General features: G+C 63.2%; 42 protein-coding genes. 20 read left to right on the top strand and 22 right to left on the bottom strand.

Annotated features, from left to right (window positions below):
* Window positions 1-306 precede the first annotated feature (306 nt).
* Both GGD65_RS38895 and GGD65_RS38890 read left to right on the top strand, forming a co-directional pair.
* Window positions 307-711: a DUF2946 family protein gene (locus GGD65_RS38895; RefSeq protein ID WP_183238634.1), complete on the top strand. Its 405-nt coding sequence runs from the start codon at window positions 307-309 to the stop codon at window positions 709-711.
* Between the two features lie 149 nt (window positions 712-860).
* Window positions 861-3,230, top strand: coding sequence for a TonB-dependent receptor (locus GGD65_RS38890; protein ID WP_092261553.1), 2,370 nt, complete (start codon window positions 861-863; stop codon window positions 3,228-3,230).
* 160 nt (window positions 3,231-3,390) lie between these two features.
* Here the strand turns inward: GGD65_RS38890 and GGD65_RS38885 are convergent, their stop codons facing one another.
* From GGD65_RS38885 to GGD65_RS38875, 3 genes are all read right to left on the bottom strand, one after another.
* The gene (locus GGD65_RS38885) at window positions 3,391-3,873 is read right to left on the bottom strand and encodes a GNAT family N-acetyltransferase (RefSeq protein ID WP_179735116.1); all 483 of its coding nucleotides are present in this window, start codon (window positions 3,871-3,873) and stop codon (window positions 3,391-3,393) included.
* A 128-nt stretch (window positions 3,874-4,001) separates the two neighbouring features.
* Window positions 4,002-4,520, bottom strand: a complete 519-nt coding sequence (locus GGD65_RS38880) for a GNAT family N-acetyltransferase (protein ID WP_018323286.1) — start codon at window positions 4,518-4,520, stop codon at window positions 4,002-4,004.
* Between the two features lie 149 nt (window positions 4,521-4,669).
* Window positions 4,670-5,161 carry an NUDIX domain-containing protein gene (locus GGD65_RS38875; RefSeq protein WP_092261555.1) on the bottom strand — a complete coding sequence of 164 codons (492 nt, stop codon included), beginning with the start codon at window positions 5,159-5,161 and terminating at the stop codon, window positions 4,670-4,672.
* Window positions 5,162-5,268: 107 nt separating this feature from the next.
* Here GGD65_RS38875 and GGD65_RS38870 point away from each other — a divergent pair, with 107 nt between their 5' ends.
* Window positions 5,269-6,150 carry a metallophosphoesterase gene (locus tag GGD65_RS38870; protein ID WP_092261623.1) on the top strand — a complete coding sequence of 294 codons (882 nt, stop codon included), beginning with the start codon at window positions 5,269-5,271 and terminating at the stop codon, window positions 6,148-6,150.
* 122 nt (window positions 6,151-6,272) lie between these two features.
* On the opposite strand, the gene GGD65_RS38865 is transcribed toward GGD65_RS38870, so the two are convergent.
* The 3 genes from GGD65_RS38865 to GGD65_RS38855 form a co-directional block, all read right to left on the bottom strand.
* On the bottom strand, window positions 6,273-6,827 hold the full coding sequence (locus GGD65_RS38865) for a hypothetical protein (protein ID WP_018323283.1): 555 nt from the start codon (window positions 6,825-6,827) through the stop codon (window positions 6,273-6,275).
* Window positions 6,828-7,023: 196 nt separating this feature from the next.
* On the bottom strand, window positions 7,024-7,233 hold the full coding sequence (locus GGD65_RS38860; protein ID WP_018323282.1) for a hypothetical protein: 210 nt from the start codon (window positions 7,231-7,233) through the stop codon (window positions 7,024-7,026).
* Between the two features lie 30 nt (window positions 7,234-7,263).
* Window positions 7,264-8,898 (bottom strand): isocitrate lyase, encoded by a 1,635-nt coding sequence (locus tag GGD65_RS38855; protein WP_026202905.1) that lies wholly within the window; start codon window positions 8,896-8,898, stop codon window positions 7,264-7,266.
* Window positions 8,899-9,129: 231 nt separating this feature from the next.
* On the opposite strand from GGD65_RS38855, the gene GGD65_RS38850 reads away from it, so the two are divergent.
* From GGD65_RS38850 to GGD65_RS38840, 3 genes are all read left to right on the top strand, one after another.
* The gene (locus GGD65_RS38850; RefSeq protein ID WP_018323280.1) at window positions 9,130-10,575 is read left to right on the top strand and encodes a short-chain fatty acyl-CoA regulator family protein; all 1,446 of its coding nucleotides are present in this window, start codon (window positions 9,130-9,132) and stop codon (window positions 10,573-10,575) included.
* A 226-nt stretch (window positions 10,576-10,801) separates the two neighbouring features.
* Window positions 10,802-12,067, top strand: coding sequence for a site-specific integrase (locus GGD65_RS38845; RefSeq protein WP_183238633.1), 1,266 nt, complete (start codon window positions 10,802-10,804; stop codon window positions 12,065-12,067).
* A 117-nt stretch (window positions 12,068-12,184) separates the two neighbouring features.
* Window positions 12,185-12,379 (top strand): hypothetical protein, encoded by a 195-nt coding sequence (locus GGD65_RS38840; RefSeq protein ID WP_183238632.1) that lies wholly within the window; start codon window positions 12,185-12,187, stop codon window positions 12,377-12,379.
* A 407-nt stretch (window positions 12,380-12,786) separates the two neighbouring features.
* On the opposite strand, the gene GGD65_RS38835 is transcribed toward GGD65_RS38840, so the two are convergent.
* Window positions 12,787-14,520, bottom strand: a complete 1,734-nt coding sequence (locus tag GGD65_RS38835) for a retron Ec67 family RNA-directed DNA polymerase/endonuclease (protein WP_183238631.1) — start codon at window positions 14,518-14,520, stop codon at window positions 12,787-12,789.
* Window positions 14,521-14,749: 229 nt separating this feature from the next.
* Here GGD65_RS38835 and GGD65_RS38830 point away from each other — a divergent pair, with 229 nt between their 5' ends.
* A complete protein-coding gene (locus GGD65_RS38830; protein ID WP_312017777.1) occupies window positions 14,750-15,949 on the top strand; it encodes a Shedu immune nuclease family protein in 1,200 nt (399 codons plus the stop codon).
* Window positions 15,950-16,501: 552 nt separating this feature from the next.
* On the opposite strand, the gene GGD65_RS38825 is transcribed toward GGD65_RS38830, so the two are convergent.
* The 3 genes from GGD65_RS38825 to GGD65_RS38815 all read right to left on the bottom strand — a co-directional run bounded on the left by GGD65_RS38825 (window position 16,502) and on the right by GGD65_RS38815 (window position 19,401).
* On the bottom strand, window positions 16,502-17,857 hold the full coding sequence (locus tag GGD65_RS38825; protein WP_183238629.1) for an AAA family ATPase: 1,356 nt from the start codon (window positions 17,855-17,857) through the stop codon (window positions 16,502-16,504).
* Window positions 17,858-17,859: 2 nt separating this feature from the next.
* On the bottom strand, window positions 17,860-18,990 hold the full coding sequence (locus GGD65_RS38820; protein ID WP_183238628.1) for a bifunctional DNA primase/polymerase: 1,131 nt from the start codon (window positions 18,988-18,990) through the stop codon (window positions 17,860-17,862).
* A gap of 75 nt (window positions 18,991-19,065) precedes the next feature.
* The gene (locus GGD65_RS38815) at window positions 19,066-19,401 is read right to left on the bottom strand and encodes an AlpA family transcriptional regulator (protein WP_183238627.1); all 336 of its coding nucleotides are present in this window, start codon (window positions 19,399-19,401) and stop codon (window positions 19,066-19,068) included.
* Between the two features lie 863 nt (window positions 19,402-20,264).
* Between GGD65_RS38815 and GGD65_RS38810 the strand changes: the two genes are divergently transcribed.
* From GGD65_RS38810 to GGD65_RS38800, 3 genes are all read left to right on the top strand, one after another.
* Window positions 20,265-20,801 (top strand): hypothetical protein, encoded by a 537-nt coding sequence (locus tag GGD65_RS38810; protein ID WP_183238626.1) that lies wholly within the window; start codon window positions 20,265-20,267, stop codon window positions 20,799-20,801.
* A 93-nt stretch (window positions 20,802-20,894) separates the two neighbouring features.
* Window positions 20,895-21,251: a hypothetical protein gene (locus GGD65_RS38805; RefSeq protein ID WP_183238625.1), complete on the top strand. Its 357-nt coding sequence runs from the start codon at window positions 20,895-20,897 to the stop codon at window positions 21,249-21,251.
* Between the two features lie 11 nt (window positions 21,252-21,262).
* Window positions 21,263-22,111, top strand: coding sequence for a hypothetical protein (locus GGD65_RS38800; RefSeq protein WP_183238624.1), 849 nt, complete (start codon window positions 21,263-21,265; stop codon window positions 22,109-22,111).
* Between the two features lie 296 nt (window positions 22,112-22,407).
* Here the strand turns inward: GGD65_RS38800 and GGD65_RS38795 are convergent, their stop codons facing one another.
* A complete protein-coding gene (locus GGD65_RS38795) occupies window positions 22,408-22,701 on the bottom strand; it encodes an antibiotic biosynthesis monooxygenase (RefSeq protein ID WP_014497428.1) in 294 nt (97 codons plus the stop codon).
* A gap of 231 nt (window positions 22,702-22,932) precedes the next feature.
* Between GGD65_RS38795 and GGD65_RS38790 the strand changes: the two genes are divergently transcribed.
* A complete protein-coding gene (locus tag GGD65_RS38790; protein ID WP_026202904.1) occupies window positions 22,933-23,733 on the top strand; it encodes a hypothetical protein in 801 nt (266 codons plus the stop codon).
* Window positions 23,734-23,909: 176 nt separating this feature from the next.
* A complete protein-coding gene (locus GGD65_RS38785) occupies window positions 23,910-24,266 on the top strand; it encodes a hypothetical protein (protein WP_018323278.1) in 357 nt (118 codons plus the stop codon).
* A 145-nt stretch (window positions 24,267-24,411) separates the two neighbouring features.
* On the opposite strand, the gene GGD65_RS38780 is transcribed toward GGD65_RS38785, so the two are convergent.
* Complete coding sequence (locus GGD65_RS38780) at window positions 24,412-25,053, bottom strand: tetratricopeptide repeat protein (RefSeq protein WP_183238623.1); 642 nt, start codon at window positions 25,051-25,053, stop codon at window positions 24,412-24,414.
* A 137-nt stretch (window positions 25,054-25,190) separates the two neighbouring features.
* Window positions 25,191-26,126, bottom strand: a complete 936-nt coding sequence (htpX, locus tag GGD65_RS38775) for a zinc metalloprotease HtpX (protein ID WP_183238622.1) — start codon at window positions 26,124-26,126, stop codon at window positions 25,191-25,193.
* A gap of 284 nt (window positions 26,127-26,410) precedes the next feature.
* Here htpX and GGD65_RS38770 point away from each other — a divergent pair, with 284 nt between their 5' ends.
* From GGD65_RS38770 to GGD65_RS38750, 5 genes are all read left to right on the top strand, one after another.
* Complete coding sequence (locus GGD65_RS38770) at window positions 26,411-27,781, top strand: HlyD family secretion protein (RefSeq protein WP_183238621.1); 1,371 nt, start codon at window positions 26,411-26,413, stop codon at window positions 27,779-27,781.
* A complete protein-coding gene (locus GGD65_RS38765) occupies window positions 27,778-29,718 on the top strand; it encodes a glycosyltransferase (protein ID WP_183238620.1) in 1,941 nt (646 codons plus the stop codon). The genes GGD65_RS38770 and GGD65_RS38765 overlap by 4 nt, the downstream gene beginning before the upstream one ends.
* A 116-nt stretch (window positions 29,719-29,834) precedes the next feature.
* Window positions 29,835-31,136 (top strand): lytic murein transglycosylase, encoded by a 1,302-nt coding sequence (locus GGD65_RS38760; RefSeq protein ID WP_183238619.1) that lies wholly within the window; start codon window positions 29,835-29,837, stop codon window positions 31,134-31,136.
* A gap of 286 nt (window positions 31,137-31,422) precedes the next feature.
* Window positions 31,423-31,926, top strand: a complete 504-nt coding sequence (locus tag GGD65_RS38755) for a DUF1993 family protein (protein ID WP_018323272.1) — start codon at window positions 31,423-31,425, stop codon at window positions 31,924-31,926.
* 179 nt (window positions 31,927-32,105) lie between these two features.
* Window positions 32,106-33,206 (top strand): alkene reductase, encoded by a 1,101-nt coding sequence (locus GGD65_RS38750; RefSeq protein ID WP_183238618.1) that lies wholly within the window; start codon window positions 32,106-32,108, stop codon window positions 33,204-33,206.
* Between the two features lie 208 nt (window positions 33,207-33,414).
* Here GGD65_RS38750 and GGD65_RS38745 read toward each other — a convergent pair whose 3' ends face one another.
* From GGD65_RS38745 to glpD, 7 genes are all read right to left on the bottom strand, one after another.
* The gene (locus GGD65_RS38745; protein WP_026202903.1) at window positions 33,415-35,157 is read right to left on the bottom strand and encodes an ABC transporter substrate-binding protein; all 1,743 of its coding nucleotides are present in this window, start codon (window positions 35,155-35,157) and stop codon (window positions 33,415-33,417) included.
* A gap of 130 nt (window positions 35,158-35,287) precedes the next feature.
* A complete protein-coding gene (locus GGD65_RS38740; protein WP_018323269.1) occupies window positions 35,288-35,617 on the bottom strand; it encodes a DUF2160 domain-containing protein in 330 nt (109 codons plus the stop codon).
* 69 nt (window positions 35,618-35,686) lie between these two features.
* Window positions 35,687-36,493 (bottom strand): carbohydrate ABC transporter permease, encoded by an 807-nt coding sequence (locus tag GGD65_RS38735; RefSeq protein ID WP_018323268.1) that lies wholly within the window; start codon window positions 36,491-36,493, stop codon window positions 35,687-35,689.
* Window positions 36,493-37,467 (bottom strand): carbohydrate ABC transporter permease, encoded by a 975-nt coding sequence (locus tag GGD65_RS38730; RefSeq protein WP_183238617.1) that lies wholly within the window; start codon window positions 37,465-37,467, stop codon window positions 36,493-36,495. The genes GGD65_RS38735 and GGD65_RS38730 overlap by 1 nt, the downstream gene beginning before the upstream one ends.
* Window positions 37,467-38,552: an ABC transporter ATP-binding protein gene (locus GGD65_RS38725; protein WP_183238616.1), complete on the bottom strand. Its 1,086-nt coding sequence runs from the start codon at window positions 38,550-38,552 to the stop codon at window positions 37,467-37,469. Before GGD65_RS38725 ends, GGD65_RS38730 begins: the two co-directional genes overlap by 1 nt.
* 12 nt (window positions 38,553-38,564) lie before the next feature.
* Window positions 38,565-39,644: an ABC transporter ATP-binding protein gene (locus GGD65_RS38720; protein ID WP_092261565.1), complete on the bottom strand. Its 1,080-nt coding sequence runs from the start codon at window positions 39,642-39,644 to the stop codon at window positions 38,565-38,567.
* Complete coding sequence (glpD, locus tag GGD65_RS38715) at window positions 39,641-41,191, bottom strand: glycerol-3-phosphate dehydrogenase (RefSeq protein WP_183238615.1); 1,551 nt, start codon at window positions 41,189-41,191, stop codon at window positions 39,641-39,643. The genes GGD65_RS38720 and glpD overlap by 4 nt, the downstream gene beginning before the upstream one ends.
* Window positions 41,192-41,468: 277 nt before the next feature.
* Here glpD and GGD65_RS38710 point away from each other — a divergent pair, with 277 nt between their 5' ends.
* Together GGD65_RS38710 and GGD65_RS38705 are read left to right on the top strand one after the other, a co-directional pair.
* Entirely contained in the window at window positions 41,469-41,720 is a 252-nt protein-coding gene (locus GGD65_RS38710) for a type II toxin-antitoxin system Phd/YefM family antitoxin (protein WP_183238614.1), read from the top strand.
* Window positions 41,720-42,136: a type II toxin-antitoxin system VapC family toxin gene (locus GGD65_RS38705; RefSeq protein ID WP_183238613.1), complete on the top strand. Its 417-nt coding sequence runs from the start codon at window positions 41,720-41,722 to the stop codon at window positions 42,134-42,136. The genes GGD65_RS38710 and GGD65_RS38705 overlap by 1 nt, the downstream gene beginning before the upstream one ends.
* Window positions 42,137-42,140: 4 nt before the next feature.
* Here the strand turns inward: GGD65_RS38705 and GGD65_RS38700 are convergent, their stop codons facing one another.
* Together GGD65_RS38700 and GGD65_RS38695 are read right to left on the bottom strand one after the other, a co-directional pair.
* Window positions 42,141-42,986, bottom strand: coding sequence for a DeoR/GlpR family DNA-binding transcription regulator (locus GGD65_RS38700; protein ID WP_179737139.1), 846 nt, complete (start codon window positions 42,984-42,986; stop codon window positions 42,141-42,143).
* Window positions 42,987-43,077: 91 nt separating this feature from the next.
* Window positions 43,078-43,764, bottom strand: a complete 687-nt coding sequence (locus GGD65_RS38695; RefSeq protein WP_092261570.1) for an HAD family phosphatase — start codon at window positions 43,762-43,764, stop codon at window positions 43,078-43,080.
* A 154-nt stretch (window positions 43,765-43,918) separates the two neighbouring features.
* Here GGD65_RS38695 and GGD65_RS38690 point away from each other — a divergent pair, with 154 nt between their 5' ends.
* Complete coding sequence (locus GGD65_RS38690) at window positions 43,919-44,371, top strand: nuclear transport factor 2 family protein (protein WP_026202902.1); 453 nt, start codon at window positions 43,919-43,921, stop codon at window positions 44,369-44,371.
* Window positions 44,372-44,486: the final 115 nt, after the last annotated feature.

The following is a 44,486-nucleotide window of genomic DNA, read 5'->3' as shown; positions in this document are numbered from 1 at the left end:
CATCCGACCCCCTCCGTCTTCCGGGAGTCGTCTTCAGAATCCGTCTTGCCTTCCAATGCAATAGCTAGACAAAACCCATATGCGATTCCCCTGCCCAAAGGGGGGAGGGAACGGAGAGAGCAACGCTGTCCGCTGAACTGGACTTGAATCCATCGTGGTCTAGTTGCCCGAACGACACATCGGACTGCTGCCTGCACAGACAGGCCTGCCGCGCCGTTGACATCCATGAACCGATCGCGCGATGTTACATTATAACGTCGCGACGCCAGGGAATTGATGTGCCGCGACGTGGGGTGGCTTTTCCAGATGAAGTGGTTCCGGTCGAATATCAGGCACGGCGCCCGGCTCGCGTTGTTCGCGATGCTGGTGCAGTTCGCGCTGACGTTCGGGCACAGCCACTGGTTCGCGCAGGCCGCGCCGCTTGCCCAGGCCTCGCTCCAGCAGACCGATAGCGCCAACGGCGTTGCTGCGATCGACCGCGCCGCGATCCAGAAGCAATCGCCCGCCGCTCCCGACCGGGAGCATCCGGGCGAGGACAATTGCGCGATCTGCGCCGTCGTCGCGATGGCGGGCGCCGTCATATCGGCAACGCCGCCCGTGCTGCTGCTGCCGCAGGCGATCGAGCTGCTCCACCGCACCACTGATGCCGAATTTCTCCATCTGAAATCGGCCGGCACGGCGTTCCAGCCGCGCGCCCCTCCCGCGTACTGACTCTCAACATCGCTTGATCACGCCCGGGCTCGCCGCGCATCGGCAAATACCCGGGAGAAGTTGAAGTCGAATTCCGTCGCGCCGCGACGGCAGGCCGCCTCCCGATCAAAAGACCATCACGCGGACGGCGCCTGAATGGAATCAGGACCATGTCATTCAAATTGCGACGCGCGCAGCGTCTTGGCGGAGCAAGCCTGCTCCTGCTCGGCGCTGCCGCCACGCCTGCTTTCGCCCAAACGCCTGCGCAAGACAAATCGTCGACCGAGATCCCCGCCGTTACCGTGACGGCGCCGAGCCCCATCGTGCGCAGAGCGGTGGTGCCGTCGCGCAATCCGGGCCGCGGCACGCGGACTGCGCGAGTGCGCAGCCGCCAACAAGCGGCGGAAGCAGAGCCGGCGGCCGCCGTGCCCGCCGCGCCCCAGCAGGGCGTGCTGCCTATTGTGACCAACCAGTTCGCGACGGTCACGGTGGTGCCGAACGAGGAGATCCGCCGCGAGGGCGGCGGCCAGCTCGGCGATCTCCTGTTCTCCAAGCCGGGCATCACCGGCTCGAGCTTCGCGCCCGGCGCATCCAGCCGGCCGATCATCCGGGGTCTCGACGTCAACCGCGTCGGCATCGTCGAGAACGGCACCAATTCGAGCGGCGCGTCCGATCTCGGCGAGGATCATTTCGTCCCGATCGATCCGCTTGCGACCAACCAGATCGAAGTGGTGCGCGGGCCCGCCGCGCTGCGCTACGGCTCGACCTCGATCGGCGGCGTCGTCAGTGCCACCAACAACCGGATTCCGGATGCGGTGCCGAACTGCGCGCCGTCATTCCAGGCTTACGGCCTGCCGACCAAGGCGCCGCTCGCGACCGCCGCGACCTCGCCTTGCGTCACAGCCGAGACCCGCACCGCGTTCTCTTCGGTCGATCGCGGCGTCGAAAGCGGCGTGCTGCTCGACACCGGCGGCGGCAATTTCGCGTTCCACGCCGACGCCTATGGCCGCACGACCTCGGACTATTCCATCCCGAGCTACCCCTATCTGAACGATCAGTCGCGCCCCGTGAACGGCCGCCAGCCGAACTCGGCGACGCGCTCGGACGGCGCCTCGATCGGCGGGTCCTATTTCTTCCAGGGCGGCTATATCGGCGCATCGATCACGCAGAACGACTCGCTCTACCACATCCCCGGCATCGACGGCGCCGACCACCGCACGCGGATCGACGGCCACCAGACCAAGATCAACGTCAAGGGCGAGTATCATCCCGACGCCGCCGCGATCGACGCCGTCCGCTTCTGGGCCGGCGCGACCGATTACCGCCACAACGAGATCGGCCTTGCCGATCCCGCCGACCTCAACAGCGACGGCATCAGGCAGACCTTCACCAACAAGGAGCAGGAAATCCGCACCGAGGTGCAGCTGATGCCGTTCAACGCGCGCTTCGCCGAAGTGACGACGGCGCTGGGCTTCCAGGTCGGGCATCAGGAATTGAGCGCGCCGAGCCCGGACAATCCCGGCACGCTGTTCAACGGGCTGTGGGACCCCAACAACAGCACGCGCGTTGCCGGTTACGCCTTCAACGAGTTCAAGTTCACGGAGGCGACGCGGGCGCAGATCGCCGGCCGCATCGAGCATGTCGAGCTGCACGGCACGACGCCGGACTTCCCGGCCGACTATTTGCCCGACGGCACGCCGCAGGCGGCGATCGCGCGCAATCCGTCCTTCACGCCCAAGAGCGGCAGCATCGGCCTGCTGCAGGATCTGCCGGGCGGCATGGTCGGCAGCATCACCGCGCAATATGTCGAGCGCGCGCCGAAGGCGGCCGAGCTGTTTTCACGCGGCGGCCATGACGCGACTGCGACCTTCGACATCGGCAATCCCAACCTCACCATCGAGACCGCCAAATCGGTCGAACTCGGCGTGCGCAAGGCGACGGGGCCGTTCCGCTTCGAAGCGACCGTCTACTACACGCATTTCGACAATTTCATCTATCGCCGCCTCACCGGCGTGTCCTGCGATGACGACTTTGCCTCCTGCGGCACGCCGGGCGCCGAGCTGAACCAGGCGGTGTATTCGCAGCGCAATGCCAATTTCCGCGGCGGTGAATTCCAGTCGCAGCTCGACGTCGGCGCGTTCCAGGGCGGCATCTGGGGCATCGAGAACCAGCTCGACGTGGTCCGCGCCACCTTCAGCGACGGCACCAACGTGCCGCGCATTCCGCCGGTGCGGATGGGCGGCGGCGTGTTCTGGCGCGACGACAACTGGCTGATGCGCGTCAACCTCTTGCACGCCTTCGCGCAGAACAACATCGCCGTGATCGCCGAGACGCCGACGGCGGGCTACAATCTGTTGAAGGCCGAGGTCAGCTACAAGACCAAGCTCGACCGCAACTGGTTCGGCGCGCGCGAGATGATGGCCGGCATCGTCGGCAACAATCTCCTCAACGAGAACATCCGCAACTCCGTATCCTACACCAAGGACGAGGTGTTGATGCCCGGCATCGGCGTGCGTGCGTTCGCGAACTTCAAGTTCTGACGGTGATCAAGCCGGGGCCCGCGGGCCCCGGCAACGACGGAGTGTCAGGCGCGGCCGCGCGCGTCATTGACAGCATCGTAGCCCGGATGGAGCGCAGCGAAATCCGGGGCGGTGCATCTGTAGCGAGAGGTTTCCCGGATTGCGCTGCGTTCCATCCGGGCTACGAACTACGCGTCAGCCGTTTCTCGAAGCGCCACTGATCCACAGGGAAAGGCCCCTTCGAGGTTTCCGACATCATCACGAAGGTGCCGGCGTTGCGCCAGCCGCTCTTCTCGTAGAACCGGGCGGCCCGCATGTTGCCGACCGCGCAGGCGAGCCACGCCAGCTCCACACCACGCGCGGCGAGCCGTGCTTCCGCATCGGCGATCAGCGCCGCAGCCACGCCTGTCCCGTGGGCGGTTGGCGACACGAAGAGCTGGTACAGTTCGTCGCTCTTGAGGGCGCACAAGCCGAGCGGCGCACCGGAGGGGCCGACGACGCAGATATCGACAAGCATGACCGCGAGGCGATCGCGAAAGCTCGCCAGCGTGCGGAGGCGGACCAGTTCGGGCGGCGCAAGATGCGCATGCGACCCGTGCCAGGCATCGTGCCACAGCTGCGCGAGGTGGTCGATCTCCGTGGAATCAGCTGGACGCACCTGCATTGGCGATACTCCGTATGAGCCTCGTAGCCCGGATGAGCGAAGCGACATCCGGGGGCGGTGCATCTGCATCGACAGGTTTCCCGGATATCGCTTCGCTCATCCGCGCTACAGGCTACGAACCTGACGCCCTACCCTGCCCGCGCCTTGCTCCAGTCCGGGCCGACCGGGCCCGACACGCCTTCGAAGGCGCCATCGACGAGCTCGAACACCAGGATGCGGGCGGCGTCGACGGGACCCGGCATGGTAACGCGGCCCTTCGGGACCGGCTTGAAGCCGACACGGCTGTAATAGGGCTCGTCGCCGACCAGCAGCACCAGGCGGTGACCTTTCGCCTTCGCGTCCTTTAGCGCGCGCTCCATCAGCAGACGGCCGACACCGCGGCCGCGGAACGGCGGCTCGACCGTCAGCGGGCCGAGCAACAGCGCCGGCGTCTCGCCGACCAGCACCGGCAATTGCCTGACCGAGCCGACCAGCAGCGTGCCGATGCGCGCGGTGAAGGACAATTCGAGCAGATGGTCGACGTGCTCGCGGATCCGGTAGGCGCTGAGCACGAAGCGGCCGGGACCGAAGGTACGTTCGTGCAGCCGCTCGATCGACTGGGCATCGCCGGCGGCTTCAGGGAGGATGGTCAGTGAGAGATCGGTCATGTCAATTCGCGGGATAGCACCTGAACGCAGCGCGGTCCATCGGGCAGGGACCGCGCTCAGCTCCTTTTCGAGGTCGAGGGGAGGTGTTCCGAAACCCTCGGCTTGCATTCGTTCAACGACATCTCCTGATGCATCAGCACAGGCCGACCTCAGCGCCACGTCGCAATCATTGGCCGGCCGTCCAGCACTTCCGCGATCCGCAGCCGCGTCCCTCGGGTGGTGCCGTCGGGCAGCGCCGTGAGCGCGAAGAACCCGCACTCGACGATCTCGCGGTTGGGCTCGGGCTGGCGGTCCTGCCTGAACTGCCTGACGACGTAGACCGCGACGTGGTCGCGGCGGGAAACATGGCTGTTGAGGAAGATGCCGTGCAGCACGGCCTCGCCGGTGAGGTCGATATCGCCCTCCTCCTTGAGCTCGCGCCGCATCGCCTGCTCCATGCTCTCGCCGTGATCGACGCCGCCGCCGGGCAGGTACCAGCCGCTGACATAGCTGTGCCTGACCAGAAACACCCGATTCTCGGCATCCAGCACCACGGCGCGGACGCCGAGCGTCATGCCGCGGACGATGAGGAAATAGGCGTGGAAGACTCGCCGCAGCAGCGGCTCGAATTTTCGTCGAATGCGGTCCAGACGATCTCCCATCAGGCTTCCTTGAGGCCGCTGTCCCGGCGCCGCTTGCACAGTCCCCGCGACCTTGCCATTACAACGGAGCAATAGCGAGGCAATCGCACGCCATGACTCCCAACACGCTGGCCCCCTTCACGCTCGCCCATCTGTCCGATCCTCATCTAGCGCCGTTGCCGAAACCGCGGCTGATCGAGCTCGCCGGCAAGCGCGTGCTCGGCTACGTCAACTGGACGCGTAACCGCCACAAGTACCAGCGCCGCGAGGTGCTCGATGCGCTGGTCGCCGACATGAAGGCGCAGGCGCCCGACCACATCGCGGTGACGGGCGATCTCGTCAACCTCGCGCTGGAAGCCGAGTTCGCTCCTGCCCGCGCCTGGCTCGAAGGCGTCGGCCCGCCCGACCGCGTCACCACGATTCCCGGCAATCACGACGCCTATGTCCGCGCCACCTCGCATCGCTTCGGCGAGACGTTTGCGCCCTATCTCGCCGGTGACGACGGCGGCATCGGCTTTCCATCCGTGCGCCGGCGCGGACCGCTCGCGCTGATCAGCCTGTCCACGGCAGTGCCGACCCTGCCGCTGATGGCGACGGGCACGCTCGGCCGCGATCAGCTCGACTCGCTTGCAGCAATGCTCGAACGGCTCGCGGCCGAGGACGTCTTCCGCGTGCTGCTGGTGCATCATCCCCTGAAGTCCGATGCGCGGCAGAAGCGGATGACCGATTCGGCCGCGCTGCTGACGCTGCTCAAGCGCCACGGCGTCGAGCTGATCCTGCACGGGCACGACCACATTCATTCGACGATGTGGTTCGAGGGTCCCAACGGCAACATTCCCGCGCTCGGCGTGCCCTCCGCCTCCGCGCTCGCGCACGGGCGCTACCCGGCGGCGGCCTACAACCTTTTCAGAATCGAGAAGGACAATGCCGGCTGGCGCTGCGAGCAGACGGTGCGGAGCCTCGGGGCGGGATTTCAGATGGGGCAGATCAAGCATGTGAGGCTGATCTAGTTCGATGTCATTGCGGGGCGCGCGATGCGCGAGCCCGGAATCCATCGGGCCGCAGAATTGGTGGATGAATGGATTCCGGGCTCGCGCCTTTGGCGCGCCCCGGAATGACGGCGGAGAATACCTCACCAGCTCCGCAGGGCCGCCAACAGGGCGAGGCCGAACAAGGCGGCGGCGCCGAGCACGAAGCCGAACACGAACGGCCACAGGCGCGAGCGGCGCGGCGGCGGCGCGACTGCGGGCTTCGGTTCGGGCGGGACCACCATCGCGTGCTCGCGCTCGACCATGCGGCGCGCGACATAATCGGTGACGGCCTCGACGATCACAGCGGTGTCGTGCGATTCGGCGAGCACGATGCGGCCGAAGCGGGTGTCCTGGACGAAGCGGTACATCCGCTTGTCACGCCCCATCACGATGTGGGCGACGACATCGATCCAGAGTCTGGGCGTATCGCCCTGGCTGATGCCGCGGTCAAACAGATCGATTCTGTCAGGCACCTGCGCGAACAGGGGATCGAGCGCATCGTTGAGGATCTCGAGCCGCGCCACCTCGGCATCCCTGAGATCGACGACGACGCCGGTCCTGTCGGCCGCCTCGATCCGCGCGCGCAGCAGCGCATCGCGCAGCCGCACCGGGCGTGGCTGGCCGGGATGGGTCCCGCTGGTTTCGGGCTCTGACATTGTCGGCCTCGTCCTCGACTTTCCTCCATTAACCTATCAGCAACCTTGAGGCCCGCAAAGGGTCCATAATTCCAGATACTTACGGCACCCACAGGCGATTGACCTGTGCCAAAAACAGACGATCCCACCCAGGCAGAGCCTGGATGGGACCATCCGTCCTTGGACGTCTTCTTAATTCAGGTCGGCACCAGGCCCTTTAGGCCGAGACGCGCGACGGCTCTTCCACGATGGAGAAGCGGACGCCGGCCTTGTGGCGGTTCTCTTCCGAGACCGTGCGCCAGGCGTCCTCGGCCTCCTTGCGGGTCTTGAACGGACCCTGCACCTGGGCCGAGCCTTCCACGAGCTTGTGGAAGTTCATCGAACCGAACTCGCCGCCGATCACCCAGAAATTGCTGCCTTTGGTCATTGTCAGTCTCCTGTCCAATAGCGTGCTGCGTTAGCCGAACTGGTTCATCGTGTTGTGGACGCCGCCCGCCTTCAGGGCAGCCTCGCCGGCGAAGTATTCCTTGTGGTCGTCGCCGATGTCGGAGCCGGCCATGTTCTGGTGCTTGGCGCAGGCGATGCCCTGACGGATCTCGGCGCGCTGGACGTTCTTGACGTAGCCGAGCATGCCCTGGTCGCCGAAATATTCCTTCGCCAGATTGTCGGTCGAGAGCGCCGCCGTGTGATAGGTCGGCAACGTGATCAGGTGATGGAAGATGCCGGCACGCTTGGCCGAATCCGCCTGGAAGGTGCGGATGCGCTCGTCGGCTTCCTGCGCCAGCGGCGTATCATCGTATTCCGGCTTCATCAGCTCGGCACGGTTGTACTTGCTGACGTCCTTGCCGGCTTCCTTCATCGCGTCGTAGACCTGCCAACGGAAGTTCAGCGTCCAGTTGAAGGACGGCGAGTTGTTGTAGGCGAGCTTCGCGTTCGGGACCACCTTGCGGATGCGATCGACCATCTTGGCGATCTGCTCGATATGCGGCTTCTCGGTCTCGATCCAGAGCAGGTCCGCGCCGTTCTGCAGCGAAGTGATGCTGTCGAGCACGCAGCGGTCTTCGCCGGTACCCGGACGGAACTGGTAGAGGTTCGAGGGCAGCCGCTTCGGACGCATCATCTTGCCGTTGCGGTTGATGATGACGTCGCCGTTGCGGGCGTTCTCCGCGGTGATTTCCTCGCAATCCAGGAAGCTGTTGTACTGGTCGCCGATGTCACCGGGCTTGTGGCTGACGGCGATCTGCTGCGTCAGGCCGGCGCCGAGCGAGTCGGTGCGGGTCACGATGACGCCGTCTTCGACGCCGAGCTCGAGGAAGGCGTGGCGGCAGGCGCGGATCTTCGCGATGAACACTTCGTGCGGCACGGTGACCTTGCCGTCCTGGTGGCCGCACTGCTTCTCGTCCGAGACCTGGTTCTCGATCTGCAGCGCGCAGGCGCCCGCTTCGATCATCTTCTTGGCGAGCAGATAGGTCGCCTCGGCGTTACCGAAGCCGGCGTCGATGTCGGCGATGACGGGGACGACATGGGTCTGGAAGTTGTCGATCTTCTCGATCAGCTCCTTCTCGCGGGTCTTGTCGCCTTCCTTGCGCGCCTTGTCGAGGAGACGGAAGATGTCGTTGAGCTCGCGCGAGTCGGCCTGGCGCAGGAAGGTGTAGAGCTCCTCGATCAGCGCCGGCACCGAAGTCTTCTCGTGCATCGACTGGTCGGGCAGCGGGCCGAATTCGGAGCGCAGCGCCGCGATCATCCAACCCGAGAGATAGAGGTAGGTGCGATCGGTCTTGCCGCCGAAGTGCTTCTTGACCGAGATCAGCTTCTGCTGGGCGATGAAGCCGTGCCAGCAGCCGAGCGACTGGGTGTACTTGGTGGGGTCGTTGTCATAGGCGGCCATGTCGGCCCGCATCAAGGCAGCGGTGTAGCGGGCGACGTCGAGACCGGTCCTGAAGCGGTTCTGCAGGCGCATGCGTGCGACGGCCTCGGCCGTCACCCCGTTCCAGGTCGGCTGGGTCTTGAGGAGCGCCTGGGCCGCCTCGACCTCGTTCTGATACGAACCCGGGCCCTGAAGGGTGCTGATGCCGCGCGGCTGGTAGTTCATGTGCCTGATCCTTTCGCTGACGATGGCGATGGCTGGCCATCGACATTCTTGACAGTGCATTGCGAGATGCGTGTCAGGAGCTAAACGCGAAAACAGAAACTTCGGATAGATGGCTTGTTTTTTATTGGTGATGTCATGTAACATCGGAACATGTAATAGATGTTATTTTGTAAATCTTGTAAAAATTATAGGTCAGTTAGTCTGTCCTTAATATGTATGGAGTCCTGAGAAATGCCCGCCAATTCCGGCAAGAAACTCTTCGTCGGCCCGCGGTTCCGCAGGATCCGGCAGCAACTGGGGCTTTCGCAGACCCAGATTGCCGAGGGGCTCGGGATCTCGCCGAGCTATGTCAACCTGATCGAGCGCAACCAGCGCCCGGTGACGGCGCAGATCCTGCTCCGGCTGGCCGAGACCTATGACCTCGATTTGCGCGACCTCGCCACCGCCGACGAGGACCGTTTCTTCGCCGAGCTCAACGAGATCTTCTCCGATCCGCTGTTCCGCCAGATCGACGTTCCCAAGCAGGAGCTGCGCGACCTCGCCGAGCTCTGCCCCGGCGTCACCCATGCGCTGCAACGGCTCTACGCCGCCTATACCGAGGCGCGCCAGGGCGAGACGCTGGCGGCGGCGCAGATGGCCGACCGCGACGTCGGCACGCGCTTTGAGGCCAATCCGGTCGAGCGCGTCCGCGAGCTGATCGAGGCCAACCGCAACTATTTTCCGGAGCTCGAGCAGGCCGCGGAGGCCCTTCGCGATGAGCTGAACGTGCCGGCCGAGGGACTCTATGCAGCGCTCGCGGCGCGGCTGCGTGAGAAGCATTCGATCCAGACCCGCGTCATGCCGGTCGACGTGATGCGCGAGACGCTGCGGCGTTTCGATCGCCATCGTCGCCAGTTGCTGATCTCCGAGCTGGTCGATCCGCCCGGCCGCGCCTTCCAGCTCGCCTTCCAGCTTGGCCTCGGCGAATGCGCGCAAGCCCTGGAGAGCATCATCGGCCGTGCCGGACCGCTCGACGACGCGCCGCGCCGGCTGTTCCGCATCACGCTCGGCAACTACTTTGCAGCGGCCGTGATGATGCCCTACCCCGCGTTCCTCGCCGCGGCCGAAGCCCTGAATTACGACATCCACGTGCTGGCGCAGCGATTCAATTCCGGCTTCGAGCAGGTCTGCCACCGGCTCACCACCCTGCAGCGGCCGAACGCGCGCGGCATTCCGTTCTTCCTCTTGCGCGTCGACAATGCCGGCAACGTCTCCAAGCGCTTCTCGTCCGGCACTTTCCCGTTCTCGAAATTCGGCGGCACCTGTCCGCTGTGGAACGTGCACTCGACCTTCGACACGCCCGATCGCCTGCTCAAGCAGGTGATCGAGCTGTCCGACGGCACGCGCTATTTCTCGATCGCGCAGATGGTGCGCCGCCCCGTCGCGCCGCACCCGCTGCCGCAACCGCGCTTCGCCATCGGCCTCGGCTGCGAAATCCGTCACGCCGCGCGCCTGACCTACGCCGCCGGCATCGACCTGGAGAAGACCGAGGGCACTCCGATCGGCGTCAACTGCCGCCTCTGCGAGCGCGAAAACTGCGCCCAGCGCGCCGAACCGCCGATCACGCGCACGCTGATTTTGGACGAGACGACGCGGCGGGTATCGAGCTTCGCGTTCTCGAATGCGCGGGAGTTGTGACGGGCACTCTCTCCTTCGTCATGGCCGGGCTTGACACAGTTGCCTCCCGATAGCGGGCCGCAGCAAGGAGACAAAACTGTCAACAACGGGATTGTCCTTTAGTCTAATGCCGTGCTTGCAAGTGATAACACGGAGTAGCGACGCTTAGCGACCAATAGCGGGGGTTCATGGCCCCCGGTTTGGCCCCGTCCCGCCAATCGTGTTTGCTCCGGTTGAGGAGCAAGACATGAGACGAAAGCTAACAGACAGGTTCGTCCGCAACATCAAGGCGGCACCTAGCGGCAAGCGGGTCGAGTGCTACGATACCATGACGCCGTGTTTTGGAGTGCGCGTCACCGACCGCTGCCACAAGACCTACTTCCTGTATCTCAAGTGGCCGGGTGGCAAGGTGCCGACGCGGCGCGAGATCGGGAACGCGGATCGCCTCTCCCTCGCTGCAGCTCGCAAGAGAGCCCGCGAGTGGCTTGAGCTGGTCGAGCTGGGCGTCGATCCCTGCGAGAAGCAGCGCGCGGCAGAGGCCGAGGCAAGATTGCGCCGGGAGACGACGTTCGAATCGGTCGCCGAGGCGTGGTTCCTCAAGATCAAGCATCAGCGCAAGGCCGAAGAGGTCGAGCGCGACGTGAGGCGTGAGTTTATCCCGCGATGGCGGGGTCGTCCTGTCACTAGCATAACTCGGCAGGAGATCGCGCAGGTCATCGAGGACAAGGCCGAGGGCCGGGCCCCCGCGCCCAACGCGAAGAAGCAGGGGCCGGCTCCCGCTCAGGCTCGCAACCTGCTGGGGCACGTCAAGCAGTTGTTCTCGTGGGCCGTGGCCAGTGGCAAGCATGGACTGGAGGTCTCGCCCGCGCAGCTCGTGCAGGGTCGGGCCATCTACGGCAAGAAGCGCCGCCGATCGCGGGTGCTGAAGGACGACGAGCTTCGCGACGTGTGGAATGCAGCGGGCCAGCTCGCGTATCCGTACGGCCCCTGCATCAAGCTCATGATTCTGTGCGGCCAGCGCAGTGCAGAGGTTGCCGAGGCTGTGTGGCCGGAGTTCGACCTGCGCAAGAAGCTCTGGATCATCCCCAAGGAGCGCATGAAGATGGACCACGACCATCTCGTGCCGCTTACCGAGGACATGCTGGCGCTGCTCGCAGACCTGCCGCGCTTCAACGCTGGCCCGCATCTCTTCACCACCACGTTCGGCGAGCGGCCCGCCAACGGCTGGAGCAAGGCGAAAGAGCGCATCGACCGGATGACCGGTCCGCTGCCGCACTGGGTCTTCCATGACCTGCGCCGCACGATGCGCACCAACCTGAGTGCGATTCCGCAGATATCGGACCGAGTCCGCGAGGTAATGATCGCGCACAACAGCGGCATGCACGCCGTCTACGACCTGTACGACTACGCCGAGGAGAAGCGGCAGGGCTTCGGGCTGTGGAACGCGCGGCTGCGCGGCATCCTTGCGGCAGAGCCGGCCAGCAATGTCGTGAATTTGTTCACGTCTGCATAAACCACGGCTTGTGATCCTCGTGGACCTGACGTTCTGCGCGCACATTAACCGATGCATGGGGAGCCGGTGGTTCGCAAGCGCCAAGGTATGATAACATTCGCGAAACGGAGGACGGAAATGAGGCTCACCGAGAGTGCCGTTCGTTCCCGCGCAAGGCGCGACGGGTACATGCTGCGGAAGTCGCGTCGCAAGGTGGACTTCAACAACCTTGGCGACTACATGCTCCTGGAGGCGTCGACGAACTGCGTCGTGCGCGGCGGCCATTTCGACGCAACGCTCGACGAGATCGCCGAGTTCTTGGAGATCGCCTAATTCACGCGCCGCGAGGACATGCTCTTCCACGACCTGCGCCGTACGACGCAGGACTAGGCCGAGGAGAAGCGACAGGCCTCGGTCTGTGGAACGCGCGCCTGCGCGCCATCCTTGCAGCAGAGGCCGGTAGCAATGTCGTAAATTTGTTCACGTCTGAAGGGGAGGCATTAAGTGAGGCTCAAGCTCCAACAGCTCGAAGCGCTATGGCTGGCCCTAGACATGCTGAGCGAAAATTTAGCCCTCATCGAGATGGCCGGCCGAGGATATCGATGAAGCGCGTCATTTTCTCCGCTGCGCCGAGATCGACCTCGCCGAGGCGCTGGCTTGGGAGGATCAAATGAGAAAGAGATTACGGGCGGGCTCAAGCGTTTCGTGTTCGGCAGCGTATCATTGAGCAATAAGGATGCTTAACTTTTTCTCGCCGCGTAATCATCGATGACTGCCTCGATACGGGCCAGTATTGGATCAAAGCGAGAGAAATCAATATTGGCAGCTTGTGGGCGGACCACACGCTCAGCGAAGACAACCTTTCCGTATTCTCCGGGCGCTTCGTGCTCCTTATCTGGATTAAATCGCTTGCCGTCGATCGGCGTTTCTCGAACAGAGGTCTCAAAAAAGTCCTCAGGACAAGACTTGTTGTTCGGCCCGTTGATAGGCGTTTTTATAAGATAGAGATGATTGCCGAGATGATAAAACGGAAGATCCGTGGCGTGACTTATATCAATTCCGAATTTTTTCCTGCTTTGCAATAGCTTGAAAATCTCCGTTGCCCCATCATCGTTGTCTATCAAGATGATCACCGGATGCTTCATAGGACGATGCTTGTATTTAGCCAGCTTGTCTTTCCATGTTTGAAGAAAGAATTTCAAATCCGGGGCGCCACCTCGCAACTGCAGCAGATCGCGAGACTGATCCGAGTATTTAAAGAAGTTCACAGCGAGAGAAATTTTGCCGTCTACTGCGGTGGCAAGCTTTGGATGCGACGTTGCCAAACTCCGCAGGGCACACTTCAAATAGACCGGATCAGTAGGACCCTCGCACACGATGAGCGGCCTCGATGGGTCCACGAAGTGCTTAAAAAACACCAGCTGATAATACAGTAGCCGAATAGCCGATGGATACTCATTCTTCTGTTTAGTGCGATCTGCGTGGAGCTTGTGCCTCTTTTCATCATTTTCTTGCGCTTCGATGCCGATGTCGATCAAGCGCTCTTTGATATGATATATGTGATTAAGGATGCCCTCGAGACGCTGGACGGACGTCTCTTCATCTCCATTGCGAATATATTTCCCCGTTGTAATGAACGCGTGCGTCATTGCGCGAGCAGACTTGTAATAGTACTGTTGCACATTCACCTTTTCGTTCACTGTCAGCCCAGTCACGGTTTGTCGGCTGCCACGAACCTGCATCCGTGTCTTGGCATCATTGATTTCGAAGCCAGCATCTCTAATTCTGGACCTTAGCTCATCGCTCAACTTCCAGGATTGCCCCTCCGCAGTCGCGAGTGCGGCAGGGAATTCCTCTAAATTGGTTGAAAAAGTTATGTCATCGGCGTAGCGCGTATAGGAGCACCTATTTCGTGCTGCCAATCGGACGAGCCGAATGTCCAGAAAATGCGTCATCAACTCCGAAATGATGGGTGACGCGGGGCTACCTTGCGGCAGGACGCCATTGTTGCATGCAATCTGAGCAATGATTGTTGCGACCGGTTCAGCCAACCGAAAGCTTCGGTTGCGCATGAAGAAGCCGCGAACGCGCCCAAAATTCAAGCTTGGGAAAAAATCCGAAAGATCAAGGTTCAGTACGAAGCGGCGAGCGCGGTGAGCCTTCGCATTTGTGATGATCGAAAAATCTTCCCGAAATGCATGAGAGAGCTTGTTCTTTACCTTATCGGTGGACTCCAGCTCGCGAAGACATTCGTAGAGCGTGTCCGCGAGCCGTCTTTGTAGACCCTTGAGCTTTTCAATCGGTGCATCGATGCGCCGCTGGCCGCCGCCCTTTTTGTCGATTTCGAAGACTGTGTACTTATTTGCGGTCGGGATTTGGAATACGATGTAGGATAGCGCGCTCGGCTTGTAGCCGAGGATTGCCGCAACGTCATAACGATTTCGGGCTGATCGAAGCGCTTGGAGGGCCGACAAGACTGCTCACCAGATAATGAGGCTTACAGGCACTCCTACGCGAGCGCGCAGGCCATAGGCCGAAACATATCATACGGATCACAGGGAGCAGCGTCCCTGACATCGAATCATATATCGCGAAACACGACAACGAATCTGCCTGTAAGCTTACGTGCATGGTATCTAAATGTGAGATCAACGCAAGATTGCGAATCACTCGTTCCAGCAATTTCTCACCTCGGTGACAGTCGTGGCCGAAGATTATGACGAGCGAAGGTGGTTCTTCGACCGTAGAACCGACAAAACCATCATCAGCAAACGGATTGTTGATGGTCTATCCGGGACGAAAGTCCGGATCGCGAGCCATATTGTAGATGGGCAAGGCGGCATGAAGCTTGCGACGCTCAAGGACGAGATCGTCCTGCGGCGCACACCGGCTGGACGTTACGAGATTAAGGCCACATTCCTGGAGGATGACCGCTCAATTAAGACGCTAACAATTCAGAAATATTCAAGCAAGAGCGGTCCCCACGATCGGCAATACTTCTCGTTTGTCGGTGACGAGATCAATGCTTTGATGGAGTTTGTGGCCGGGCTCAAGACCGTGGCCCTTGATGGAGCTGCAAAAGTCCACGTGTCTGATGACCTTTTGCGCGACATCATTCTTGATCAGGGGCAGGCACGCCAAATCTTCTCGAAAAATCCCGATTTGTTCCTGGAGCTTGCGCAGCACGAAGACATCACCCGCGACCTTGTTGCGGTGGGCTATCGTCGAAAGCAGCTAAAGCATTTCGAAGCACTGCTGCAGGATCAGAATTTCTTTGACCAAGAGCGTGCGCGTCTCAACTGCAGGCCAGAGGACGTCTGGCAGCAATTCTTTGAGATCAACACTTGGATCTTCGGATACGGGCTATCTTATCAATTTTTGTCAAAGCTCGACGAAAGAAAATTAGAGCAGATCGTCAGGGGGCGCGATCTGACAGGGCCGGGCAAGCGCTCGGATGGCCTCATGAAGACAAGGGGAATTATCAGTTCGCTCTGCTTTATTGAGATAAAAAGGCACGATACTGCGCTGCTCGGCCCAACTCCCTATCGGCCAGGTGCGTGGTCTCCGTCAGCTGAGCTTGCCGGGGGCGTTGCGCAAATGCAAACGACCGTGCACCAAGCTGTCGAGGCTATCGGTCAAAAGTTATCGCCGCAGGATGAGATGGGCGATCCCACTGGCGAAGCATTGTTTAACATCGAGCCGCGATCTTGTCTCGTGGTCGGGTCTTTAGGGGAGTTTCAGACGACGAGCGGCGTTAACATACCAAAGTATCGATCGTTCGAGCTCTTTAGGCGTCACACGTGGCGCCCGGAAATCGTAACGTTCGACGAGCTCCTACAGCGGGCACGCTTTATCGTTGAGCATGCACCCGGCGGATCACCGTCGCCGGATGATCGAGATTAACCTTCGTACCGCTCGACGCTCGGCGTCGATGGCAAGTTTCGCGCGTTTCATCGTATCAACGTCCTGCGCGTCGTATGCTCGTCGCCACTCTTCGAACAGCCTCGCCAACCTGCGCGCCCGCTTGGCATCGCCCAGCTTCGTACCCATAGCCAGTCTCCCGTCATTCACGACGGGCAAACCAGCTATATCCTGCGCGAAACCGGGACAATCAACGCGATGCGCCCGAGTTAACGGGGTGTTTTGCGGATCGCTGGGCGAGCCACCGGAGGCCGCTTCCCGCCGGGTGGTGCCGGTGGCGGGCTGGCCCGCAGCAAGCGCCACAGGCCGCCTACCCGAAGCCGGGCCGCGGTTGGCGAGGCGGGGCCATTTTGGGCTTCGCCAGGAGGCGCTGCGCGACCGCTGGGAGTTGATTTCGGGGCATGGCGGTAGGTGGGCCACCCCCCAGCGCCAAAATTGCCCGTGCAGGCCGCCTTGCGAAGGGGCCGAGAACCCATTGGGGATTGTGCGGACTCAAGGCACGCAACCTTGGCGCTAACGGATTCGCAGTATTGATCAAATGTGCTGCTCGGCGTTCTCGATTGACCCGGGAGGGGCGGGCCTAAAGTTCACCCGATACACTTTAACGTCTCGCTTGCCCTTTTTGTCGTGGTGGAGTTCTGAGACCAGAATGTGCTGTCCAACCAGCCCATCTAGCGCGGCCTGAGCGTATTTCACGGACGCTACGCCGAAGCCTTCTACGAGAAGTGTGTCGGCTCGCTTGCCCTTACCCTTCCTCGCAGCCGTGTAGGGCTCGCCTGATTGGAAGGCGGCATCAACAGCGTCGAGAAACTCTGTGAACCACGGACGCTCCGAGATGCTCGGCTCTCTCAGCTTCTGCTGCAGATGGGTCTGCTCGACCAGAACTATGCCGAAGTCCTTGTCGCCATTCTCGAGCGGAGTTTCTAGCTCGTACGGCACCCGCTTGAAGATCTGTCGCGTGGTCTTGCGGCTGTACGTGGCCTTGGTATTGGCAAGCTCGACGTAGTCGAGATAGGCGTCCGGGTCGCCGGGAAACAAATCCTTTCCGGTCTCCTCGGTCATGCCCATCATGTTGATCTGCACGCGCCCGCCGTCGGGCAGAGCCGTGGAGCCTCTGGAGGCGTGCTGATTATTAATATCCGTCGCGCCGCCCTGACTGGTATGGTGGGCGGTAATCACCGCGCAGTTGCCGGCTATCGCGATCTCGCGAAGGGCTAAAACCAGCGCTTGCATTAGCGGTATGGTCTCGCCCTCCGTGAAGCCCGCGTGAAGCGAGATCAACGGGTCGAAATAGATGACGTCGTACTTTCCTTCGATGACGTCAGCCTTGACCCGATCGAAGAACTCGGTTCGTCTGATGGTGCCCCGGACCATCTCAAGAATCGGCTGACAGGGAATGGCGTCTCGAAGGGCGGTCTCGTCCGGTTCGTATGTGTGAAAGACTGGGTGCAACTGGCTCATCAGCTCCGCGACGTTCTTTGGCGTGAACTTCTTCCCAAGATGATGATGAGCGAGAGCCTCCAGCTTGCGCTTCATCTCGTCGGTATCCTCCTCGCCGGAGACCACGAGCGTCTTGAGCGCGCGCATGGGCTTATAGCCCGCGAACGTCAAGTTGAGTGCGAAGTTGAACAGGGCTTGAAATCCCCATGTGGTCTTGTTTGAACCGCCGGTACCGATAATGAACGTGAGCCGGCGGCGCATGGCGAAGTTCTTGACGAGCCAAGGTCTGGCAGGCGTACTCTTATCGCCTGTTCGAATGTGAACGGGGCCAATTTTCAAGCTCGGATAATTCGGTCTGCTCGAACCCTCAGCCTTGGCGTCGCGCTCGCTTTTCTCTTTCTGGAAGTTGGCCACGAGATTGTCGGTCTTCTGTGCATGCTCGGGGGTCACGCTCATTTCCTCCCGATGAGTGTGTAATATTGGTCACGCCACAGCCGCTCTGTGTCGAAGCGCTTCGCTATCGTGTCGATCTTGCCGAACCGCGCTGGCTTGCCAACGGCGCGGTACGTTACAATTTCTTGCCACTTCTCCCTGCAATAGATCAGGCCCCTTGGCTCGCCCTCGCAGAGCGCGGTGTCGTATCGACCATCAGTCTTGGTCCACTCGTGAAACAAGTCGAAAGCCGAGCTTCCATATCGCTCCTCTTCGCGCAGTTCGTTGTAGATGGCAGCTCCGATCGTAAACCAGTCCAAATAAGTCAGCTTCTCCGGCGGTATGACCTTGAGTGCCAAGTAAATCTTGAGGAACATGTCCTCATCGCTGTTGTCCTCCGGCGCAGCTGACAGTCCATGCCCCGCACTCTGCCGCATCATCGCGACTACCACAGGCTCAGCATCAGGCGCATCCCGCTGTCTCGGATGGGTTGCTGTCCGGCGTGCTCTTAACGCACCAGCCGTCTTGCTCCGCCGGAGATCAAAGCCGTCACGTACCTGGTCGAGGAGCCACTGTGGAGCCGGCACAATCGGGTGGTTCATGTCGAGCCAAACGCGGCCCTTGCTTGGAGCCGCCACGACCATGCCACCGTCGCCTCGTATGTCGAGGCCACTAGAAATGGGACCGATAGCGCCAATTCTGCCGACGCTGTTCTTGACGTAGTAGCCCGGCCACTCGAAGAAATAGTGGGTGCCCCCGCTGGGCGTACGTGCAGTCAGCGTCGACGGTAGCGGGCCATGGATACTCACCAGTCGCGCGAGCGACTCGGGGCCGTTGCGCCCCTCCTTGCCTGACTTAGGCATGTCAACATCGAGTACAAACACGCCAGACAGTTCGCCCGTGACGATGCACAGCTCGGCATCTCGATATCGCGCGAACATTCGAGCAAGCATTGCGGGGTCATTGGTAGCGCCCCACTTTCGTCCCGTTGTCTTGAACGAGAGATATGACGTGCGGGTGCCCGGCCGGAGGGGATAGCAATGGAAACCACGCGCAGTGGAGTAGTGTACGGCGGCTTCAACCGTCGTGAGCGGCACGATGTGCGTGGGGGCAGATTGCTCAAGCGGGCGGATAGCGGTATTCTTGGACACGGCTTGTTCTCCTTGCAGAACATGCTGATTAGCCCGCTCGGACAGGTGGCTCTGTCTGGGCGGGTTTTGTTTTGATCACGCGACCCTCGGGCGGCTGTCGATGTAGGCTGTGACCTCGTCCTCAAAGAACGCGATGCGGTTGGGGCTGATGCGAATGGCGATAGGGAAGCCCGGCAGCGTCTTCATCCAGCGGTACAACGTAACGGGATGGCAGCCGACGCGGCGCGCGGTCTCGCGCGGATCGATCAGCGCGCGGCCGTTGCTGACTGCTGGGATGGGATAGTCGGCGCGCCAGCGGTTGGGCGCTCGCTTTGCGCCGGGCGGTGGCGGTAGGCGCCGGGTGCCGCTTGGCGACGGCTCATTCGTCGCGGCTGACAGCATCAGCGCACGTTGGTGATCCTTGACGGACATTGATAACTCCTCCTTGTCGGAGGGTTCTCAGGCCGAAAGTGCGTCGGTGTTGAAGCTGCGCGCGCAACGGCAAGAGAACCCCAGAGATTGGGATTCAGCTTGCCTCGTGTTGTCTCTCAACAGAGCTTTGCGTATGGCACGGCGCACTGCACGTGCCACCGCAAGGAGTAATGAGAGCCCGAGCCGATACTCATACCGGGAGGCTAGTGCGGCGTACGCAAAGCCTGCCAGCAATGCGCGGGGGGTGCAATCGCCAAATTTCGGTTATACACACACGCTGCGGCTGTAGGTTTTGCGCGTGCCCATTTGGCCCTGGCTGCAAAACACAACCGCGCGAACGGCCAGCTCCGACCAGCGCACGTATCCGGGACCGCGAGGCCCGGTACTGCGCCGGGCTGGCCTTACGCCATTCGTGCAGCGCAGAATATTTTATTCCCCCTTTAGGGGGAATGTTTTCTGCGCATTATGCGCGGATCGCAGCGCAGAACGCGCACATCGAACTGCGGGTTACTGCGCATTGTGCGCAAGACCAACACGCAATAGGTGCATGGAGCCGCTGCGGTTGTGGCCGGCAAGTGTCCGCCGCCTCTAAAACCGTGGCGAAATCGAGCGACGCGAGTGCTCTCCCAGCAGATTTACCACTCACAGGTAAACTCAACAGACTCGATACAACCGCAAACGAGCGAAATAGCCGGTTCTCGCCCGGTAGCCCGCAGCGACAATTTCACACCCCTGCAGCTCTAACATTCGTGGCGATTGCTCGCACGACGGGCGGGGGCTTATTGCTGGGCCAGCGCGCGGCGCGGAATTGCATGCCCGTTTTGGATCAATTTGCGTCGTGCCCAACTGAGGACGACCAAGACATGACCAGTAAGGCGAACAACACCGGCAAGCCATGGCGCGTAGTGGGACAAAAGACCAAGTCCGCCGCTCCACAGGCAGAACTGCATCATCTGCCCGGCAATGCAAAGACACCGCGCAAGCCCGACGGATCGTTTGCCAAGGGCACGCGACCGGGGCCGGGACGTGCGAAAGGACAGCGCAATCGCACGACTGTGATGCTCAAGGACGCGATCTTGCAGGCGGCGACACTCTTGGGGCAAGACGGCAAGGGCAAGGACGGACTTACTGGCTATCTCATGATGCTCGCGAGCAAAGAGCGCCAGACATTTGCGAAGCTGCTTGAGCGCGTTCTGCCTCTGCAGCTTGACGTTAAGGAGGCTCCTCGCACGTACACCGTTGCGGAGGCCGCTGCCGAGCTAAATAGGCGAGGCCTTCCGGTTCCAATGTTACTCGCGCTCGCGCCGCCCTCGAACGACACGCCGATCGCTGCCAACGAAGACACCGCCGAAGATGAAGAGTTCGAGCAGCTCGCACCCGGAACGGCGCGCATAGAGTAATTGCGATTGCGTGGTCGACTCTACCGAAGGTAGCATTTATGCGTTTAAGCAATGGCGGGGCACAGCCCCAGCCGCACCTTCAAGGAAGAGACCATGAACCACTATCTACGAGTAAGCGACGGGACGCTCGCGGAGTCGGGCGAGGCGCTCGACGAGCGCGGCGTGCTTCGCGACGGCTTCGCGATCCGAAGAGCCGTCAGCATGATGGACGCGCAGCGCACGGCCGTCCTCTCCGACGAGCAAAGAGCGAGAAGGATCGCCGACATCGAGACGCGCAAGGAGCGACTGTCGAACGCGTGGCGCACGCCAGCGCCTCAGCCTCCGCAGCAGCCGTCTCTCGCTGCCGAGCTGGCGGCATTGGAGCGTCGGCCAGCCACTTCGCCGGCTCGCGACGCAGAAGCGGCACGGGTCGAGCGCGATCGTCGGCTCGCCGACGCATGGCGTCACTGAGGAGGCAACAAATGACAAACCGACTGACTGCAAAGGCAGCCGCCAAACTCTCGGCCCTCGCCGACGAGGTGGACCAAGCCGGGAGCCTCGTCGACCTGACTATGCGGCGCATCCGCGAGTCGCAGGCAGCGATGCGCAACATCAACCAAGAGGCCGATCCCGATCGGTGGGCCGCACTAGAGGGGGAGGTCCAGCGGCTCCACGGCCGACGCGAGATCGAGCAGACGCATCACGCCCGCCTCGCGCGTCAGGTCGCGGGCCTGCGCTCGTGGCTCGACACTCTTCCCGTTGGGGTCGAGCTGACTGACGTCCCTGTAGTTGAGTGGCATCGCGACGAGAGCGACGACTTGCAAGAGTGCGTGGAGATTGTGCGCATCGAGCTAGAGCAGCTGCTCAACACGAGAAAGAGCGTGGCCAACTCAGTTCCCCCGGTCGAGGACCTGTATCTTCAGGCCGACGCACACGTCGAGGCTCTTGCGAAGCAGGGTGCGCCCAGCATCAGGGTCGAGAACGGCCATCTGAGAGTCCAGCACGGCAGCGGTTGGACCAGCTCCGGGGCCGAGGCCATCGCGATGCTCGCGTGGCTCAACGCGGACCAACTCGCAGACGCCCTTCATGCACGAATCGACGAGCTTCGGGCCGAAGAGCTTCGGCGCGGCCTCGTGGTCATGCACCCCGATGACCGAAAGCGGAAGCTGGCCGACCTCGACCACCGCATTCGAGCGTTGGAGTTGGAGGAGGAGTTCTACGTCGTCCGAGCCAAGGAGAACGGCCTCACGATTCCGCGGCGTGACAAGGCTAGCCCGGCTGCCGTCCTGGGATTGGCGGTAGTGCCCAGGCGGAGCGAGATAGCCGCCTAGCGTCGAGGCGGCCGCGGACAAGTGGGCGAGTGTCCGCGTGCATGGAAACAACCCCCACACCGGGCGGCATGGCTTCCTTCGTGCGCGGCCCGGACCCACTCTTGCAGCAGCCAGCCCGGGGATAGCCCCCGGGTCGCAGATGACGTAAAAGCCCCAGCCAGGAAGGACTGGGCAACCGGGCTTGACCCGGCCATCCACGCGCTACAGCGTGCGAGGAAAGACGTGGATGCCCGGGACAAGCCCGGGCATGACGACCGAACATGCGGCCGCTGCTCGCCACTATCGCAAACAAGGCCCTACGCCAGCGTATGCACGATCACCGGCCCCGCAGCCGCGCTCGCATGGCCCGCAAGCAACGGCCCGAGATCCTTCTCGATCCAGGCGATCGCCCGCCGGTTCGCCTCCTCCGCCTGCTCGAACTTGTCGAAGATCGAGATCGCGGTCACGGTATCGTCGCCGGCATAGACGACGTAATAGGCACGGAAACCGTCGACGTCGCTGATGATCGGAACGGCGCCGTCCTTGATGCGGCGCGCCAGCTCTTCCGCGCTCCCGCTTTTCGCCTTGGCCTGACGGATGGCGGCATACATGGCATCCTCCCCTTCCGGCTGTCTGGACTTTTGGGCTCTGTGCCCGGAGCCGATGTTACGCCGAAGCCCGCCGCCAATCCACGCTTGGTTAACCCCGCACTAATCTGCCGCAGCGATCTGCAACCAACGGTTAAGCACGCCTCAACATCGCTGCCTTAGTCTTGCCCCACTCACCTTTCGCAAACAACGGTGGCCTATTCTGCCGGGCGAAGTGACATCAGGGGGTTCATCATGCGCATTGCGTTGCTGCTGACCGCAACCATTGTCGGCGCGCTCTTCGCCAATCCATCCCAAGCCGGATCGCTCGATGCCGATGCAGCGCAGTCGCTGCCGCCGGGCTTCCAGAGCTATCGCGGCTACATGTTCGACCTGTCGGAGAATTCCGACCGCAAGGATGTCGACAAGCTCACCGACAATCTGAAGAGCCAGATCGACGCGGTCGAGGCGGCCGGCCTGTCGCCGCGCGTGCTGCGCTTCTTCCGCACCGTGCCGATCATCGCCAGCGAGCTCGCCTGCCTCGACGAAGGTGCCGCCACCGCCTGCTACGGCCGCGTCGCTCCCAACGTCGAACGCCGCGTGCCGCGGACGCTGACGGTCTGGGACCACGACAAGCAGCGCTGGACCAATCCGAACGCCGTCGACCTCGCGGTCGATTCGGGCCTCGGCGTGATCATGCTGCGGCCGGACATGATGCGCTACGAAAAGGAAGCCGTGCTGCTGCACGAGCTGCTGCACGCCTATCACGCGCGGCTGTTGCCGGACGGCTACGCCAACAAGGGCGTGATCGCCTATTTCGCCCTTGCCAAGTCCAAGGACTTGCTGCCCAAGGAGTCCTATGCGTTGAAGAACCCCATGGAGTTCTTTGCCGTGACCGCCAGCATCTTCCTGGCCGGAAAGAGCGAATTCCACGATCCGAAGTCGCGCGAGACGCTCAAGGAGAAGATGCCGGACTATTACAAATACCTGGTCGGCGTGTTCGGCTTCGACCCGGAGCCGGCGGCGGCAAACGGCCCGGTCGCCTCGCTGAAGTGAGGCGAACGTAGAGCTGCCTCAGCCAGATCAACCAAAGAGCCGCGCGAAATGCGCGGCTTTTTTGTTTTGCAGGCGGGAAGCTGCGGATGACGCCCTGGTGGGAATTGCCAAGGCGGGGCCCGATCTGCATAGTTCCGCCCGCATCGAGACCCATTTTTCGAAGAGGATAGAACAACATGGCGGACGCCGACCTGGATGTCGTGATCCGGCAACTGGCCAGACAGCTGCATACGGGCCTGATGACCCGCGCCAAGGAGCGGCGGGATCGCTTCAACGGCCTGGCGGCCAAGGCCAAGGGCAAGGAGACCGGCGACCGCTTCAAGATGATGGCCAAGGCCACCATGGAGCAGGCCACCGCCGCCGCCAAGCGCCTGCAGATGTCCGCCGACAACGTCGCCGACAGCTACGCGCGGTCAATGCGGCTTGCCGCCAGTACCCCGGTGGCGGCGAAGGTCGAGAAGAAGGCGAAGGAAGAGAAGCCGGCGAAGAAGGCCGCGAAGGCGAAGAAGGCCAAAGCCAAGAAGGCGAAGTAGGCGGACGAGAAGTATCTCTCCGCACAATCAGCGCCGTAGGGTAGGCAAGCCCACGCGTCTGTTGCCGTATTGTAGAGATCGTGGGCACGGCGCAAGGGCGCCTTTGCCCACCCTGCGATTCCAGGATTCGGTGGATAGAGCCCCCTCACTGCCTCGGCACTGACACCTGCGCCGGCTCGGCGCTGGCGAGCTCAGCGAGCCTAGCGCGCGCGGCTTCGCGGGTGCGACCGTCCTTGCCGGCGGGCAGCGCCAGCGCCGCCTCGAAATCGGCGCGCGCATCGTCGGCCTGGCCGCGGGCGAGGAACGCCAGGCCACGGTCGAGGCGGGCCTGCGCATCCGAGGGGTCGAGGCGAACCGCCGTGTTGTAGCTCAGAATCGCGCGGTCGAGATCGCCGGTGGCGGCGAGCGCGAGACCGCGCTGGTGATAGGGCGCGGCGCGCTTGGGATCATGCGCGATCGCCTCGTCATAGTCGGCGATGGCGAGTTCGAGGTCGCCGTTCTGACGGCGCGCGAGCGCGCGGTCGCGATAGAGCGAGGCGCGGTTGGGATTGAGGTGAATCGCCTCGTCGAAATCGGCGACCGCCCGCCTGAAGTCGCCGTGGCGCAGCGCGATCCGTCCGCGCCCCTCATAGGCAAAGGCGATCAGCGATCCGCGCAGCGGCGAGAAGCCGATCACGGCGGAGCAGATGTCGGGATCGTCCTCGTCGCCGCAATTGACGACCATGTGCGTGGACAGGCCGACGAGCACGCACAGGACGATCAGCAATGGTACGGCAGCTCTGGTCATCTTCGACGGTGGCCGGCAGCGGGCCGGTCACGCATCCCCTTTCGAAGGAAGTGTCTCGCCGGGGTCTTAACACCGGCTCGGACCATCCTGTGTGCGCCAGGTCACAAAGCCGACCGCAAATTGCCGCAGGTTCCATATCAGCCCCAGGGACCACGCGAGGACGAGCGCCCCCATGGGCTGCGCGGCGGATAGTTCTCGTTGGCGCCGACCGACGGCGCCGGCCTCGTGCCGAGCTCGGCCGCGAGCTGCTGAAGCGCCGCAATGCGGTTCTGCGTCGAGGGATGGGTGGCGAACAGATTGTCCACGCCATGGCCCGACAGCGGATTGATGATGAACATGTGCGCGGTCGCGGGGTTTCGCTCGGCCTCATAGTTCGGCACCTGATGCGCGGCGCCCTCGATCTTCACCAGCGCGGAGGCCAGCCACATCGGCTGCCCCGCGATGCGCGCACCGAGATTGTCCGCGGCATATTCGCGGGTGCGGCTGATCGCCATCTGCACCAGCATGGCGCCGAGCGGGGCGAGGATCATCATCAGGATCGAGCCGACGACGCCGAGACCATTGTTGTTCTCGCGGTTGCCGCCGAAGAACATGCCGAACTGCGCCAGCATGGAGATCGCGCCGGCGATGGTCGCAGTGATCGTCATCAGCAGCGTGTCGTGATTCTTGATATGGGCGAGCTCGTGCGCGATCACGCCGGCGAGCTCCTCGCGGCTGAGCTGGCCCATCAGGCCGGTGGTGACGGCGACGGCGGCGTTTTGCGGATTTCGGCCAGTCGCGAACGCGTTGGGCTGCACCTCATCCATCAGGAACACGCGCGGCATCGGCAAGCCTGCCCGGCCCGCAAGTTCCGCGACCAGCCCGACCAGCTCCGGCGCGGTCGAACGATCGACCTCATGGGCGCCGTACATCGAGAGCACCATGCGGTCGGAGTTCCAGTAGGTGAAGAGATTGGTCGCGGCGGCAATAACGAGCGCGATCATGGCGCCGGAGGCACCGCCGATCAGATAGCCGACGCCCATGAACAGGGCGGTGAGGCCTGCAAGCAGCATTGCGGTACGAAAATAGTTCATGGCCGTCTCCCAAGGCGGCCGCGGGCGAACCTCTGGCCGGCACCCCGGAGGTATGAATGCTGCCTGCGACCGCAAGGTTCGTGCGTCGCCCGGCCGCACATTCCATCGCGGCGTCAGCCTTTCCCGCGCCGCTAAAGCTTGAGCGGGATTTGCGCAAAAACACCCGCGGACGTTTAGCAACCTGGAAAGCGCAATCGCGGCTTAATTCGCGGTAACCGGGCACGCCGCGCGGTCGCAGCGCATTGACCGGTTCCGTTGGCACCCCGTCAGCAAGGTGACCCGTCATGATGGACCGCTCGAGCGCCGCTTCCGTCGATCCCGCATCTGCTCCCTCCCCTCACGACGCCAAGATCGACGCCAAGATCGACGCGAGGACTGACGCGAAGGGATTGCAGGAGGCGCTGTACGAGCAGATGTTCGCCAATGACGAACCCGGCCCCGCGCCCGATGCGAAGACAGAGCCGGAATCGCAGCGGCGCTGGCCACGTCTGAGGCGCGGCGCGAAGATTGCGATCGGACTTGCCCTCATCGCCATTTTCGGCTGGCTGCCGCTGCGCGCGGTCTGGGAGTATTCCAGCGTCGAGGCCGTATTGAATTCCCGCCTCGTCACCCTGCGCACGCCGATCGGCGGCCGTGTGGCAGCCGCGCAGCGCTTGACCGATCAGGCCAGGCTCGACGCCGGGACCGTGGTCCTGCGCGTGGTCAACCCGCGCGGCGATCGCACCCGGCTCGACGATCTCCGGCGGCAGAAATCGCGCCTGGAGAACGAGCGGCCGAGCCTTGCCGCCAAGCTTGCCTCGGCCCAGGCCGCGCAAAAGGACCTGGCGCGACAGGCGACGCAATTCCGCGACGGGCGCGTGCTCCAGCTCGAGGCCCGGATCGCCGAGATCCAGACCTCGATCGAGGCCGCGGCAGCGCGGCGGGAGGAAGCCAGTGCCGCGGTCGACCGGGCTTCCTCGCTGGCGAAATCCGGCAACGTCTCGACCGTCGAGCTGGCACGGCTGACGCGCGAGCTCTCCGTGTCGCAGCAGATCGAGCTCGGTGCGCGCAAGCGGCTGGACGCGGCCATGGTCGAGCTTGCCGCGGCACGGAACGGCTCCTTCCTCGGCGACAGCTACAACGACCGGCCAAGCTCGGTGCAGCGCGAGGAAGAGATGCGCCAGCGTGCCGGCGACCTCGACGCCGACCTCGCACGCATCGACACCGAGATCGCCTGGCTCGCCAGCGAGATCATCACCGAAGAGGTTCGCTTCGCCGATCTGTCCGAAGCCAACATCACGACGCCGGTCGCAGGGCGCGTCTGGGAGATGATGACCTCGCCGGGCGAGGACGTGCAAGCCGGCCAACCGCTGCTCAAGGTGCTCGATTGCAGCAGCGCCGTCATCACCGCGAACGTCACCGAGAACGTCTACAACCGTTTGCAGCTCGGCGACCACGCGACCTTCGAGCCGAACGACGGTGGTGCGCCGATCTCCGGCACCGTGGTCAACCTGACTGGCGCCGCCGGCGCGCCCGCCAATCTCGCCATCAATCCCGACGCGCTGAGCAAGGAGCCCTATCGCGTGACCGTTGCGCTCGGTGATGGCGCTGCCCACGCCTGCACGGTGGGACGCACCGGCCGCGTGGTGTTTGCAAGGCAAGAGACCGCGCCGTGACGACGGCGCTGACGCCCGGCCTGATTGCGCTCGGCGCCTTCATGGCGATCGTGCCGCTGCTCAGGCGCGACAGCACGATGGCACGCTCGTTCCTGGCCATCGTGTCACTCGTTTTCCTGCTCCGCTATCTCCATTGGCGCGTCACAGCGACTCTCCCGCCGCCGCATCTGACCGCGGATGCCGCGGTCGGCTATCCCTTCATGCTGCTGGAAGCGGCCTCGCTCGTGGCGGTCAGTTTGTCTCTGCTGTTCCTGAGCCGAACAATCGATCGTTCCAGATCAGCCAGGATCGACAGCCGCGCCTTCGATCCCGGCGCGCCGCTGATCGACGTCTTCATCTGCACCTACAACGAGGAACGATCGATCCTCGAGCGCACGATCATCGGTGCGACCGGCATGGCGTATGGCAATTACCGCGTCTGGGTGCTCGACGACGGCCGACGCCCCTGGCTGCGGCGCCTTTCGGGTGAACTCGGCTGCCATTATCTCACGCGGCCCGACAACCATCACGCCAAGGCCGGCAATATCAATCATGCGCTCCGGCATGTCGGTGCGATGCCGAAGCCGCCGCACTTCGTGGCCATCCTCGATGCGGACTTCGTGCCGCGGCCCGACTTCCTGGCGCGGACCATCTCGCTCATGGACGATGCTTCGGTCGGGGTGGTCCAGACGCCGCAGCACTTCATCAATCCCGACCCGATCCAGAGCAACCTTGCTGCAACCGACGTTTGGCCGGACGAGCAACGCTTCTTCTTCGACATCCTGCTGCCGGCGAAGGACGCCTGGGGCGTTGCATTCTGCTGCGGCACCTCATCGCTCATTCGCTACGACGGACTGGTGCGGATCGGCGGGTTTCCGACCGATTCCGTCACGGAAGACTATCTCGTCACGCTTCGCCTGAAGGAACGCGGCCTCAACACGATCTATCTCAACGAGCGGCTGACGATCGGGCTCGCGCCGGAAGGGTTGAAGGAATACATCACCCAGCGCGCCCGCTGGTGCCTCGGCTTGATGCAAATCGTGCGCGGCCGCAGCGGACCGCTCTCGCGCGAGTCGAAGCTTTCCTTCATCGACCGGCTCTCGCTGGTCGATGCTTTCATGAGCTGGTCCGCGGTCTACACGTCGAAGGTGGCGGGCCTCGTGGTGCCCTGGCTGTTCCTGCTGTTCGGCATCAAGGCGGTCCGGGCCGACCTGAGCGAGCTGCTCCGGTTCTTTCTGCCGTTCTATGTCTGGCACAGCCTCAGCATGGCCTGGCTGTCGCACGGCCGTTCGCTGGCCATGATGACGGACGTGTCGCAACTCATCGCCGCGCCCGCAGTGCTGAAGGCGGTGGCAACCGGTCTGCTGAAGCCGAAAGGACACAAGTTCAAGGTCACGGCGAAAGGCGGGGACCGGGACAGGAGATTTGTCGAATGGCCGCTGCTGCGGCTCTATGGCACCGCGCTTCTCGTCACGCTCGCGGCCATCGCCTATGCCTTCATCCTGCACCTGCGCGGCGAGAACATCGCCTACGGCGGGCTGGCCCTGGCCTGGAGCCTCTACAACGCGTTCATCCTCACCGTGGTCTGCTTCGTCTGCATCGAGCAACCGCGCAAGCGCAAGGCGGAGCGTTTTGATCGCAACGAGACGGTGCTGCTGCGCCAGCACGGCAAGTCGCATCTCGCGCGGCTCGCCGACATCTCGATCACCGGCGCCCGCCTGATCGATCCCGATCCGCCGCATCCCGGCAGCGCGATCGAATGCCGGATCTATGGCCGCCCGATCGCCGCGGTCGTGGTGCGGCAGACCGCGGATGGATTCGCGGTGCGTTTTGAGGAAGGCATGGATACACGCGTGCATGCGATCAGGGCGTTCTATGCCGGCGAGTATGTTCGCGCCTATCAGGGCGTCAGGGCGCTCCCGGTCGGGAAAGCGCTGCTGATGCGGCTGTTCGGCTAGACCGGCATCCACTCGCATCCCATATGCTGGCATGGCACGGAAGGGATGGCCTGAGGCCATCACTTCACCTAAACTTCGGGCGAATCCACGCCTGCCCCTTCCCCGCCGGAACCCCTATGGTCCAGACCCGATTTCTGATCGCGGCCGTCGCGCTCCTCGCATGCTCCGCCACCGCCTCCGCCCAGTTCGCGCCGCCGCCCGCCAAGCCCGTGGCACCCAGGACCACCGCAGCCTCGCCGCGTGCGGCGTCCTGCCATAACGGTGCGAGCTTCGATCGCTTCCTCGCTGACGTGAAGCAACAGGCTGTGGCCGCCGGCGTATCGCAGCGGACGATCGCGGAGGCTTCGCCCTACCTCGTCTACGACCAGGGCATCGTCAACCGCGACCGCGGTCAGCGCGTGTTCGGCCAGCTCTTCATCGAATTCGCCGGCCGCATGGCGGCGCCCTATCGCATGCAGAACGGGCAGCAGCACATCAAGCAATACGCTGCCGCATTCGCGCGTGCGGAAAAGGAATATGGCGTGCCGCCGGCGGTGATCGCCGCGTTCTGGGGGCTGGAGAGCGACTTCGGCGCCAACATGGGAAATCTGCCGACGCTGAAATCGCTGGTGTCGCTCGCCTATGACTGCCGTCGCTCGGAGATGTTCGTGGGCGAGACCATCGCCGCGCTGAAGATCATCGACCGTGGCGATCTGCATCCCGACGAGATGATCGGCTCCTGGGCCGGCGAGCTCGGGCAGACCCAGTTCCTGCCTGTGCATTACGTCAACTACGCCGTCGACTATGACGGCGACGGACGGCGCGACCTGTTGCGGTCGCCAGCCGACGTGATCGGCTCGACCGCGAACTACATTGCCAACGGCCTGAAGTGGCGGCGCGGCGAGCCGTGGCTGGAAGAGATCAAGGTGCCGCAAAACCTGCCATGGGATAAGACCGATCTCACGGTGCGAGAGCCGCGCTCGATATGGGCGCAGCTTGGCGTCACCTATCCCGACGGCCGGCCGCTGCCGAATGACAATCTCGCAGCCTCGGTGCTGCTGCCGATGGGACGCAATGGTCCGGCCTTCATGGCGTACCCGAATTTCGCGGCCTACACCGAGTGGAACAACTCGTTGATCTATTCGACCACCGCGGGCTATCTCGCCTCGCGCATTGCAGGTGCTGCACCGATGCGCAAGCCGTCGGCGCCGGTGGCGCAGCTGCCGTTCAACGAGCTCAAGGAACTGCAGCAACTGCTCGTGCGTGCGGGCTTCAATGTCGGCAAGGTCGACGGCGTGCTGGGCCAGCAGAGCCGCGCGGCCGTCAAGGCGATGCAGATCAAGCACGGCCTGCCGGCCGATTCCTGGCCGACCGCTGAGCTGCTGGCGCGCATGCGCGGCGCCACGGCGCAGGCCCAGCCGGCGGGGACGTTGCGTTAACTGATCTATCCGTAGTCATTCCCCGCGAAGGCGGGGAATCCAGTACGCCGCAGCTTCTCGGTTCAATCACCGCCGTCTCGGAGTACTGGATCGCCCGGTCAAGCCGGGCGATGACAGCCGAGGATTGGCTATGAGAGCGGAGGGTGTAGCAACGATCGCGGGGGAGTGGCGCGGTAGAATTTTCGCACTGCACAAGCAGCTTCTCGCGATTGTATTTTTCCGTGAGCCTCCCATGTGAGTAGCTCAGGTTTTCTCCTGAGATTTCCCATTCACAAGCGAGCATCACATGTCCTTCTACGACGCCGTCGTCCCCGCCTATTTGCAAATGCTGAACAGCGTGACCGGCCTGCTCACCAAAGCCGAGGCGCATTGCGCGGCGAAGAAGATCGACCCGAGCGTGCTGCTCGGCTCGCGCCTCTTCCCGGACATGCTGCCGCTGTCGAAGCAGGTCCAGCTCGTCAGCGATTTCGCCGCCAAGGGCTGTGCTCGGCTGACTCATAGCGAGGTGCCCTCCACGCCTGACACCGAGACGACCTTCGCAGAGCTGAAGCAGCGGCTGGCCAAGACCATCGACTATGTGAAGTCGTTCAAGCCCGAGCAGTTCGAAGGTGCCGAGACCAAGGACGTCACCTTCCCCGCGGGCCCCGACAAATCCATCACCATGAAGGGCCAGCAATTCTTGAGCGCGTTCTCGCTGCCGAACTTCTATTTCCACGCCACGACCGCCCACGGCATTTTGCGCCACAATGGCGTCGAGATCGGCAAGCGGGATTTTATGGGCGCGAACTGATTTGCGAAATCGCACGGCCGTGGCAGTCGTAATCCACTGTCACGGCCAAAATCGCACATGAATTATGCTACGCGGGCCCCGCCGCGTAGCTCGCCTGCACTTTCCGTATGGCTTCTCCCTTGCGCCCGATGTCGCGATGCACAAGTGTTCGGGACCTCACACCCCTGGAAGCATTCCCCATGAGCCGTTCGACCAAACTGTTTGAGACCTACAAGCTCGGCCCGATCACGCTGGCCAACCGCCTGGTCATGGCGCCGTTGACGCGCAACCGGGCCGTGCCCGGCACATTTGTGCCCGGCGCGCTCGCCGCCGATTATTATGGCCAGCGCGCCTCCGCAGGGCTCCTGATCACCGAAGCGAGCCAGATCTCGCAGCAGGGCCAAGGCTACCAGGACACGCCCGGCATCTACAGCAAGGACCAGGTCGCCGGCTGGCGCAAGGTTACCGACAAGGTGCACGAGCGCGGCGGCAAGATCTTCATCCAGCTCTGGCATGTCGGCCGCATCTCGCATGTCGACCTGCAGGCGGGTCGCGCAGCCCCGGTGGCGCCGAGCGCGATCCGCGCCAAGGGCAAGACCTTCGTGAACGGCGGCTTCGCCGACGTCTCCGAGCCGCGCGCGCTCGAGCTCTCCGAAATCCCCGGGATTATCGACGATTTCAAGCGCGCCACGAAGAACGCGCTGGAGGCCGGATTCGACGGCGTCGAGATTCACGGCGCCAACGGCTATTTGCTTGAGCAGTTCGCCAAGGACGGCGCCAACACGCGCACCGATACCTATGGTGGCTCGATCGAGAACCGCGCGCGGCTGATGCTGGAGGTGTCCAGGGCCGTCGTGGCCGAGGCCGGCGCCGACCGTACCGGCATCCGCATCTCGCCGGTGACGCCGGCCAACGATATCTCGGATTCCAACCCGCAAGCCCTGTACGACCATATCGTCGACGGCCTCAGCGCGCTGAAGCTGGTCTATCTCCACGTCGTTGAAGGCGCCACCGGCGGCCCGCGCGACATCGCGCCGTTTGATTATGCATCCTTGCGCAAGCGCTTTGCCGGCGCCTATGTCGCCAATAACGGCTACGATTTCGATCTCGCCACCAAGGTGCTGGACACCAATGCGGCCGACCTCATCGCCTTCGGCAAACCGTTCATCTCCAACCCCGACCTCGTCGAGCGGCTGAAGCAGGGCGCAACGCTGAACGACTGGGACAAGACCACGTTCTACGGCGGCGGTGCGAAGGGATATACGGACTATCCGACGCTCGCGGCCGAGCCGGCGGAGTAACGACCAACCACACGAAAGCTGTCATGCCCCGCGAAAGCGGGGCATCCAGTACGCCGCGGCCTCTCGGTTCAATCGCGACCGTCTCGGAATACTGGATTGCCCGCCTTCGCGGGCAATGACACCCAGTGTGTAAGACGCGCTGGTGCCAAAAGCACAAAACAAAAAGGCCGGGATTGCTCCCGGCCTTTCGTCCTTGTGAGACCTTGCCTTACTTCGCTTCCGCGCGCTTGGGCGGGGTTGCCGGCCACGACTTGATCAGGGTGTCGTAGTCGACGGTCTCGCCCTTCGGCTTCTCGTTGGCGAGCTTGCGCTGCGGAGCAATCGTGCCGTCCTTCTGGGCCTTGGCGAACCAGTATTCGGCCGTCTCCTTCTTGTGCAGCTTGGGACCGCAGGCGCCCTGCACGCCGGACTTCTCCAGGCGCTCCATGACGGAGTCCTGAGCGGCGGCCAGCGCGTCCATCGCCTGCTGCGGGGTCTTCGCACCGGACGACGCATCGCCGATGTTCTGCCACCACAGCTGCGCGAGCTTCGGATAGTCGGGCACGTTGTTTCCGGTCGGGGTCCACTGCACGCGCGCGGGCGAACGGTAGAACTCGATCAGGCCGCCGAGCTTCGGCGCCCGCTCGGTGAACGACTTGTCCCAGATGTCGGATTCACGGATGAAGGTGAGACCGACATGGCTCTTCTTCAAGCTCACCGACTTCGAGATGATGAACTGGAGATAGAGCCAGGCCGCCTTGCGGCGATCCGCCGGGGTCGACTTCAGCAGCGTCACGGAGCCCGCGTCCTGGTAGCCGAGCTTCATGCCTTCCTTCCAGTACGAACCGTGCGGCGAGGGAGCCATACGCCATTTCGGCGTACCGTCCGCGTTCATCACGGCGATGCCCGGCTTCACCATGTCGGCGGTGAAAGCGGTGTACCAGAACATCTGCTGGGCGATGTTACCCTGCGCCGGCACCGGGCCTGCTTCGGAGAACGTCATGCCCTGCGCCTGCGGCGGCGCGTACTTCTTCAGCCACTCGAGATACTTGGTGATCGAGTAGACCGCGGCCGGACCGTTGGTGTCGCCACCACGCTCCACCGAGGAGCCGACCGGACGGCAGCCTTCCATCCGGATGCCCCATTCGTCGACCGGCAGGCCGTTCGGAATGCCCTTGTCACCGTTGCCGGCCATCGACAGCCAGGCGTCGGTGAAACGCCATCCGAGCGAGGGGTCCTTCTTGCCATAGTCCATATGGCCGTAGACTTTGACGCCGTTGATCTCCTTGATGTCGTTGGTGAAGAACTCGGCGATGTCCTCATAGGCGGACCAGTTCACGGGCACGCCGAGCTCGTAGCCATACTTGGCCTTGAACTTGGCCTTGTAGTCGGCGTTGGTGAACCAGTCGTAGCGGAACCAATAGAGGTTGGCGAACTGCTGGTCGGGCAGCTGATAGAGCTTGCCGTCCGGCCCCGTGGTGAACGACTTGCCGATGAAGTCGTTGACGTCGAGCATGGGATCGGTGACGTCCTTGCCCTCGCCGGTCATGTAGTCCGACAGCACGACGGTCTGGCCGTAGCGGAAATGCGTGCCGATCAGGTCGGAATCGTTGATCCAGCCGTCATAGACGTTCTTGCCGGACTGCATCTGGGTCTGCAGCTTCTCGACGACGTCACCTTCCTGGATGAGGTCGTGCTTCAGCTTGATGCCGGTGAGCTCGGAGAACGCCTTGGCCAGCGTCTGCGACTCATACTCGTGGGTCGTGATGGTCTCGGAGACGACGTTGATCTCCATGCCCTTGAAGGGCTCGGCGGCCTTGGCGAACCACTCCAGCTCCTTCTTCTGGTCTTCCTTCGACAGCGTCGAGGGCGTGAATTCCGCGATCCACTTCTGGATCACGGCGTCGTCGGCGGCGCGGACCGGCGCCGAGACGGCGAACGACACCGCAATGATGGCGGCGGCGCTGGACATGGTCAGAAAACTATTCTTGGCCAATGGACCTTTCCTTCTCCTAAACTGTCGCATGTTGTTCCTCCGTTGCAGCGACAAACTTTTATACAGACCCGGATTGCCCCCGGATCTGGCCGTCCCTTCGCGAGCTTCAGACCGTGCGAAAAATGAGCACGGCCGTGACCAGCGAAATTCCACTTGCGAGCCACAGGCGCGAGATTTCAACGCCCTCCTCGCCGATCGGCAGCGTTGCGATCGCATCGGTGCCGAAGAAGCCGATCCAGAGAAGGTGGATGACCGCCGCCGATATCAGCGAGATGAACAGGCGGTCGCCGCGCGTGGTCGGAATTCGGAGCACACCGACCCGCTCGGCTTCGGGATAGACCGCCGCAAGCCACGTCATCACGGCGAGCGTGCAGGCGAGCGCTGCGAAGAAGATCGCCGTCGGCAGCGTCCAGGCCATCCATGCGATGGATTCCATGCTCTTACTCCTTGCGCATGATCTGGTCCGAAAACCGGTTTCCACTTTTCGGGATCATGCGCGCTCTCCTTACACGCGACCGAGCGCGAAACCGCTCGCGATGTAGTTGCGGACGAACCAGATCACGAGCGCGCCCGGGATGATGGTGAGCACGCCGGCGGCTGCCAAGAGGCCCCAATCCATGCCCGACGCCGACACCGTGCGCGTCATGATCGCAGCGATCGGCTTGGCCGACACCGAGGTCAGCGTGCGCGCGAGCAGGAGCTCGACCCAGGAGAACATGAAACAGAAGAAGGCGGCGACGCCGATGCCGCTCGCGATCAACGGCACCAGGATCTTGATGAAGAAGCGCGGGAAGGAATAGCCGTCGAGGAAGGCAGTCTCGTCGATCTCGCGCGGCACGCCGGAAACGAAGCCTTCGAGGATCCACACCGCCAGCGGCACGTTGAAAATGCAGTGCGCGAGCGCGACAGCCCAGGGCGTATCGAACAGGCCGATCGCCGAATAGAGATTGAAGAAGGGCAGTGCGTAGACCGCGGCCGGCGCCATGCGGTTCGACAACAGCCAGAAGAACAGATGCTTGTCGCCGAGGAAACGGTAGCGCGAGAACGCATAGGCCGCCGGCAGCGCCACAGAGATCGAGATGATGGTGTTGAGGACGACATATTCCAGCGAGTTGATGTAACCGGAATACCAGCTCTCGTCGGTGAAGATGCGCTTGTAGTGCTGCAGCGTCGGGGTATGCGGCCATAGCGTCATCGTCGAGACGATCTCGCTGTTGGTCTTGAAGCTCATGTTGACGAGCCAGTAGATCGGCAGCAGCAGGAAGATCAGAAACAGCCCCATGATGAGGCGGCGGCCAGGAATCGAATGCATCACGCCACTCCTTCCTTTGGCTTGAGCACCGGCACGGGCTTGAGCACCGCCGAAGGCTTCGGTTCGGCCGCCGGCTCGCTCTCCGCCTGGACTTTGCGCTCGACACCGGCGTTGGTCATGACGGTGTAGAAGATCCAGCAGACGATCAGGATGATGAGGTTGTAGAGCAGCGACAGCGCCGCGGCCTTGCCGAGGTCGAACTGACCCAGCGCGATCTTGACGAGCTCGATCGACACGAAGGTGGTGGAGTTGCCGGGTCCGCCGCCGGTGACGACGAACGGCTCGGTGTAGATCATGAAGCTGTCCATGAAGCGCAGCAGCACCGCGATCAGCAAGACGCGGTTCATTTTCGGCAGCTGGATTGCCTTGAACACGGCCCAGCGCGAGGCGCCGTCGATCTGGGCGGCCTGGTAATAGGCTTCGGGAATCGACTTCAGGCCGGCATAGCAGAGCAGCGCGACGAGGCTGGTCCAGTGCCAGACGTCCATCACGATGACGGTGACCCAGGCGTCGATGTCGTTGGAGACGTAATTGTAGTCGATGCCCGCGGCGTTGAGGACGTAGCCGAGCAGCCCGATGTCGGGACGCCCGAAGATCTGCCAGATCGTGCCGACCACGTTCCACGGAATCAGCAGCGGCAGCGCGAGGATCACGAGGCAGGCCGCCACCGTCCAGCCCTCGCGCGGCATCGACAACGCGACGACGATGCCGAGCGGCACCTCGATCGCGAGGATCACCAGCGAGAAGAACAGGTTGCGGCCGAGCGAAGCGAGAAAGCGGCCGCCGAGATCGGTCGAGGGATCGAGCAATTCCTTGAACCAGCCGACGCCGTTCCAGAAGAACTGGTTGTTGCCGAAGGTGTCCTGCATCGAATAGTTCACCACCGTCATCAGCGGCAGCACCGCCGAGAAGGCGACGACCAGGAACACCGGCAGCACCAGGAACCAGGCTTTTTGGTTGACGGTCTTGTCCATCAGGCGGCTCCCTCCACCAGAAGGCTATCGGCATAGACGTGGACGTGGGACGGATCGAATTTCAGTCCGGCCATTCCGTCCGCGCTCGTGAAGCCCGCCGGCGCGCGCGCCGCGAGCTTGGCGTCACCAAGGCGTGCCCGCGCAAAACGGATGCGGCCGAGATCGTCGAGGCGCTCGATCTTCGCGGTGAGCAGGCCGGGCGCGGGGGCCACGACCTCGACGAATTCTGGACGGACGCCGATCTCGATCTTCGCGCCGACAGGCAGATTGTCGTAAGCACGGTTCAGCGCGATGACGTGACCGCCAATGCGCGCCTCGCGCCCCCTCACCTCGGCCGGCAGGATGTTCATGCCGGGCGAGCCGATGAAATAGCCGACGAAGGTGTGTGCCGGCTTATCAAACAGCTCGGCAGGCGTACCGCTCTGTACCACGCGGCCGTCATGCATGACGACCACGGTGTCGGCGAAGGTCAGCGCCTCGGTCTGGTCGTGGGTCACGTAGATCATCGTGAGGTCGAGCTCGCGATGCAGCGCCTTCAGCTTGGAGCGGAGCTGCCATTTCAGCTCGGGATCGATCACCGTCAGCGGTTCGTCGAACAGCACGGCGGCGACGTCGGAACGGACGAGACCGCGGCCGAGCGAGATCTTCTGCTTGGCATCGGCCGTGAGCCGCGTCGCCTTGCGGTTCAGATAGGGTTCGAGATCGAGCAGGCGGCCGATCTCGGCGACGCGCTTGTCGATTTCGGCCTTCGGCACGCCGCGGTTTTTCAGCGGAAACGCCAAATTCTGTCCGACCGTCATGGTGTCGTAGATCACCGGAAACTGGAACACCTGCGCGATATTGCGCTTCTGGGTTGACAGAGGTGTGATGTCCTTGCCGTCGAACAGGATTTGCCCCCGCGACGGCGTGATGATGCCGGAGATGACGTTGAGCAGCGTGGTCTTGCCGCAGCCGGACGGACCAAGCAGCGCATACGCGCCGCCCTGCCGCCAGGTCATGGTCACCGGCTTCAGCGCAAAGCTGTCCTGCGGCGCATCATTGCCGCCGTAGGAATGGGCGAGATCGACGAGGTCAATGCGGGCCATGGCGCATCCCCCTCAGGATTGACCGGGAGCCGCGACCAAACGGTCGGCAGCATCGAACACGAACACATCATTCGGATCGAGCACGGCATCGAGCGTCTGGCCGGGCTCGAACTCGTGCACGCCGTGCAGCACCGCCACCCAGTTCGATCCTTCGCGGGTCAGATGCACGAAACTCTCCGAACCGGTGATCTCGGTCACCGTGACAGTGGCATGGAAGGCATGGCGATCAGCCTCGCCATTGGCGAGCGCGAGCTGATGCGCGCGAAAACCGACGCGATAGGCGCCGTCGGCCAGCGACGAATAGAGCCCTGAGGCCGGCGAGGCGGTGCCGCCGGCATATTGAACGGAGCCGTTCTTCTTCTCGATACCGACGAGGTTGAGCGGCGGATCGGAGAAGACCTGCGCGACACGCAGGGTCTGCGGCCGGCGGTAGACATTGGCGGTCTCGCCGATCTGGAGCGCCTGGCCTTCCCACATGCATACCGTATTGCCGCCGAGCAGCAACGCCTCGGTCGGCTCGGTCGTGGCGTAGACGAAGATCGCGCCCGAGGCCTCGAAGATGCGCGGCAGCTCGGCGCGCAGCTCCTCGCGCAGCTTGTAATCGAGATTGGCGAGCGGCTCGTCGAGCAGCACGAGATCGGCGCCCTTGACCAGCGCGCGCGCGATCGCGGTGCGCTGCTGCTGGCCGCCAGAGAGCTGGAGCGGCGTGCGCTTCAGAAACGGCTCGAGCCGCAGCAGTTTTGCGGCCTCCGCCACCCGCGTCTCGATCTCGTCGCGCGGCTTGCCCTGCACGCGCAGGGGCGAGGCGATGTTCTCGTAGACCGTCAGCGAGGGGTAGTTGATGAACTGCTGATAGACCATCGCAACCGAACGCTGGCGCACGTCGGCGCCGGTGACGTCCTTGCCGTTGACCAGCACCTTGCCCGAGGTCGGCTTGTCGAGGCCGGCGAGGAGCCGCATGATCGAGGTCTTGCCCGACAGCGTCGGCCCGAGCAGCACGTTCAGCGTGCCGCTCTCGAGCGTCAGCGAGACGTCGCGGATATGCTGGACCCCCTCGACGGTTCGGGTCACGTGATCGAGCGTCACGGTCATGAGCGTCCTCCCGCTTCCAGCAGAGGACTTTGCGGCACGGCGTGGGTCCTGATCCAGTCGTCAAGCGCAGCAATCTCATCGGCAGATAGTCGCAGGCCGAGCTTGGAACGGCGCCAGACGACGTCCTCGGCGGTCACGGCCCATTCATTGGCCATGAGGTAGCGGACCTCGCGCTCGGTCAGCGTCGCGCCAAAGGCCTGGCCGAGATCGGCCGATGATTTGGCGTCGCCGAGCAGCTTGATGGCCTTGGTGCCATAGGCGCGCGCGAGCCGCCTGGCGTGTTCGTGGCTGAGGAAGGGATAGCCGCGCTGCAGCTCGGCGATCAGGCCGTCGATGTCGGACACATTCATGTCGCCGCCGGGCAGCGGCCATTTGCCGGTCCACCCCTCCCGCGCTTTTGCGCTGCGAAGATAGGGCGCGAGCCGCTCCAGCGCCTCCTCGGCGAGGCGGCGATAGGTGGTGATCTTGCCGCCATAGATCGACAGCAGCGGCACGCCGCCGGGCGTGTCGAGCTCGAACACGTAGTCGCGCGTCGCGGCCTTGGCTTCGCTGGCGCCATCGTCATAGAGCGGGCGCACGCCGGAATAGGTCCAGACCACGTCGCCCGGGGTCACGGGCTTCGCCAGATACTCGCTCGCCGCGGTGCAGAGATACTGGATCTCCTCCGCCGTCGCCTTCACCTTGGCGGGATCGCCGTCATAATCGCGATCCGTGGTGCCGATCAGCGTGAAATCGTCCTGGTACGGGATCACGAAGATGATGCGGCCGTCCGCGTTCTGGAACATGTAGGCGCGGTCGTGGTCGTAGAGTTTCCTGACCACGATGTGCGAGCCCTGCACCAGGCGCACCTTGGCTTTCGCGTTGACGCCGGCGCCGCGGCCGAGCACGTCCTCGACCCAGGGGCCGCCGGCATTGATGAGCGCGCGCGCCTGGACCTGCGAGCGCTCGCCGGTCAGCGTGTTGACCATGCTCACGGTCCAGAGGCCGTCGGACTGCTTGATATCCGTTGCGCGGGTGCGGGTGCGGATCTCGGCGCCCTTGTCGGCGGCATCGCGCGCATTGAGCACGACGAGGCGGGCGTCATCGACGAAACAGTCGGAATATTCAAAGGCGCGACTGTAACGATTCGGGATCAGTGGCTTGCCGACCTCGTCACGGCGCAGATCGACCGAGCGCGTCGCCGGCAACAGATGACGGCCGCCGATGTGATCATAAAGGAAGAGGCCGAGTCGCAGCAGCCAGGCGGGGCGCAGACCTGCGTGATGCGGCAATACGAAACGCAACGGGCGGATGATGTGGGGCCCAATGCCCCAGAGGATCTCGCGCTCGATCAGCGCCTCGCGAACGAGGCGAAACTCGTAATATTCGAGATAGCGCAGGCCGCCATGCACCAGCTTGGTCGACCAGGACGACGTCCCGCTCGCCAAATCGTTCATTTCGCACAGGAAAACCGTGTTGCCGCGGCCCACCGCGTCGCGCGCGATGCCGCAGCCATTAACACCGCCTCCAATGATGGCGAGGTCGAAAATACGCTCCAACAGACGCATCCCCCGGGCGACCGCTCGTTCCGTCGAGCGGCTACTTTCGTTTTTGATTAGATCACACCGAAAAACGAAAGCAAGACGAAAGAGAGGAGGAAGGAAGTGAAAGCGAAACTTTTTCAACGCCAATACGGCGGAGAAATCAGCAGGAGAACGGACAAGTTTTGAGGCAGACGGCTCGACTGATCGGCTCAGGGGGCGCACCGCACCGCTTCAGCTGACTTGAATGTAGCAACATGCCTACATACAATTTGCCCCAACGCAGGCGAGGAGGCGCGAACCGATGGTCACCACCCTGACCAGCCGAGAGTTCAATCAGGATACGAGCGGCGCCAAGAAGGCAGCAGCAAAGGGGCCCGTCTTCATCACCGATCGCGGCCGTCCGGCCCATGTCCTGCTGAGCATCGAAGATTATCTGCGCCTGAGCGGTGGACACATGAGCCTTGCCGAAGCTTTGGCACAGGCGAACGCGGACTTCGATTTCGATCCGCCTCGCATCACCGGCCGAATCTCCAGGCCAGCCGATCTCGACTGATGTTTCTGCTGGACACCAACGTCATTTCCGAACTGAGGCGGCCGGATAAGGCTGATCGCAACGTGCTTGCTTGGGCCAATATAGCGCCCGCGGCGAATTTCTTCATGTCTGTCATCTCGATTCTCGAAATTGAACTTGGCGCGCGCCTGATCGAGCGCAAAAACGCGGTGCAAGGTGCTGTCCTGCGCGCCTGGATCGACGATCACATTCTGGCCCGCTTCGAAGGGCGGATTCTGGCTATCGATACGGCCGTGGCGCAGCGTTGTGCCCAACTTCACGTTCCCAATCCGCGGGCCGAACGCGACGCCCTTATTGCAGCCACCGCGCTTGTCCACGGCCTGACCGTCGTTACGCGCAATGTGGGGGATTTTGAACCTACGGGCGTGCCACTGCTCAATCCGTGGAGCAGTACATAAGCCTCTATCTCAGCCGCACCACCGGCGCGGCTTCCGGTGCCGCATCCTGGCTATCTGCCGGCGCATCGTCGATGTCCGCGCCCTTCGGCAGCGCTTCCACCACTTCGATGCCCTTGCTGTGGCAGATGGTGGCGAGGCGCTCCGGAAGCTCCTGGTCGGTGACGAAGGTCTGGATCTGGGTCATGTGGGCGATGCGCACCGGCGCGCTGCGGCGGAGCTTTGTGGAATCGGCAACCAGCATCACGCTGCGGGCATTGGCGATGATGGCCTGCGCCACCTGCACCTCGCGATAGTCGAAGTCGAGCAGCGCGCCCTCCTCGTCGATCGCGGACGCACCAATGATGGCGTAGTCGACCTTGAACTGACCGATCAGCTGCGTCGCGGTGGAGCCGACCACGGCGCCGTCGGCACGCCGGACCGTGCCGCCGGCGACCACCACCTCGATGCGGGGATGACGGTAGAGCAGCATCGCGACGTTGAGATTGTTGGTGATAACGAGGAGATCCTCGTGCGAAGTCAGCGCGCTCGCGACCTCCTCGGTCGTGGTGCCGATATTGATGAAGAGCGAGCAGCCGTTCGGGATCAGCGAGGCGGCCGCAGCTCCGATCGCCTTCTTTTCGTCGGCGGCGACGAAGCGCCTTGCCTCGTAAGCGAGGTTTTCGACGCCGGAAGCGATGATGGCGCCGCCATGGATGCGGGTCAGCGATCTCCGCTCGCAGAGGTCGTTGAGATCCTTGCGGATGGTCTGCGCCGAGACTTCGAATCGGCGCGCGAGCTCCTCGACCATGACGCGGCCCGAGGCCCGCGCGATGTTGAGGATTTCGGCTTGGCGATGGGTCAGTCCGGTCACGGCAAAGGCCTCAAATCAGGAGAATGCATGGTGCGGCGGTTCGCGCCTTCGGTCAATGCGCGCGCCGATCACGGTTAACTTATGCGGCCCATCACCACGCCATGGTGCTCGCGAGACGCGCGAGCAGCTGCGGATCGTCGAAGGCACTGGCGGACGCGACTGCGCCGGCTGCAACCAGGTCAGCATGGCTGAGGCTGGTCCGGACGCCGATGGTCGGAATGCCGGCCGCCGTGGCCGATTGCACGCCGGTACGGGAGTCCTCGAATGCGATCGAAGCCTCTGCGCTCGCACCGACGAAACGCAGCCCTTCCTGATAGGGCAGCGGATGCGGCTTGCCGTGCGGCAGCTCGGCGCCGATCACGAGCGCCTTGAAACGATGCGAGATGCCGAGGCCGGAGAGCAGCAGCTCGGCATTGAGACGCGGCGCATTGGTCACGGCCACCATGGGAACGCCGGCTGCGTCCGCCCGGTCGAGCAGCGCCATCAGGCCCGGCAGCGGCTCGATCTGCCCGGCCACGAGCGCGCGGAAGACCTCCTCCTTCTCATCGAGGATCAAGGCGCGCCGCTCCGGCGCCTCGTCGGGCAGAAAGCGCTCGCCGATCGCGACATTGGCGAAACCTTGCAGCTCTCTAGAGAACCGCGCGTGATCGAAGACGTGGCCGCGAGGGCCGAGCACCTGGTTGAACGCCTTCAAGTGCAGCGGGTCGGTGTCGGCCAGCGTGCCGTCGATGTCGAACAGCAAAGCCCTGCCCATCGCTTCCGTTTTGGCCTCGATCATTTCCGTACTTTCCCAATTCCACGGCGTATTGATGCGCGAGACGTATCAATATGGCTTCGACCGCGCAATGACGCATGCTGATGACGACGACGTGACACTCGACAAAGTCGCGCGCGGCTGCAACACTCGCCGCAAGATCAAAAAGGAGGAAACGATGACGATCAACCGACGCGATCTGGCTCTCTCGACTCTTGCCGTCTCCGCGCTTGCGCTCACGACACCGGCGCTCGCCGCTTCGGCGGACGAGGACGCCGTGGCGAAGAAGGTCGAGGCCTTCCGCCTCGCCCAGATCGCGGCCGATCCGAAGGCGCTCGGCGCACTGTGCTGGGACGACCTCAGCTACAGCCATTCCAGCGGCAAGGTCGAGGACAAGGCGACGTTCATCGCCAACGCCACCGACGGCAAGTCGAAATTCCTGTCGATCGACTACAAGGACCCCACCATCAAGGTCGTCGGTCCTGCAGCGATCGTGCGCTTCCACTGGCTGGGCGAACAGGAGATGGCAGCCGACGGGAAGAAAGTATCGACCAACCTTCACATCCTGATGAACTGGCAGAAGCAGGGCGACGAGTGGAAGCTCCTGTCGCGGGCAGCAACGAAGTTGTGACGACTCTTACCCTCTCCCCCTGTGGGCCTGTTGCGTTATCGGTCTTGGAGGCTGAGGACATGAGGAGAGAGGGGCGCGGTCACGGCAATTGCCAGCCAAGTCTGTAGTGTTCGCC

The organism is Bradyrhizobium sp. CIR18 (genome assembly GCF_014198295.1).
In the GTDB taxonomy this organism is placed as follows: domain Bacteria; phylum Pseudomonadota; class Alphaproteobacteria; order Rhizobiales; family Xanthobacteraceae; genus Bradyrhizobium.
This window is presented reverse-complemented; position numbering and strand designations above follow the sequence as displayed.

Bases quoted from the DNA above. Each gene is read 5' to 3' on its own strand.
- GGD65_RS38730 (WP_183238617.1), bottom strand. From the start codon at position 37,467: ATGGACAAGACCGTCAACCAAAAAGCCTGGTTCCTGGTGCTGCCGGTG.
- GGD65_RS38890 (WP_092261553.1), top strand. From the start codon at position 861: ATGTCATTCAAATTGCGACGCGCGCAGCGTCTTGGCGGAGCAAGCCTG.
- GGD65_RS38875 (WP_092261555.1), bottom strand. From the start codon at position 5,161: ATGGGAGATCGTCTGGACCGCATTCGACGAAAATTCGAGCCGCTGCTG.
- GGD65_RS38760 (WP_183238619.1), top strand. From the start codon at position 29,835: ATGGTCCAGACCCGATTTCTGATCGCGGCCGTCGCGCTCCTCGCATGC.
- GGD65_RS38725 (WP_183238616.1), bottom strand. From the start codon at position 38,552: ATGGCCCGCATTGACCTCGTCGATCTCGCCCATTCCTACGGCGGCAAT.
- GGD65_RS38855 (WP_026202905.1), bottom strand. From the start codon at position 8,898: ATGAACTACCAGCCGCGCGGCATCAGCACCCTTCAGGGCCCGGGTTCG.
- GGD65_RS38845 (WP_183238633.1), top strand. From the start codon at position 10,802: ATGAGACGAAAGCTAACAGACAGGTTCGTCCGCAACATCAAGGCGGCA.
- GGD65_RS38795 (WP_014497428.1), bottom strand. From the start codon at position 22,701: ATGTATGCCGCCATCCGTCAGGCCAAGGCGAAAAGCGGGAGCGCGGAA.
- GGD65_RS38695 (WP_092261570.1), bottom strand. From the start codon at position 43,764: ATGATCGAGGCCAAAACGGAAGCGATGGGCAGGGCTTTGCTGTTCGAC.
- GGD65_RS38690 (WP_026202902.1), top strand. From the start codon at position 43,919: ATGACGATCAACCGACGCGATCTGGCTCTCTCGACTCTTGCCGTCTCC.
- GGD65_RS38790 (WP_026202904.1), top strand. From the start codon at position 22,933: ATGCGCATTGCGTTGCTGCTGACCGCAACCATTGTCGGCGCGCTCTTC.
- GGD65_RS38755 (WP_018323272.1), top strand. From the start codon at position 31,423: ATGTCCTTCTACGACGCCGTCGTCCCCGCCTATTTGCAAATGCTGAAC.
- GGD65_RS38865 (WP_018323283.1), bottom strand. From the start codon at position 6,827: ATGTCAGAGCCCGAAACCAGCGGGACCCATCCCGGCCAGCCACGCCCG.
- GGD65_RS38840 (WP_183238632.1), top strand. From the start codon at position 12,185: ATGAGGCTCACCGAGAGTGCCGTTCGTTCCCGCGCAAGGCGCGACGGG.
- GGD65_RS38740 (WP_018323269.1), bottom strand. From the start codon at position 35,617: ATGGAATCCATCGCATGGATGGCCTGGACGCTGCCGACGGCGATCTTC.
- GGD65_RS38810 (WP_183238626.1), top strand. From the start codon at position 20,265: ATGACCAGTAAGGCGAACAACACCGGCAAGCCATGGCGCGTAGTGGGA.
- GGD65_RS38895 (WP_183238634.1), top strand. From the start codon at position 307: ATGAAGTGGTTCCGGTCGAATATCAGGCACGGCGCCCGGCTCGCGTTG.
- GGD65_RS38780 (WP_183238623.1), bottom strand. From the start codon at position 25,053: ATGACCAGAGCTGCCGTACCATTGCTGATCGTCCTGTGCGTGCTCGTC.
- htpX (WP_183238622.1), bottom strand. From the start codon at position 26,126: ATGAACTATTTTCGTACCGCAATGCTGCTTGCAGGCCTCACCGCCCTG.
- GGD65_RS38705 (WP_183238613.1), top strand. From the start codon at position 41,720: ATGTTTCTGCTGGACACCAACGTCATTTCCGAACTGAGGCGGCCGGAT.
- GGD65_RS38815 (WP_183238627.1), bottom strand. From the start codon at position 19,401: ATGTCCGTCAAGGATCACCAACGTGCGCTGATGCTGTCAGCCGCGACG.
- GGD65_RS38850 (WP_018323280.1), top strand. From the start codon at position 9,130: ATGCCCGCCAATTCCGGCAAGAAACTCTTCGTCGGCCCGCGGTTCCGC.
- GGD65_RS38720 (WP_092261565.1), bottom strand. From the start codon at position 39,644: ATGACCGTGACGCTCGATCACGTGACCCGAACCGTCGAGGGGGTCCAG.
- glpD (WP_183238615.1), bottom strand. From the start codon at position 41,191: ATGCGTCTGTTGGAGCGTATTTTCGACCTCGCCATCATTGGAGGCGGT.
- GGD65_RS38745 (WP_026202903.1), bottom strand. From the start codon at position 35,157: ATGTCCAGCGCCGCCGCCATCATTGCGGTGTCGTTCGCCGTCTCGGCG.
- GGD65_RS38770 (WP_183238621.1), top strand. From the start codon at position 26,411: ATGATGGACCGCTCGAGCGCCGCTTCCGTCGATCCCGCATCTGCTCCC.
- GGD65_RS38710 (WP_183238614.1), top strand. From the start codon at position 41,469: ATGGTCACCACCCTGACCAGCCGAGAGTTCAATCAGGATACGAGCGGC.
- GGD65_RS38860 (WP_018323282.1), bottom strand. From the start codon at position 7,233: ATGACCAAAGGCAGCAATTTCTGGGTGATCGGCGGCGAGTTCGGTTCG.
- GGD65_RS38885 (WP_179735116.1), bottom strand. From the start codon at position 3,873: ATGCAGGTGCGTCCAGCTGATTCCACGGAGATCGACCACCTCGCGCAG.
- GGD65_RS38735 (WP_018323268.1), bottom strand. From the start codon at position 36,493: ATGCATTCGATTCCTGGCCGCCGCCTCATCATGGGGCTGTTTCTGATC.
- GGD65_RS38800 (WP_183238624.1), top strand. From the start codon at position 21,263: ATGACAAACCGACTGACTGCAAAGGCAGCCGCCAAACTCTCGGCCCTC.
- GGD65_RS38785 (WP_018323278.1), top strand. From the start codon at position 23,910: ATGGCGGACGCCGACCTGGATGTCGTGATCCGGCAACTGGCCAGACAG.
- GGD65_RS38750 (WP_183238618.1), top strand. From the start codon at position 32,106: ATGAGCCGTTCGACCAAACTGTTTGAGACCTACAAGCTCGGCCCGATC.
- GGD65_RS38880 (WP_018323286.1), bottom strand. From the start codon at position 4,520: ATGACCGATCTCTCACTGACCATCCTCCCTGAAGCCGCCGGCGATGCC.
- GGD65_RS38805 (WP_183238625.1), top strand. From the start codon at position 20,895: ATGAACCACTATCTACGAGTAAGCGACGGGACGCTCGCGGAGTCGGGC.